Consider the following 57,671-nt stretch of genomic DNA (forward strand, 5'->3'; position numbering starts at 1 on the left):
TTGGAGCATCTCATAAGCTACAGCTAATCTTAGATAACAAGCTAACGTTTCTACTAGACTAGGGTCATTTACACAAAATTATTGACACTCCCTAAATTGAAAATTTTTAAATTTTTAAATTTATATTTTAAACAAAAATACAATAAACAAGTGTATTTTTCAACCAATAATGATTTAAATTCTTACTCAATTTATATATATTAGAAATTTATTAAATTTTATAGTATAATTTTCTCATAATTTAAACTAGGAGGCAAACAATGCTAAATAAATTTAAGGACAAATTCGCGGACTTTAGTCAAAATGGTGTACCAATTAAAGTCACACAAACAATGCTAGAAGAGCTCATTCGTTATCATTCAAGTGAGGCAGATATTAATGTTGATATTGAACCTGGTCAGATTAGAATTTATGGTTCCAAAGAAGTGAGTAAAATGAAAATTAAAAAGAATGTCTCTTTTGAAGCAGTCCTAGAGTCTGTGCATGCTGAAAAGAGAATGATTGAATTTAAGTTGACTAAATTAAAACCAGTTGATTTAGATTTTATCAATAAAAAGTTATTTAACCGCCCGCCATTTTTACAGTATCAAGATCGCCATGTGAAAATGGACTTTAATAGCTGGGAAATTGTACAAAGTGTCCCGGTAGGTAATATAAAATCGTTTGAGTTTAAGGATGGAGAAATTGAGTTGAAACTTGGTATGTAAATAAAGTTGAATGATAAGTCAATTCTTAATACTCATCCTATGTTAAACTAAACTCAAACCAATAAAGGAGGCCAAACATGGACGTTAAATTCCCGATTGGACCACTAGAGGTGCCTGAAGATCCGACGTTAGAAGATGTGCAGGCGTGGATGAAGGATGTTGACACGTATACGATACGATTGCGCGAGATGGTGGATGGTTTGAGTGAAGCGGATTTGCAGAAGACGTATCGTGAGGGTAGTTATACGGTGAAGCAGATGGTGCATCATATTGCGGATTCGCAGTTGAATATGTATCAGCGGTTGAAGCTTGCTTTGACGGATGATAACCCGAAAGTGCCTGCGTTTGATCAAGACAAATGGGCGGTTCAGCCTGATGCGGCGTTGCCTGTTGAGAGTTCGATCAAGATGTTAGAAGGGATTAATGAGCGTGTGGTTGCTGTAGGCGCGAACGTGTCCGCAGAAGACTTGAAGCGGGTGTTTACACATCCGGATAATGGTGAAATCTCGGTTGCGACGAAATTGGCGAAGCTGTCGTGGCATGAAGAGCATCATTTGGCCCATATTAAGCTTGCGTTGGAACAATAGAGTGATTGATTGAGAGCTTATCCTTGGGGGTAGGCTCTTTTTTTAATCACGTTTTTATTTTTGGCTCTACAATATTTGTTGGGGTAGTGGCGCAATTTAGGGTGAATTGTGGGATGGTAGCCGTTGGTGTCAGGTGATCCGCTTACGGTGGATGCTTGCACCCATAGGGCACAAGTGCAACATCTGCTCAATCTCACTACGTTCGTTTTTTCGCAGTGTTTTCTATGCAGGGGCACGGCTCGAGCCTCCTCAGCCCAAAAGCGGGGCTTGCGGGGTCTCGAGACGCGTGCTGTTCCCGCAGGCGTCACCACCGACGCTCCTCATCTGACACCAACTAAGTGCTCTAATGAAACAAAAAAAGCACGCAAGCTCCTTATTTGTTATCCTTGTTTTATACCACTAAAACAAAACAAAGGAGCTACGTGCATATGTATCTTAACATGACACTACCAGGATTGGAAAGCTTTCGTGTGATTGAGGCAAGAGAAGAGAAAGGGTTTTTTCATATTCATATCGAGCGTCCTCGTGATTGGACACCGTGTCCTGCTTGTCAAACCTTAACACAAAAGGTTCATGACTATCGCTGGCAAAAAATCAAACATAATCGGTTGTTTAATCGACCGACGTTGATCTGGTACCGAAAACGACGTTATCAATGTCATCACAGGACGTGCCGTAAACGGTTTGATGAACCGAATCAACTCGTAGATCGTTATCAGCGCCATTCGATTGAGTTCAATCAAGCATTAGGGCTTGAAACGATTCATGGTAAAACGTTCAAGGATACAGCTCAGCGATTTGGTGTATCTCCAACGACAGTAATGAGACGCTTTGATGAGATAAGTGAACCACTTTTAACGACAACGCAACAGTTACCATCAATCATTGCGATTGATGATTTTAAGGGCGATATGGATGGTGAGCGTTTTCAAACGATTGTGACCGATCCGATCAAACGAGAGCCGATTGATATTTTGAAGGATCGTCAAAAAACCACCGTCTATAATTATTTGAAAGATCACGCTGATACCGTTAAGGTCGTTGTAATGGATATGAGTCCGTCGTATAAAGCAGCGGTCGATCAAGCGTTAAATCAGCCGATCATTGTGGCTGATCGCTTTCATTTTGTACGTTATATTTATTGGGCGTTGGACCGTGTCAGACGTCGTGTTCAAAACGTGTTTGATGATTATGATCGTAAGAAATGCAAGCGCATGCGTCATGTCTTTATGAAACAGGCTGACATGTTAAGCGCTAAACAAGCATGGTATCTTCATCACTATTGCGATAAATCCGATTTATTAACGGATGCTTACTTGCTTAAAGAATGGTTCAACGACTGGTTCGACAACGCTAAAAAGCAAGGACCAAACGCTTTAAATGCCATTAAACAAGGCATGTATCAGTTTTATGATACCGTCAGAGCATCAGAGATACCCGAGTTTGAAAAAGCAATCGAGACGCTCCAAAATTGGCAGAAAGAAATCATGAATAGTTTTGCGTATAATTTACACAACGGTTATGTAGAGGGAATTAATAATCAAACGAAGGTTATTAAGCGCCAAGCATTTGGGTTTAGGCGATTTGATCGAATGCGCCGAAAAGTGTTATTGCATCACAAATATAAAGAAATACAAGGACAAATGGCATAAATAAGGAGTGCCCTCAACTGGGCACCCCAACATTTGACTTAGAACCTTATTTTTGAAATAACTCCTTAAATTTATCTCAAAACTTCCTTTAAATATTTAAAAAGTGAGGCGACTTTTCAAATAAGTCGCCTCACTTTTTTCATAACTTTTATTCTGCTACAATTTCGTCTTTCATTTCATTTAACGTGACGTCGCCGATCCCTTTAATGAGTTTCATTTCTGTAATGTCGTCAAAGCCGCCGTTTTGGTCGCGGTAATTGATGACGCGGTTGGCAATGGTTGGGCCGACGTTTGTAATGTCTTGCAAGCGCTCATGGTCGGCTGTGTTCAAGTTGACAGGGTAGCTAACAGCATCGTCGCCATTGTTCGAACTTGAATCATCTTGGCCATTTGATGAATCATTTTCAGGTGTTGCTGCTTCGCCGTCCCACGGTTCGACATTCACATCGTACGTTTGTCCATTGGTTTCGATGACGATATCGTCTTGTGCTGCAGTCGAATATAGTGTCGTGTTAGATGCTTCTAGGCGGTTAACGACTTCATCGTGTGGGTGACCGTAAGAATTGTCGGCACCGTATGAAAAGATCGCATATTCTGGTTCAATCGTATCAATAAAGGATTCGGATGAACTTGAATTTGAGCCGTGGTGTCCGACTTTATAAACGTCTGTGTTTGCGATGTCGCTATGATTTAGCATGTCTTGTTCGGCTTCAGCTTCAGCGTCACCTGTAAACAAGAAGGACGCTTCATCATAACTGACATGAAGGGCGACGGATGCATTATTGATGTCATCACCTTGATTTCCCGCATACACGAACTCTGCTTCTAAATTAGTTTTATCGTTATTGACTAATGTTTCGCCCGCTTCAGGTGTATCGAAATCAATTCCCTTTGTGTCGATGGCGTTTTGATAGTCGTCGTACGTTTGAGTCGAGTGTTCAACGCCACTACCGTAAACATTTTCGACGTTAAACGAATCGAAAACGTCAGTCATACCACCGATATGGTCAGCGTGTGCGTGGGTGGCAATCACGTGGTCGATTGTGTCGATGTTTTGTTCGTTTAGATAGCTTACAACCTCATCGCTATAAGCTGATTTACCAGCGTCTATTAAAATCGTTTTATCATTTGGAGTTGTGAGTAACGTGCTATCACCTTGGCCGACATTGATAAAGTGAACTTCTAAATCACCCTGTGCGACGGGGGTATCGTTTTCGCCTTGTGTCATTGTGCGGTAGATCATTGCTGAAAAAGCGCCGCGTGTGATGTCGTGACTCGGGCGGTAAGTATCGTCTGGATAGCCGTTCGTAATATCGTTTGCGACGAGTTTTTCGACGTGTTCAGTTTTCCAGTCGTTTTCTGGGATGTCGGTAAACGGCACGTCTTCTCGGTCATTTAATTCAAATGCTTCACTGATTAATTTGGCCATTTGTCCGCGGTTCACATCATCATTTGGTCCGAATGTTCCATCAGGATAGCCGTCGATCACGTCCATATCCGTGAGTTTTTGAATGTAACCAGACGCATAACTATCTGGATCAACATCTGGAAACTCAGTCGTTTGCTTGTCGCCGTTAAGATCAAGAGCTCGTCCTAACATCGTCGCTGCTTGCCCGCGGGTGACGGTCCCACTCGGGTTGAACGAGCCATCTGTAAGTCCGTTAATAATTGATTCATTCGCTAAATAATCAATTTCCTCACTAAATTGATGACTGTCGGACACGTCTGAAAAATCGGCCGCCGCAGTCGGGAGAGCCAGCATAACACTTACGGATACAATGCTGACGAGTGACACAAATTTTTTAATCATGTAATCCCCTTTCTATTTTATGCAAGATAGAATGATAGCAGATGTTCCGATTGATAGATTGGTGGTATTAATGGGAATATCTGCAACTGTTATCATTGTATATCAGTTTCCACCTGAAGTCTAATTGTCTACTCGGAATTATCTCATAATCCCCTTAGATTATGAGATAATTCCGTTAGTTTATGAGATAATTCAGCGAGATTATGAGATAAAGTCAGGAGATTATCTCATAATGTCGAGGAATTATTTGATAATTTATGAAGATGCTTAACTTGTCATGGGGTGTTTTGCATTTTATAATTTATATGGTTAATGAAAATAAGGGGGGTTATGAGATGACAGAGATGATTAATCAAGAACAATTTGAGAACGTGATCGCGGGTGAAGAGCGTGTCGTCGTTAAAATTTCGGCTGATTGGTGCCCAGATTGTAAGCGTATGGACTTTTTCATCGGGAGTGTGCTAGAGGATCTTGAATCGTTCCCGTTTTACGAGTTAAATAAAGATGAGTATCCAGAGGTCGCTGAAAAATACGATGTGATGGGGATTCCGAGTTTGCTCGTCTTTCAGAATGGTGAAAAAATCGGTCACTTACACAGCGCGAACGCGAAGACGCCTGATGAGGTTTCTGAGTTTTTAAGTCAATATTTCAATGCTGTTTCGGCCTAATAATAGCAATCGACCGGTCATCTTCCGAGGTGGCCGGTTATTTTTATCATAAAAAAATACGCCCAACCGATTGAGTATCAGTTGGACGCATTTACCTAGTGACTCCGGCTGGATTCGAACCAGCGACCCCTTGCCTGTCAAGCAAGTGCTCTCCCACTGAGCTACGGAGTCGTGTTTTGAAAATGTCATAGACGTTTTGTCGACAAGTACTAATATAATAGCTTATAATGTTTATGTCAACACTTTTTGAAAAAGTCGGAGGTAAATTTTTATGATACCGCGAATGTTAACGTATTTGTTGCTAGGCATTGTGTTATTAGCAGGGGTTGCGTATTTCCTGCCACAATATATTCATTATATTTGGATTGCCTTGTCAGTCGCTTTTGTGTTTGGCTTAGCAATGCTTGTTTATATTTATGGCAAGCGAGTGTTATTATTAATGAAAGAATTGAAAAAAGATTAGTAAGAGTTAACTGGGGATGGTCGTATGGGAGTATTAATGTTTGTTTATGGGACGTTGCGCCATGGCGAACGGAATCATGGATTGATAGAAGACGAGAGGGCGGTAGCTTATCAGGCGTCGGTTTCTGGAAAATTGGTCGATACGGGCGAAGGGTTTCCTGCTATCGTCTTAGATGATACGTCGCGAGTGTTTGGTGAAGTGTATGATGTGTCGGAAAACATTTTGGCTAAGGTTGATGCGTTAGAAGGGGTTGATCCTCGAGGGGCGCCTTTTTATGACCGAAAAGTTGTGACGGTGTCGACTGACCATGGTGATGTAAAAGCTTATACATATGTGATGACGAATGAACAAGTGGATGGTTTGCAAGAGATTGCCTCTGGTGATTGGCGGTTAGACCGCGTGTTGTCGCAAACATTACCATATTATTTTGCTTACGGCTCGTGTATGGATGATAAACGGATTAAGCAAGCTGGCATGTACGATGAATTTACGCGATTAGGTGCAGGTGTTTTAGACGGGTATGCGTTAAGGTTTTCGACGTACGTATCAGATGGTGGTCGAGCGGATATTGTTGAAGCGGACGAATCGGTTGAAGGTGTTGTCTATGAGATTACTCTTCAGGGTAAAGCGTATTTGTACGAACGTGAAGGGGTGCATATTGGAAAATACCGCCCGGCGATCGTTGATGTTGATTTTGAAGGGCAAATGGTCCCGATGCTGACGTTTATTGTGATCGATAAACAGCCGGAGTTTGCGCCGCCTGATCATTATTTAAGTGAGATTTTGCGCGGGGGTGCGCCGGATTTAAGCATGCCGTATTTGGCGACGGTTCATAATCGGGTGGAAGCGTTGCGCGGGTCCGGGGTGAGGACGTAAGGAGTGTAATGGATGTATTATATTTATATGCTGCGTTGCCGTGATGGCTCGTTATATACGGGTTATACGAATGATGTGGATGCGCGGGTCGCAAAACATCAAGCAGGGGAAGCGGCGAAATATACGCGTGCGAAACGGCCGGTTGAGCTCGTCTATCAAGAGGTGTATGAGACAAAGTCAGAAGCGATGCGTCGTGAAGCAGCGATTAAGCAATTACATAAGCGAGCGAAGGAACAGTTGGTTCGCACAAAGCCATTAGAAGTACAGTAAACCTGCGGAGAGTGGGTTTATTTTTTTCGCGCGTCGTCACTTATTTCAAAAACACGTTTAGTTATTTAAAAACTCACTCGAGTTATTAAATAAATTCGAGAAGATATTTCATAACTGCGCGAACTTATTTCATAACTACGCGCAGTTATCTCATAAATTCGAGAAGTTATTTCAAAACTGAATCGAGCTAATCATATAAAAAGCATCGGAGCGATTAAAGCTCCGATGCTTTCCTTATCTTATTCGATATTAAATTCTCCTAGGACCCAGCCTTCTTCTTTGTCACCTTTACCGACAAAGACGACGAAATTATAGCCGTCGGATGGAAGTAAAGCTGGTAGTTGTGGCAGGATCGGGCTTGCGTCAATCGTGAAGTTGTGTTCGCCTGCGGTTTGTGGTCCCGCCTGAGCAATCACAGCTCCTGCAGATAAGCCAGCGTCGTAAATCGCAAAGTCGACGTATTCGATGTCATAGTTAAAACCTAGCGTCACGTCGAAAATACCTTGGTCGAGCGTAAAATTACCAAAATCGAGTAAATCGTCAATTTCGAAGACGTCGTAAGGGTCTTGGACGAATAAGACAGTCGGAATTTCGATTGTCTCATCGTCGCCTGTTAACGTGATTAACCCTTCGTAATATCCGCCTTCAAGTTTGCCCGCATCGACTTGAACATTCATATTCACTTGTTGTGTGCCGCCCGCTTTGACGTTTAAATTGTTGCTCGTCATGACTTTAATATGGTTGTTCCCATCAAATAATGTGACGTCCATATCATAGCGTTGACGTTCGTTCGATAGATTGTCGATCTCGAAATGTTGGCGTTCGACTTGTTTGCCGTTTTCTTTTTCAAAAGTACCGAATGAGTAAGAACCAGGGGCCATGAGTGTATCTGTCGTGATAGCATCTGGAATGCGGATGCTACCTGCGCCCTGTGTATTGTTCGGATAACGTTCACCATCTAAATCTTCGAGTGGCTCAGCTGTATTCATAAGCGCGCCCTTCACATCATCGACGCCCCAGTCTGGGTTCGCATCGACTAGTAGAGCCGCAGCACCTGCGACGTGTGGGGCAGCCATGCTTGTACCAGACATTGCCGCATACGCGTGAGGCATCGCATCATTATGTGTTGGTACCGTACTAATGACACCCACACCTGGTGCGCTCACGTCAGGTTTAATCATCCACGTGTCTGTAACAGGACCGCGTGATGAAAAGTCAGCGATCATTTCGCCACTTAAACCGTCTTCTTCAATGTTAAATGACATCATGTTGTCGCCTGATTGCACCGCTCGAGTTAACATTGCACCATCAGCTTGCGACATTTTAATCGTCGGTACAGCCATATCGCCAACGCGTGGTTGCTCGCCCTCAACATTATTGTAAATAACCATACCGATAGCGCCAGCTTCGGCAACGTTAGTCGCTTTGTCGACAAATGGATACTCGCCGCGCTCAACTAACGCAATCTTGCCGTCTAAATCAAGGCCAGCGACATCATCTGCTGAGCCTAAACCAGCTTCGACGAGTTCGTATTCGCCTTCATTTAATGCGAGTAATGCATCAGATGACGGCGTGCCCATCACATTTGCACTGTCAAAATTTAATCCATTCAAATCAAGTGCCACATCATACAACATATACGGTAGTTCACTTGCCCCAACTGAAATCGCTTCGCGGCTCGTACCAGGTGAGCCAACTGACCAATCGCTCGGTCCGCTATTACCGTTCGATGATACAGCGACAACGCCGTCTTGCATCGCGTTATCTAAAGCTAATGATGTCGCGAAATCAGGGTCATTGCTCGTATTGCCAAGGGATAAGTTCATCACGTCAACACCATCTTCTACGGCGCGTTCAATACCAGCGATAACATTGTCTGTCGTGCCGTTTCCACCAGGGCCGAGTACGCGGTAACCGAGTAGGTCAACATCTGGCGCGACACCTTTGATCAATCCGTTCGCCGCAATCGTACCAGCAACGTGCGAGCCATGATTCGTCACTTCGCCTTGGTCGGGTTGCGTTTCTTGTGGGTCGAGGTCTTGATCAACGAAATCATAGCCTTTATAGTCGCCGAATGCGTGATCGAGGTCAGGGTGTGTGTAATCAACCCCCGTATCAATCACGGCGACCGTAATGCCTTCACCTGTGTATCCAAGGTCATTCCACACATCTGGTGCGCCAATATGTGGTGCTGTATCGATCATCTCAGGTGAGACTTCGTTTTGACCAAAAGATTGCTCACTCACCTTTGTCACCTCGTGTGTGACGTTTGGATAAACCGCCTCGACACCGTCAAGAGCGGTAATCGCGCGAATATCCTTTTGTTTCACATCGAGTGAAAAACCACTAAAAACATAATCGTATTCGCGTCCAATGTCACTAGAGCTAGTAATCGACTCAATGCGTTTAATCACATCAGCCCGCTCACTTTCAAGTTGGTCGCGGTCCACATAAAGATCTTGGTGTTTACCTTCTAAAACAGAAGGCGATGTCATTTCGACAATAACGGTCACCTTCTCATCTGAGTCGTAATCAAACTCTCCGTGGATCGTCCCTGTGCGCGTCATGTCTTGCGTTTGTTCTGTATCGTGATGTTTTTGTTTGCCTTTACTTTTCGCTTCCACATGACTTGTTGATGTGATGAATACACTGAAAACGAGTAGTAGAGCGAGGATGCTAAATAATGCTTTGTGTAACCTTCTCGACATGCCATTCCCTCCTTAAAATTTTGCCTAATGGCTTACATATAAGTTATTCCATAAGGGGTAGGGCTTTTCCTTGAGTCTAATTAACTAATTAAAAGAAAATTTTGACGATTGTGTTTAAAACTTGTGATAACGGGGATTGTTTAGTAGGTTTGTCGAAAAGTGGATAGGGCTTTCGTTTTGGTTTTCGACGGTCTTTTTTGGTGGGGATGATGTGATGGGGGTGTTTAGGCCTAAAAAAACGCCCCCGCGATAATCGCGAGAACGTTTAGTCTGCTTCGACCCACTCATCAGCCCAGGCTTGAATTTGATTAAGCGCTGGTTTCAGTGACTGACCTTTATCCGTTAATGTGTATACGATCCGCACGGGGGTTTCGTCATAAACCGTCCGTGTGACGATGTCTTCTTTTTCTAGATCCTTTAATCGTTCAGATAAGACACGGCCACTGACGCCGATTGCGGATTCTATTTCACAAAAACGCTGCGGGCCTTCTAATAGTTGAAAAACAATGAGTGACGTCCAGCGTTTGTTCATAATGGATAATGCTTTTTCAAATTTCGGGCAAATCGTTTGATCCATATGCGATCACCTCTTGTTGACATTATAACCAATAAGGTGACGTTTGAAAATCATTTTACTTACTTGACTTAATTAAGTTATTTATGTATAGTTAGTTACATAAAGTAAGTAACATAATTTGAAGGAGGCTATTTTTTATGGCACAAGTATCACTAGACAAAGTACACAGCTCCATTGACTTCCAAGTGAAGCATATGATGGTATCAAAAGCGAAAGGTGAATTTCAAAACTTCGACGTTGAAGTAAGCGGTGATCCGAAAGATTTAAGCACGGTGAACGCCAAAGCATCGGTTTACGTCGATTCAATCGAAACGAATCAAGAAGATCGTAACGGTCACTTGAAATCAGAAGACTTTTTCGATGTTGAAAACTATCCTGAAATCACGGTTCAATCAAAATCATTTAAACAAAAAGATGACGATGAATACGAAATGGTAGCGGATGTGACGATTAAAGGTGTCACAAATGAAGAGACATTTGAAGTCGAAGCAAACGGTGTTGCGAAAGACCCAATGAGCGGTAACATGGTTGCTGGTTTTGATATCGAAGGCAAGATTAACCGTGAAGACTACGGTCTAACATGGAACGCGCCACTTGAAACGGGCGGCGTGTTAATCGGTAAAGACGTGAAGATTCAAGCAGCATTTGAATTTGTTGTTGAAGAATAAAGCATACTAAAAGAGAGGTGTCATGCCTCTCTTTTTTTGTGTATTTGAGGTTCGCCGTATAATCGTGCTATTTCGCCGAATGTTTCTGAAAAATCGCCGTATATCATCACTTTTTCGCCGTATCACAGCCGAATTTCGCCGTATGCAGTCAAATTTTATCGGTAACCGATCATTTTTTGATTATTCACTCATGCACAAATGCTACTTTTATTTTATAATGGAATGAAGATATGGATTAAGGAGGGGCAGTTATGCAAAATCAAGTCATTCAATTTTTGAAAGATAATCGCGAACGTCATTTAGAGGAGTTGCAAGATTTCTTAAAAATCCCGAGTATTAGTTCGTTATCTAAACATAAAGAGGATACGCTACGCGGGGCGCAATGGGTTGAGCAAGAGCTGAACAATATTGGCTTTCAAGAAGCGAAAATTATGGAGACAGACGGGCATCCAGTTGTTTACGGTGAATACATAGCAGATGGTAATGCGCCGACCGTTTTAGTGTATGGGCATTACGACGTGCAACCCGTTGATCCGCTTCATTTATGGGATTCTGAGCCGTTCGAGCCGACGATTCGTGATGAGAAAATTTATGCGCGCGGGGCGACGGATGATAAAGGCCAAGTGTTCATGCATTTGAAAGTGATGGAGGCGGTCATTAATCAAGATGACACGCCACCCGTTAACTTTAAAGTGTTAATCGAAGGTGAAGAGGAGATCGGGAGTCCGAACTTACCGAAGTTTGCTGAAGAAGAAGCGGACCGATTAAACGCGGATTTAGTGATCGTATCCGATTCAGCACTTGTTGAAAAAGGGAAACCGACGATTACGTACGGTCTGCGCGGATTAGCAGGCATTCAAATCGACGTAGAAGGTGCGAATAGCGATCTCCACTCTGGTGAATACGGTGGCGGGGTCGTCAATCCGATTCATGCGCTCGTTAAAATTGTCGATTCGTTCCGCGATGATAATAATCGGATTCAAGTTGAAGACTTTTATCGTGATATCCCGGAGCTCACGCAGGATGAACGTGATGCGCTAGCGCGGGTGGCGGTTGATGAAGATCAATTAAAAGATGATCTCGGGGTTCCAGCGTTAGACGGTGAAGCAGGATATTCGTATGTTGAACGTACATCAGTCCGCCCAACACTTGAGGTGAACGGCATTTACGGTGGTTTCCAAGGTGAAGGAATAAAAACTGTTTTACCAAAGCAGGCGACAGCGAAAATTACGTGCCGTCTTGTGCCAGATCAAGACCCTGAGCATATCGTGGAGCAATTAACGAAACATGTACACGCGAATGCGCCAGTCGGTGTCGACGTGAGCGTAACGCCATTTGATAAAGGTAAACCTTATGTAACGCCATTTGACCACCCAGTGATTCAAAAGGCAGCACAAGCTTACGAAACGGTTTATCAAAACGACACAGCGTACATCCGCGGTGGTGGGTCGATTCCGATCGTTGCTGAGCTCGATCGTATTTTGAACGTGCCGGTTGTTTTAATGGGCTTCGGCTTACCAGATGAAAACTTACACGCACCAAATGAGCACTTCCACTTGGAGAACTTTGACCAAGGAATGGAAACGCTCGTGCGTTATATGTATTTACTAGGTGAATCTTAAAGTGCGAGTCCGACTACTTGGGTGGTCGGGCTTTTTAATATACCTTGTGCGTATACATAAAAAAGACTGGCCTAAGCCAGCCTTCTTACTTCACGATTTTCATAATGAGGCTTAAAATGGCGACGACGATAACCGCGCCGACAATCGCAGGGAAAATCGCGATCCCCATCACTTCAGGGCCGATTTTGCCGAATAAGGATTGACCGATATACGCGCCAATAAAACCACTGACAATATTAGCGATCACACCGCCTGGAGTGCCACCGATCAGCATTCCGCCAATCCAACCGATAAGACCGCCAACGATAATAAATAATATAAGTTCTAACATCTGTTAACACTCCTTTTGTCCTTTTATTTAAGCGTTACCCGTGTTGTCGCATGTCGTAAACATTTAATGTTAAATTGGCGAAATACCTCCAAATACAATAATCCACCTGAAAAATCGACGATATTTCATAAAACAATGCAATAACTGCGGTGTAAAAATCACAATTTTCTGAATTGACGCTTTTAACCCTTTCCATCTATAATAAAAGAACAGACAGGAGAGAAGGTGATCACATGGGTATTTTCATGCGTGATGTGCTTGGTTTGGATATGATGAGAGAGGCTGTTGTGCATACGGGTAATGCTGTGCTTGATCAGGATCAAATCGAGTGGATTTCGATGATTGAATATCCCGTTGAAAATTTTGTCCGTAAACATGAATTCGTCCTGACGACGGGGATGGGGTGCGAAGAGGATCCTGCTTTGTTTCGGACGTTTGTGCAAGATGTGATCGATTCTGGTGCGACAGCTTTAGCCGTTGCAACGGGGCGTTACGTTTATAATATACCACAAGATGTGATTACATTAGCTGAAGCATGCGAGTTTATTTTAGTCGAAGTGCCATGGCAGACGCGCTTTTCAGATCTCATTCACCGCGTAATTCAATTGTTAAATGATGAAAATGAAGCGAATCGGAACAAAGCAGAAGCGCTCAGGCAGCGGTTAACGACAAGTGTGCTGAACGGCTGCACGTTAGAGGAACTAATGGACCAATTATATGAAGCGATTCAAATCCCCGTTGCGATTAGTGATGATGAAAAAAATGTCCGCGCGAATTGTGATTTTGATTCAGATGTAATCGCCGCGTTGAATGGCGAACGGGATATCTCGGTTGAAAAATTACGCCAACCGGACTTGCCGCTGACCGAACACCCACTTTATCACCATTTAGATCAATATATTGTCGGCGAGAAAACATGTTATGAGTTGACGATTTTATCAAATAGTAAAAAACAAGGGTATTTACTCGTGATGCCTGAGTCGGCTGAACAGCTTAATTGGTTTACGATGCACGCCTTAGAGCACGGTTTGACGGCATGTGCGCTTTATTTTTTAACGGAAAATGCGGTGGAAAAAACAGAAATTCGGTTGAAGGATAATTTTGTGTTGCAGCTGGCGAAAGATGATACAGCACTTGATGTGAAAATGCTCTCCAAAGGGGAATTGCTCGGTTATGATTTAACGCGAGCGTATGCATGTATTGTGGGCGATTTTCGGTTGAAAGCGGATGAAACCGACTGGCAAGACACCCAAGATCAATCAGGGCAGTCGTCGTTACATAGTTTGAATTATTACGTGCAAAAGGAAATCACGCATGCGAGTCAGCAGTTTGACCGGCGCACGATGTCGTCATTCGATGAAGGTGAAGTGATCATCTTTTTAGAAATTGAAGCGTCGGGCTATCAAGAAACGGTGAATCATTTTTTAGATATGGTGGAACGCCGGTTGCACGATCAGTTGGCTCATGTGTATTTTGCGTGGGGCATTGGTTTGCATGGTGACGGGATGCGTGCGTTTTATGAAAGTTATCAAGAAGCGCGGACGGCACTCGATATTCATACAGAAGAGCACGGGTTTGGCGAGCGGACGTTTTTCGAAGAGACGAAGGTGAATCGGTTGCTTATGAATATTGCGGGAAATGATGCGCTGATTGAGATGGTGCAAGAGACGGTTAGTCCATTGATTGACTATGATCGTAAGCGGCAAACCGATTTGATTCACACATTTATGACGTATCAAAAATATAAAGGGAACGTCAGTCAGACTGCGCGCGCGTTAAATTTGCACCGGCAGTCGTTGTTGTACCGGCTTAGAAATATCGAGCAGTTGACCGGTTTGACGTTAGTCGATGCGGATGACTCGTTTATGCTGGAGTTGAGCGTCCGATTATGGTTGCTCAAGCAATTTAAATAGGGGATAAGGAAAAACTTGGCCGCGGCCAAGTTTTTTTTGTTTTATGAAAGTTGTTAGACAAAGTCGTCACATTGTCTAACAATCTTGGTGCAACAATAATGGTAGCGCTTTCAAAAAGTGTATAAAACCTGCCCGAAAAACTTCATACACTTTGCACATTATCAAACCGGACCGAACGGGAATATAATGAACATAACAAAACATTTAAAATATTCAGTTAATTGAAAAGAAGGGAGGCGTTACAATGTTGACGTTTGATATTTTGGAATATCAAGAACGACTACGGCGGACGAAAGCGCGGATGGAAAAGCAAGGGGTGGAGGTCTTACTGATTACTGACCCAGCCAATATGAACTATATATCAGGGTATGATGCATGGTCATTTTACGTGCATCAAATGTTGATCGTGATCATTGATGAGCCGCAGCCGATTTGGATCGGACGTTTAATGGACGAAAACGGGGCAAAGGCGACGACGTGGATGTACGATGAAAATATCATGTCGTATCCTGATTACTACGTCAATTCCGAAGTTTATCATCCGATGCAGTTTATCGGCGATATTTTGAACGAAATTGGTCACGGTAACCGGCGTATCGGTGTAGAGATGGATCAATATTATTTTTCAGCAAAAGCGTACATGACGTTACTACAAAAATTACCGAATGCGACGTTTATTGATGCGACATCACTTGTAAATTGGGTGCGCATTGTCAAATCAGACCAAGAACTCGAATTTATGCGTCGTGCTGGTCAAATTTCAGAGCGTGCGATGACAGCAGGCATTCAAGCGATGCATACCGGGTCACGCGAAAACGATGCAGCCGCGGCGATTTATTACGAGCTCATTAAAGGGACAGAAGAATTCGGTGGCGATTATCCGTCGATTGTACCGATGATTCCGACGGGTGAAAATACCTCGACGCCGCATTTAACGTGGTCGGATCGTTATTTTGAAGAAGGTAATGCCGTCATTATCGAATTGTCAGGTTGTTATGAACGTTATCACGCACCGCTCGCGCGGACGATTTCAATTGGGCATGCGTCAGATCGGTTATACCGCTTGAACGAAATCGTGCAAGAAGGCATTGAAAACGTGCTAAGTCGTGCAAAACCGGGGATTTATTTAGAAGAATTAGAGGAAGCTTGGCGTGAATCGACGCGCAAATACGGAATCGAAAAAGAATCGCGTCTTGGCTATGCAATGGGCTTAAATTACCCACCTGACTGGGGTGAGCATACGGCAAGCATTCGTAAAGGGGATAAAACAGTACTTGAGCCAAATATGACATTCCACTTTATCCCAGGGTTGTGGTTTGATGCAGACGGTATCGAAATGAGCGAATCATTCGTCGTCACCGATCAAGGTGCTGAATTGTTAACGAATTATACGCGCGATCTGATCGTGACGAGCCCATATCACTTTCCAGATAACAGTCAAGGTATTATTAGTTAAATCATAAGGTTTTACGTTAAATAAATGGCGGTTTCGTCAAACGAGGAGCCGCCGTTTTCATGAATTTTTTAGGAGGGGTTATCATGACACAATTTAAACCAGCGACGAAAGCATTATGGTCAGGAGAGAAAGAGCAATTATCATATGGTGCGACGCAAGTTCCTGTCGTCCATAGTGTTTCGTTCGGTTATGACGATATGCACGAGTGGAATGCGATAGCGACTGGGCAACAAGAAGGTCATGTTTACGGCCGCAATACGAACCCGACGACACAGGCGTTTGAAGATAAAGTGAAAGATTTAGAAGGTGCTGAAGCCGCGACAGCTTTTTCGACGGGTATGGCGGCGATTTCCGGTACGTTGAACGCATTTTTACGCCCTGGTGATCGTGTCGTGACGATTAAAGATACGTACGGTGGGACGAATAAAATTTTTACGGAATTTTTGCCAAAAAGTGGTGTTGAAGTTGTGTTCTGTGAAACAGGTAACCATGAAGAGATGGAACGCGAAATTGCGAAAGGTTGCCAACTCGTTTATTTAGAAACACCGACCAATCCGACGCTTAAAATTATCGACATTGAGCGAATGGCGAAAGCAGGCCATGACGTTGGCGCACTCGTCGTCATTGACGGCACGTTCGCATCACCTGTTAACCAAAACCCGCTCGAACATGGGGTGGATATCGTCTTACACAGTGCGACGAAATATCTCGGTGGTCACTCGGATGCGTTAGGTGGTATTGTATGCGGCCCGAAAGATTTAATTGATCAGGTCTATCATTACCGCGAAATTAATGGGGCGACTTTGAATCCACAAGCCGCTTACTTTTTACTTCGTGGTATGAAGACGCTTCATTTACGATTAGAACGACAGAATCAAAACGCGATGCAAGTGGCAAAATATTTACAAACCGTCGATTGGGTGGACGATGTGTTTTATCCAGGACTCGAAGGCCACCGTGGTCACGATATCGCCAAAAAGCAGATGAAAGGGTTCGGCGGCATGCTTAGTTTTTCCGTCAAAGGTGGTTTAGACACCGTGTATGAATTGCTGCCGCATTTGAAGTTGGCCAAACGTGCTGCCAGTCTCGGGTGTGTGCAGACGATTGTCGGGCCGCCTGCTTTAACGAGTCATGTGGAATGTACGCCGGAAGAACGAGCCGCAATGGGCATTCCAGAAGGCTTAATTCGCTACAGTGCTGGTATTGAAGATATTGATGATTTGATCCAAGACCTAGACCAAGCATTTGCGAAATTACCGACAGAAGCATTAACGAAATAACGAGTATGGTGATCCCCTTTACAGCAAGCTGTAAAGGGGATCTTTCATGTGTGCTCCTAACTTATGAGATAATTCCTCTTACTTATTTCAAAACTAAAGGCATTTATCTAAAAACTAAACGCAGTTATCTCAAAAATACGAGCATTTATTTAAAAAATTATAAGCGCTCGCTTTCAGTTACCAAAATCCTCCCGGTATCATCACGTGATTCATGCACATGCTATGACTGTAGCATGAATGAAAGGAGGACATATGAAGATGCAATTAACGAAATGGACAATCAGCATTATAGCCATGATGCTTTTGCTAACGGCTTGTCAAGGTGAAGCGGGACAAGACCGCACAGGCGATACCGATTCAAACGTAACAGAGATTGGCTTTTCTGGTAATAATGGAAATGATACGGGTCAAACCAATCAAAATCAAGCAGACCGTAATCAGTCAGATAACCGCAGTGACGGCGCTTTGCGTTTCCCATATGAAGAAGAGGAAGGCGTGAATAATCGAGGTGATAACAACGGATGGAAGCCGTTTAATTTCTTCGACCGTGAACGTGATCCTGATCCCGGGCAAAATCAAGATAATGGCCAAAACACGAGTGATCAAAACGACACACAACGCCCAACAGATAACCAAGGTAATACAAACGACAATCAATCGGGTCAAAACGACGGTCAAACTGGAAATACGAACCAAGGTCAAACGAATGAAACTGGCGATGTGACGACCAATCAGTCAATCGTCGATCAAGTGATTCAACTGACGAATGAAAAACGTGAAGAAAACGGCCTGAGTCCAGTCAAGTTTGATGAAGAGCTAACGGACGTTGCACAACGCAAATCCGTTGATATGGCTGATCAAAATTATTTTAGTCACCAATCGCCGACATATGGTTCGCCATTTGATATGTTAGACCAATTCGGCGTCTCGTATACAGGCGCCGCTGAAAACATTGCAGCAGGCCAACCGACGCCAGAACAAGTCGTGACCAATTGGATGAACAGCGAAGGTCACCGTAAAAATATTTTAAACGACTCATGGACCCATATTGGCATTGGTTATGAAGATAGTGGCCGTATGAACCCGTATTGGACGCAAATGTTTATTACAAAATAAAACGAGCACGTGTCTCCCATTCGTGCGAGGACACGTGCTTATTTTTCGTTTAAAAATTTCCGTTGTAATCTAGGAGTCGGCACCATACATGCGTTTCGTTCACCGAAAATCCGTTTACGATTGTGAGCAACGCTGTCATAAGCGACGTCACGCAAACGTTTCGGTACTATATTCAAGACTCGAAGATAGCGCCACTTATTGTTTAACTTACTCGCAATTAACAGGGCGGCGTCTGATTTAACATACCACTTACCACGATCGACGACGATGATGCTGTCTAATTCAGGCTGACCGATCTGTTTTTGTAACCTTTTGCCAAGGTCACTTTGTAACGGAGCGAATCGCAGAGCATCGTGATCGTCACGTTCAATTAACCATTGGACCACGCCGTTACATAAATTACAGACACCATCGAAAAATACAACTGTCTTCACACGAGTCACTCCTCATTACCACATCTGTTCTTCATCGCTTAAGTCAAAAATAAAAGGTGTCAGCAGTAATAGTATGACAACCAATACACCCGCAACTAAAAACATAACAGGTGCTGATGTATTTAACATATTTAAAACAAAAATAGCTATAACACTGAAAACGGTTATGTACATTGACTTTTTCCGACTTTCAGCTGAGTAAAATTGGCGATTTCCGCAACTCGGGCAATCACGACCGACGCGGGTACTCCAACTAAACGGCAATGCTTCTTTATAACTGAATTGGTAACCGCAACTGGCACACGTTAACATCTCTCTCACCTCAGATTCTGTTTTGCTTCTTTGTTTATGGTATCATATGAAGGAGAAAAAGTCGTAACAGAAGGTGATGAGATGGCTCATATTTTAGTCGTTGAAGACGAGGCGAAGATCGCGCGTGTCTTACAGTTAGAGCTGGAGTTCGAAGGGTATCGCGTCACAACAGCTGAGGCTGGCTATGATGCGCTTGAGATGTTGCGCGGGCAGTCATTTGATTTAGTTATTTTAGACATTATGTTGCCGGAAATAAGTGGTCTTGAGCTACTGCGTTTATTTCGAAAGGATAACGAGGAGACACCCGTTATAATGTTAACCGCAAAAGATGCGCTTGATGATAAAGTAACAGGGCTCGACAGCGGCGCACAAGATTACGTGACAAAACCGTTTCAAATCGAAGAATTACTGGCGAGAATTCGCGTGCATTTGCGATCACACACTCCTGCGCAACAAGATCAGTCCTTGACGTTTGGCGATCTCAAACTAAATCCGTCCACGCGTGATGTTGTACGCGGTGAACGAGCGATGTCGCTTACACCGAAGGAATTTGATTTGCTCGTGTTATTGATGGAGCACCCGCGCCAAGTGTTGAGTCGCGATCAAATCTTAAACACGGTATGGGGCTATGATTTTGCCGGTGATACGAATGTTGTCGATGTTTACGTTCGTTATTTGCGCAAAAAAGTCGATCAAAACGAAGACACGCCGTATATTCATACGGTCCGAGGCGTCGGTTACGTTTTGAAGGATCCGTATGAAACTGCGTAATAAATTATTTGTTGCGACGACAGGGCTATTTATTGTTTTGCTTATCGCCTTTTCTGTGACGATTTATCAGTTATTTGCCCATGAAGCGTATGAGCGAGAAGTGAACCGGTTAGATCAAGAAGCGACGTCAATGGCACATAATTGGCATGAAGTCGATACATCGATTCCGACTGATGATTTGCTGCGGGCTTACCTCCCATCGAATGGTGCGATTCGTGTCGTTGATCAATCGTTTAATATGATGACATCTGTGACGGCAGAAGGGGAGTCAGCTCTTTACCGAGCGTCTTTGCCTGAGGAAGAAGGGCGTGTTGTGAAGCGGATAGAAGCTGTTGCAGGATCGTCTGTTTCATTCGTGCAGCAACCGCTCATTTGGCATGATGGTGAGGTCGTTTATGTCCAATTCATCGAAAGGCTTGATGCTTTAGATGAGACGCTTGCAGATTTACAAATCATCATTATTGTTGTCACCCTTATTGCTATAGTTCCGGTGGCAATTTCAGGCAAATTGATCGCTGATGTTGTGTTAGATCCGATCCAGTCATTAATTGCAACAATGAATCGGATTAAAACGAGTGAGACGTTTGAAGAATTGCCATTACCGGACAAACAAACGAATGATGAGTTATTTACAATGAGTCAGACGTTTAATGATATGATTCGTTTGTTGCAAACCAATTTTGAGAAACAAGAACAATTCGTTTCCAATGCTTCGCATGAGCTAAGAACACCGATTACCGTCATTGAATCATACGCCAATTTAGTCAAACGACGTGGTTTAGAACGGCCTGACGTGGTTGAAGAAGCCATTGATGCGATTCATAGTGAAGCGGGGCGAATGAATGCACTAACGGAACAATTGTTAATGCTCGCAAAACGTGATCGCGATTGGGAATTACAAGTAGAGGCCATTGATGTGAGTCAGATTATCCGTGATGCGGCACGTCATATGCAACATATTTATGATCAAGACGTAGTCGTTCAGGCTGAGTCGATGATGGTTAAAACGGATGCGGATAAATTGAAACAGTTGTTATATATTGTGCTTGATAATGCCCTTAAGTATAGCGAAGACGTAGTAACAGTGACGGTAGAACAGGTGAATGGGGTTGTTACGTTTGCGATCCAAGATCACGGAATCGGTATACCAGAGGCGCATCAAGAACGGATTTTTGACCGGTTTTATCGCGTCGATGAATCCCGCCAACGCGCCACTGGTGGTAGTGGACTAGGCCTCGCCTTAGCGAAAGAATTAGCCGACGTGTTAGACGCGGTGATTGACATTGAAAGCGCACCAGGCCACGGAACGACAGTCTTTATCTACCTAGAGAATACACCATAGTTTTTAAATAAGTTGCGGCACTTTTGAAATAAATCCATTAAGTTTTTAAATAAGTAGAGGTATTTTTGAAATAAATGACGCGATTTATCTCAAAAATATAAAAATCTGGGCATTTTAATCGAATTTTAATCTTTACTTGTTATAGTCGTGGTATCGAGAGTAAAAAGGTGTGATCGTATGAAAAAACGTCGGCATTGGATATGGCTATTGAGCGGCGCTGTCGTGACGATTGCGTTATTCGTGTTGGCCCAAACCGTTATGCTATCAGACGAAACCAAATTGTTGTCTGAAAGTGAAGCGAAGAATCAATTACGCGAACAAATGGATGGCGACATCGTCTTTGTTCGGCAATCGTCTGACGCTTTCACGTATGAAGTCACTCGCTCGCAAGGGGTGTATCAAGCCGTCGTGAGTCGGGAAGACGGTACCATTATCGATTTAACGAGGCAAGTTGCCTTAGATGAAGGTCATGGATCAAAAAATAATTCGAATGAACCGGAAGACGAGGAGACTCAATCGGATGCTAGTCCTGGTCCCGATCAAACGGAAGATGAGTCGACTGATGCCCCAGAGGAATCGACAGCAGAAGAGTCATCCGAAGAAAGTGACGAACCAACCACAGGTGAACGAGAGCGATTGTCATCAGAAGACATTAGAGAGCAAATGTTAGCCGAACAAAATGGTGATATGACGTCTTTCGAATATTTAGAGGATGACGACATGTACCGCGTCACGATTGAACAAGAATTTACGCGTTATCACTTTGAGGTCGACGCCTATAGTGGTGAAGTTTTAGCTCGGGAAACGGAAGATTTAACACCAGAACTGGCGATTACAGAAGAAGAGGCGCAATCAATTGCAAGAAATCAAGTTGATGACGAATCGACGCGTCAACAAACGACGTTAACGGAGAACGATGGTGTGATTTTTTACATCGTCTTATTCCATGTATCAGACAATGAACAAGCTGAAGTTCATATTAACGCGTTTTCTGGCGATGTCGAAACGGTGACATGGGAAGAACGCGAGGACCAACCACAATCTGAGTCTGACGAAGAAGAGGAAGCGGATTAATCCGCTTCCTCTTCGTTATCTTCACTACTGCTATCATTATTGTCACTGTTCTCACTCGAATTATTACCACCTTGGACGGTTTCAAATGAGAGCTCGCTTTCAATTGTGTCTAAATACGTGCCTTGGTCTAAGATTTCATAACTGGTCACGCCGTCTTGTGAAAATATCATAACGCGATCGTCGGTGAACTCAACGACTTGATTGTCGAAGCTGACGATATAATCAGGTTCAATTAATTCGTTACCTGCCTCAACTACTTCCATCGATGCTAAGTCATCTAATATGGCTTGTGTCGTTTCACTATCAGTCGTTGATGCGCGATCTGTTTGTCCGTCATGTCGACGTAATACTTCGGTTTGCTCTACCTCACCGACGTCGTTTGTGAATATTTCAGCAAACGTTTGTGGTTCTGGAGCAGGCTCTTGATACATCCAATAAAATAAAACAATAACAGCTAAGCCTACAGCAATGGACCATATGAGCGTTTTCTTCATCTCTTCCTTCCCTCCTAGAATCTCTTATGAGTGATGTCATTCATATTTTACCAAGATTTTAATCAAATTTTAATCTTCTTTTTCTGATTTTCTCATGTTTGATCGTTAAACTAGGGAAGTAACGAATCAGGAGGCAGAATGATGAAAAAAACGATTTTATATAGCACGTTTATTTTGGGAGCTGTTTTTGGTATTTCTAATCAATTAGAAAAAGTCGAAAGTGAGACGAAGAAGGCGGAGGTTGATCATATGACGGCAACATTTGTGGACGAGGAAGAATTACAGGCAATCGTAGCGAGTTATATGCATGGGTCGATTGAAGAGATTGTCTTAAATCAACATAGACAATATGAAGTAACCGTCGATCAAGACGGCGAAATGTTTGATGTTGTGATTGATAGCCAAAACGGTCAGATTAGATCATTTTCGCGTCGTGAGGAACACATAGTGCAAAAACCTAATTCGCGTGCTGTGACCATTGAACAACTCGACGCGATTGAACTAGCGTTAGAAACCGTCCCAGGTGACCCAGAGCAAATTGAACTCATCGAGCGAGATCAGAAGTGGGTTTATCAAGTTGCCATCAAACATGATAACCGCACGTTCAACGTCATAGTCGATGCTTATACAGGCGTCGTGTTAGATGTAAACCATGGGCAAGAATCATAAAAATCAGCACCAGAAAGCCTTTCAAAACTAAAAAATAATCCAACAAGTCATGGCATACTCCTATACTAAAACGTCAGGCGATTAAAGGTCGTCTGACTTTAACTGTTTGGCTTTGTTAACGATTAGTGTTGATTTTCAAATGATGAAGCACTGAGTTGTTGAATTGTGAGGAGCGAAGGTGGCGACTCCTGGTCGATACACGGAGGAACGTCCACTAAGAACGCAAACGTCCTGTTTGCAACGTGGACGTCACGACATCGTGTCGAAGTACGTCCTGCGCCTGCGAGTACTCGGCGCAGAATTAGTCAAGGAAGCTTATGAAATCCGCTTTTGTGGCCAACGTCGACACTAGACCATCCGGGTCGTCGGAAAGCGTCCACCGGCAGCGAATCGCAATATCAACAACGGACCTTAACAGAGTCAACTTCTTAAACATTTTCCCCGTTGCTTTACCTGCTACACGGCGCCTGACGCGTTTGCCAGCTCGCCCTTTTCGCACAGCATCAACGTCATTCCAAATGCGTAATACTTTATAAATCCGCGATTTCACGCTCATCGATTTCACCTGCCTAAACAGTTTATAATTGAAATTAACACGGAAAAACAATTAAAATCGTTTTAAAGGTGGGGTTTGATGATTGAGTTTGTCGGGTATTGTGTTACATATCATAAAGCAGTTTATTGCGAAAATGGATTTTTACGTGGCGAACATCACAATAATGAACTCTATTGTGAACGCTGCTTTAATCATAATTTGACCTAGGGGGAGTAGGGTATGTCGTCGATTTACGATTTTGAAGTCGCAAAAGGGAACGGAGATATCCAACCGTTAGCCGATTTTCAAGGAAAGGTATTATTGATTGTCAATACGGCAAGCAAATGCGGGTTCACACCGCAGTTTGAAGGGTTGCAAGGGTTGTACGACCAATACTGTGACCAAGGCTTTGAGATTCTTGGATTTCCGAGTGACCAATTTATGAATCAGGAGTTTGACGATCAAAGTGATATCGAAAGCTTCTGTAAGTTGAACTACGGTGTCAGCTTTCCGATCTATCAAAAAATAGATGTTAAAGGGGCTCAGCAAGATCCGTTATTCGAATATTTAACCGAAGAGAAGAAAGGCTTTCTTGGCGGGGAGATTAAATGGAATTTCACGAAATTTTTAATTGACCGCAACGGTAAAGTCGTTAGGCGCTATCCACCACAAGCAACGCCTGCTAAAATCGAAAAAGATTTAGCCGATGTCTTATAAACATAGAGAAGCACCCGGTTTGACTTGATGTCATTCGGGTGCTTCGTTCTTTGTTAAAAGTTTTCACTCTTATTACTATCTTTAAAAATCACCGATTGATCATTATAACTTAATGTAATTCGCCCACCCGGAACGTCTAACTCTTCTTTCATTAAATCGATTAAAGCTTGAAGATGTGCATCATCTTGATCTTCTTCACCACGGTTTACGGTCAATCGTATATGCGGCTTAACGTCTTGTCCGTTTACAGAAGGGGTGTTTTGAATGTCGATCTGTTTTTCAGAACCGATATTTTTAGGATAAGCAATCCATAGCTCCTGAATTAAATCTTCTCCGAACCGATTATTAATCTCTGGACGAAGAAGTGATTCGAGTTCGTGTTCCCACTTTTCTGCGACAAAACTATTCGTTAGTTCACCGTCTTCATGCTTAAAGACGAGCATTTGAAAATCATAGTTGTCTAATTCAACGACGGCAGCGCGACTAAATGCTTCATACACACCAGTTGGATCATTTAATGTATCAACAACGTCGCCATCATATGGGAAGGATTCGTTTATATAAGTCGTCGCATCTTGTTTTAGCGTTTCACTAGCCTCTCCACTACTTGAAACACCGACATACGTTAAATAGGCCATACTGAATGCTAAGCCGACGACAACAATAACTACGACGAATAATACTTTTGCTTTTGTTGACATGGAGTCACCTCATTTCTATTCACCACATTTATTATACGCTTGTCGTTAGTCGGCCGTAAATTATTATCGAAAATCGACACAAAAGTGTTAAGTTTTTTGAATTTTTATATTATTATAGTAAGTATAAAGGGGGAGAGCGTGATGACAGAAGCCGAGACGAAAAAGTCGATGCATAGAGGGTTGAAATGGAGTTTGATTGGTGCAGGGGCAATTACCGTTATTTTAATTATTGCACTCATTGTTGTAAACGCTTACATAAACCGTTCGCTTCCTGAAACTGAAGGGGCCGTCCAGGTGAATGAATTTGTAGGGGAAGAAGCGTATACAACATTAAGTGACAATGTTGAGATAACGCGTGATGAACATGGTGTGCCACACATTAATGCAGAAACCGATGAGGATCTTTTCTTCGCGCAAGGTTACGTGACAGCACAAGATCGATTATTTCAGATGGAAATGTCGCGAAGGCAAGCGTCTGGTCGGTTAAGTGAAGTTGTCGGTGATATGGCACTCAATCAAGACAAGTATTTTCGCACGCTCGGTTTAAGGCGAGCAGCCGAAAAATCGTTATCGGAGTATGATGATGAGACGATGCAGTCTTTAGAGGCGTATGCAGCTGGTGTTAACGCGTATATTAAACAAGCGGAAGAGGAAAACAGAATGCCAGTTGAATTTACGTTGATGGGCTTAGACGATGTACGCGAATGGACGCCACTAGATTCGCTTACAATTGGAAAATATATGGCTTATGATTTAGGTGGCCATTGGGAGCGTCAGGCATTTAACTATCATTTAATTCATGAATATCCAGAAGACGTAGCATATGAACTGTTCCCGACTTACCCTGAAGATGCTTTAACAAATATTGCGGATGAGGAGTATGTTGATGTCACATCAAGCTTATCCAAAGCGCCGATGCCACCTGAATTCAATGGCAGTAATAATTGGGTCGTATCAGGTGACAAAACAGAATCCGGAAAGCCTTTATTAGCTGATGATCCCCATTTAGGGCTCGCGACACCGTCGATTTGGTATCAAGTGACACTCGACTCACCGAATTACCAAACGTCAGGTGTGATTTTTGCAGGCGTTCCTGGGGTGATTTTAGGTCAAAATGACAATATTGCTTGGGGTGTTACGAACGTTGGACCTGACGTGCAACAACTGTATTTGGAAAAACGACATGAAGACGATCCGCATCAGTTTTTGTATGACGGAGATTATTATGAAGCAGATGTTATAACAGAAACGATTCACGTTGATGGGCAAGAGTCGATCGATTATGACGTGATTGAAACGAAGCACGGACCTGTTATTTCAGAATTTGCTGAGCCGGTTGAAGCACAAGAAGACGGTACGGTGATGTCGGTTGATTGGACGGCATTGGAGGCGACGAAAGAATTATCCGCTGTCCTTCAAATGAACCGGGCGTCGAATTGGGATGAATTCGAAACGGCCTTAGAAGATTTTCACGCACCAGCACAAAATTTCGTCTTTGCCGATAAAGATGGCACGATCGCCTATAAAGCAAACGGGCGTATTCCGATTTACGATAATCCTGACCACGCCCTACTGCCGATGCCAGGCTGGGACTCGCAGTACGATTTAACCGAAACGATTCCGTATGATGAACTTCCGAAACTGGTGAATCCTGAAAAAGGTTTTGCTGGGACGGCGAACAATAAAATTATTTCAGATGTCTATCCTTACCACATAAGTCACGTCTGGGCGCAACCTTATCGATATACACGTATCCATGAGTATTTATCAGAACGAGATAACTTGACGACGGAAGACATGAAAGCACTACAAATGGATACGCTCAATTTACAAGCCCGGGAATTTGTACCGATGTTCACAGACATATTGGCTAATGCTGATTTATCAGAAACGGAGTCGTCGGCTTTAGATTTATTAGCAAATTGGAACTATGAAGATAAACGTGAGCTAGGTGCGCCACTCGTTTTTGATCAAACGCGTTCTGCGATTGAGGATGTTTTATTTATCGAGGCATTTTCTGAAGATATGCTCAGTATGTTTAGAGGGTGCGGACAAACGGTCGATGTCATGTTGCGAAAAGCGTACGATGGTGAGTCGATGCACTGGATTGAGGAACAAGATGGTCTTGATTCAGTGATAACTGAAGCATTCAAGCAAGCAGTTGCGACGATAGAAGATGACTTTGGTTCAGATGTATCGCAGTGGCAATGGGGCGACTATCACCAAGTTTATTTTGAGCACCCATTGTCGAGTACAGCGTTTTTAGATGTATTTTACAACCCTATTGAACCACAACCAGTGGATGGAAGTCCTGTCACTGTCATGGCTGCGTCACATGGAGAAGAAGGCGTTGTTGACCACGGAGCCAGCTGGCGTTTTGTAACAGATATGGCAGATCCACTTGTTGGTGACCATATCGTCGGACCAGGTCAAGTAGGCCATTTTAGAAGTGAATGGTACGACGATCAAATTGACAATTGGGTGGAAGGGAATTATCACTCGACACACCTTACAGATATAGAAGGAGAAACGTTAGAGTTAATGGCCGAGTAATGTTCGTGACACATAAACAGTTATGAATTGGCTAAAATACAACTATTACATCAGAAGGAGACTAAATCATGAAAACGCGATTAATTGATTGGCCTACATTTATCATTTCATTTGTCGTTATTTTAGGTGTGGTCATCCCCCTTATTATTTTTCCTGAAGCAGGGAGCGAATTAGTGGGGCAACTCAATGATTTTGTTTCACATCGTTTTGGATTTTTATATTTGTTAATGGGGTTAGCGATATTCTTTTTCTTAATTTTTGTCGCCTTTAGTCAAAACGGTCAAGTCAAACTGGGTGAAGAAGAGGAACCGCCCGAATTTAGCACGCCTGCATGGGCTGGGATGTTATTTTCAGCTGGGATTGGATCGAGCATTTTATATTGGGGGACGATTGAGTGGGCCTTCTATTATCAAGGTCCTCCATTTGGCATCGATCCAACAGAAAGTCAGTTAGAAACGATTCAATGGGCATCGACATACGGGATTTTTCATTGGGGGCCGATTGCTTGGGCGATTTATGCATTGCCAGCGGTGCCGATGTCGTATTTCTTTTATGTTCGCAAAAAACCGATTATTAAAATTAGTGAAACGTTGCGTCCGCTTCTAAAAGGGTATGCCGATACGATGATTGGTAAAATTATCGACGTGTTATTCATTTTCGGTTTGTTAGGCGGGGCTGGGACAACGCTTGCGCTCGGGACACCGTTAATTTCTCGAGGTATCTCAGATTTAACCGGTTTTCCAGATGATATGTTGCTCCGAACGATTGTGTTATTAGTCGTGACCGTCATCTTTGCGATCAGTGCCTATGTTGGTCTCAAGGAAGGGATTAAACGATTAAGTAATCTAAACTTAGGTCTGTCGATTGTGTTGCTCATTATCGTATTAGTGACAGGGCCGACGTTGTTTATTCTAGAAACGACAACGAATAGTATTGGTCTTATTCTCGATAACTTCTTCCACATGAGTACGTGGACAGAGCCGTTTGCGATGGTGCAGGGAATTGAAGAGACAGGGTTCCCGGAGGCGTGGACCGTGTTTTATTGGGCATGGTGGCTAGTGTATGCCCCGTTTGTCGGACTGTTTATCGCGCGTATTTCTCGTGGTCGAACGATCCGACAAGTCATCATAGGCTCGATGGTTTACGGCTCGATTGGTTGTTTATTGTTCTTCGGCATCATGGGTAATTTCGGCTTGTTTTTACAATTAAGCGGCGAATACGATGTTGTGAATATGTTGAACGAACAAGGTGCGCCGGCTGCGGTCATTGCGATTATTAATCAATTACCGTTTTCGAGTGTGATGGTAGCGATTTTCGTGTTCTTGTCGGTCGTATTTTTAGCGACGACATTCGACTCGAGCTCGTATATTTTAGCATCTGTGACTCAGAAGCGATTAGAAGGCGACGAGCCATTACGTTGGAATCGAATGTTCTGGGCGTTCACCATCTGTTTATTACCACTGACGTTAATGTATTTAGGCGGTTTGGAAACACTTCAGACAGCTAGTATTGTTGGTGGTTTCCCACTTATTTTCATTATGTTTTTAATCGCGTGGTCGTTTATGAAAACATCAACTCGTGATTTAATTATTGATGAGCAATACGAACCGAAAACGATCATTTTAGACATGAAAAATATTCGCGAAAAACTGAAACGGCGTCGGAAGAAAAAGCCAAATGATGAGGAATAAAAAAGCGAGGTTCAGAATATGGTCTGAACCTCGTTTTATTTTAATGCTTATTTAGCTGTTTCGATTGAATAAACGGCGCGACGTCTTGGCGCATTGGATTTGTTAGCTTGCGTCTAATTTGTTCGCTCCATTTGTCAGTGCGTACGTTTTCTGAACGCGATGAATAATAATCTTCTGTTTTCTGATCAAATGTCGTGATGTCGTCACTTGTCGTTGCTTCATAACGGTTTTCGTGATAAATCGTTTGCCAATCAAATCGTGGTTTACGTTCTGGATCTTCTTCTGGAACACCGACAGCCATACCGAAAAGTGGGACGACATAGTCAGGAAGTTGTAATAACTCGTTCACCCGATTAACGTCGTTACGTAAACTGCCGAGATAACACATGCCGAGCCCGAGCGATTCAGTAGCAACGGCGCAATTTTGTGCAGCGAGTGTTGCATCAATCGTTGCCATCATGAAAAATTCGGTGCTTTCAAGGTTCGTTTTCATTTGTTTTTGCGTTTCTTCGTCTTGTGACTGAGCTAGACGATTAACATCAGCGCAAAAGACAAATAAGTGACCATTCTCTTCCACATACGGTTGGCCACTAACCTCTCGTAATTGTTGCTTTAACGTCGGATCGGTAATACCGATAATTGAATAAGCTTGATAATAACTCGATGTTGAAGCGGCTTGGCCTGCTTCGACGATCGTTTGAATTTGGTTTTCGGTAAGCGGTTCAGTTTTGAATTGTCTAATCGATCTGTGCTGCATGAGTAAGTCAATGGTTTCGTTCAATGTCATCGCTCCTTTTGTCTGTTGTCTAAAGCATCCGTTTTATATTGTATCACGTCGTCTAATGGATACAGATTATTTTGCTTGAGAGTTAAATGTTGAGGGTGGCGAAATAAATCGGTATAATAATGAAGATTGTATGAAGAGAGGGGAATGACCGTTGAGTTTACGAGAAGAGAAAGAGATTCATATACATAATCCGAAGATGTTACTGTTTTCGATTTGTTTTGTCTTAATGTTTTCGGTGATGAACGGGACGATGTTTAATATCGCGATTCCGGATATTGCGGAAAGTTTTAATTTATTACCGTCAGAAGTGAGTTGGGTGATGACGGGTTACATTATGATTTATTCAGTAGGCGCGCTCGTGTACGGGAAATTAGCTGACACGGTATCGTTCAAAAAATTAATCACCTTTGGCCTGACGGTGTTTACGATTGGGTCACTGATCGGGTTTATCGCGCCAAATTATTATTTCGTGTTGGCGGCCCGTGTCATTCAAGCGATTGGCGGGTCAATGATGCCAGCGATTGCTTTTATTGCGCCGATTCGCTTTTTTCCGAATGAACGCGGCAAAATTCTTGGCATTATTTCATCGGTTATGGCGTTTGCATCAGGTATTGGTCCGATTTTAGGTGGCGTCATTGCCGGGTTTTTGACGTGGCAGTATTTATTTTTAACATCAGCGCTTATGATCGTCACGTTGCCGTTTCTATTAAAAAATTTACCCGATGAAGAAACAGTGAGCGCTAAGCTTGATTATTTAGGGGCTGCGCTTGTGGCGGTGACGATTTCGACGACGATTATCGGGATTACGTTAGCGATGACAGAAGTGTTGTGGATCACAATTGTTGCATTCGTTCTAGCGGTTGTGCGTATGTTTACGGCGAAGCATCCGTTTATTCCGCCGCATTTATTTAAAAATCGTAACTATATTGTCGCGATTATCTCGAGTTTTTTAGCGGTCGCTTGTTTATTCGGCTTAATGTTTACTGTTCCAATTATGCTTCGTGACGTATATGATTTGACGACGATGCAAATTGGGCTTGTCATGTTTCCAGGTGCGATGAGTGCGGCATTGATTGGTCGAAAAGGCGGCCGTCTCGTTGATCAAATTGGTGCACGAAAAGTTTATATGATGAGTTTAGGGTTGCTGACGACAGGGTTTGTGATTATATCCTCAACAGTCGGGTTAACCCCGTTGATCGTGAGCGCAATGCTCGTTTTTCCGATGATGTGTTTTCCCCTCGTCCAAGCATCAGGGGCGGACATTTTGGCGAATATGTTGCCGAAACACGAGACGGGTGTTGGCATGGGTGTGTTTAACTTACTGAATTTCGTCTCAGGTGCGCTCAGTGGTGCGATTGTCGGTGTCGCACTAGATAGCTTTTCGCCACAAGATCCGTTTAATTGGCTTGCAATAAGCGGTGATAGCGCGGTTTTTAGTAACGTTTTCTTAACGTTTGTCGGGCTTGTGCTAACATCATTTATCTTGTTCATCTTCATTTACCGTGAACGAGCTCATCCTGCTACTTAGTTATCTCATAACTTTGCTAAGTTATGAGATAACTCTCTTAACTTATGAAATAAATGAAGGTATTTATTTCATAAATCGAGTGGCTGCGCTTACTTTTTAAATAAATTCACGATCTTTTGAAATAACTTAACCGATTTATGAAATAAGTGCCGTCACTTTTGAAATAAGTTAATCGTATGATGAATTAGGGTATGATAATAGAAAGGGGAAGCCATGATCGATTGCTAATATAATCAGATCATGGCTTTTGAGTTGCTTTTGCTTCATATTATGTGCTATATTATTTGTTAAAACTTAAAGGCGAAACTATCGAACAAAGGAGGAATCCGTATGAAACGTGTGGCATTAATCGATATCTTTAATCATCCGATTACACAAAAATATTTGCAACGTTCGGGGATTCACCATGCTGTGTCGACAGCAGAGCAAGCAGTGACGTTAGCGCAAGAAGTCGGCGTCGATCCAGATTTAGCTGCAAAAGCTGCTTTGCTTCATGATGTTGGCCATTACGAATGGTATCAAGACGGTCAATGGGACTATGATGAATACCGCAAACATGATATTCATGCGATTAAAGGGGCAGAGCGCGCGCACAAATTGCTCATACGACTCGGTGAAGATGCGACGAAGGCCAAAACGATATCGATTGCGATCTTGTTGCATACGGATTCTTATTTACCATTTTCTGTCGATTCATTACGAACACCGTTACATGACGTGGTATTTCGTGCCGATGAAATGGAAGAATTGCCAGGTGGGGCGCACCACTATGTGACGATGGATGAATCCGAAGCGAAACAACGACTAACCCAATTAGATAAAATCATCTTAGACCAAAATGATTCGAAACGATCGATTTCGTAATTAAGGCTTTTGTCTTCCTTTGATTTCCTATATAATAAAGGTGCAAGGGAAAGGAAGGTTCGATGAAGACATTTAAACTCGTAGGACTTGATGTGTTAGAAAAATCAGGTGATGATTTAGCAACGAAAGACATTGCGTTTTTTGATGCGTTAATTATTGACCGTGAAGTCGACCATTCCCGTTGGTTAATCGAAGCGTATATTCCTAAAAAGTATCAAGATTTCTTCCAGCGAAAATTATCGGACAAGCAAGAACTCGTTATTCAAGTGCAGATCACGAAAGAATCTAATCCGAAAGCAACCATTTTAGTGGAAGTCCAATCTGTGAACAATATTGACGACGATATGAATGTGATATTAATGGGTGATATGGTTAATCGCGAGCGTCAACAAGTCGAAGAAACGTTGCAAGACCTTATCGAAGCTGGTTATCAAGGCGCTTCATTATTGGATAAATTTAAAGAAAAAAACCGTGAGAATATATTTTAAATGTCATATAAACCCTAACAAGTTCAACGTGAGCTTCGTTAGGGTTTTTTGTCATTTTAACTTTACAAAAGGCTTGGTTACAATCCGTTGTTGATATTGTGATCCGCTGCCGGTGGACGCTTTCCGACGACCCGGACGGTCTAATGTCGACGTTGGCCACAAAAGCGGATTTCATAAGCTTCCTTGACTAATTCTGCGCCGAGTACTCGCAGGCGCAGGACGTACTTCGACACGATGTCGTGACGTCCACGTTGCAAACAGGACGTTTGCGTTCTTAGTGGACGTTCCTCCGTGTATCGAGCTGGAGTCGCCACCTTCGCTTCTCACAATTCAACAACTCAGTACCACATCATTTACACATCAACATTGAACTTTAACAGAGCCTTACAAAAAAAGTGGTTGATGTTCCGTAAGACATACGACATAATAAGGGCATATCGAAAGGTTTCACAAATTACGACTAGATAACAAAAATATTGCAGGTATTTAGAGATTCGAAGGAGAAGTAAACTATATGGGGCGAATAGATCGTTTAACATCAACTAAATCGATATTAGATTCATTGACACCCGTCCAACTCATTTCACTTTATTATTTCATTGCAGCGTCGATTGCAACGTTACTGTTATCGCTACCTATCTCACAAAAAGAAGGCGTTGAGATTAACTTAATGGAAGTATTGTTTACAGCGGTTAGTGCGGTAACTGTAACAGGTTTAACGGTCGTTGAAACAGCGAGTACATATAGTGTGTTTGGGATCTTTATGATTGCCGCAGCACTACAAATTGGTGGACTCGGCGTCATGGCGCTCGGAACCTTAATTTGGATCGTACTTGGTAAGAAAATCGGCTTCAAAGAACGACGCCTGATTATGACCGATCAAAACACGAAATCGATTGCGGGAATCGTCCGACTTGTGAAAGACATGTTTTACGTGATTTTAGCGATTGAGTTTATCGGTTTTATCATTTTAGGGACCTATTATTTAACCTATTTTGATTCGGCTTTAGAAGCATACTACCAAGGTTTTTTTGCTTCGATTAGTGCAACGACAAACGGCGGGTTTGATATTACTGGCCAGTCATTAGAACCGTTCGCGCAAGATTATTTCGTGCAGTTTATTAATATCTTGCTCATCATTGCTGGTGCTATCGGCTTCCCGGTATTAATTGAAGTTAAAGAATACTTACAAATTTCGCAAGAACAACGTAATTTAAAGCGGTTCTCATTATTTACGAAATTGACGAGTTTAACGTACTTTGTGCTACTTGTGTTTTCGATTGTCGTGATTTTGATCTTAGAGTTTAATCACTTCTTTGCTGATAAATCCTGGCATGAGGCGTTTTTCTATAGCTTGTTCCAATCGACAACCGCTCGAAGTGGTGGGCTGTCGACGGTAGATATGAATGAGTTTACCGAACAGACACAGTTGTTTCTGTCGTCCATGATGTTCATCGGGGCTTCTCCAAGCAGTGTCGGTGGTGGTATTCGGACGACGACATTTGCGCTTGTCATTATTTTTATTTTCACGTTTGCAAGTGGCCGTAATCGTGTTCGCGTTTTCGGCCGAGAAATAGAAGAGGAAGACTTATTTAAAGCTGTCGTTGTGACGTTACTGGCCATGGTGATGTTTTTCTCCGTCGTTATTGTCGTAACAGCACTCGAACAGCATTTGTCCTTAACAAGTATTATATTTGAAGTGAGTTCAGCATTCGGTACGACAGGATTATCGATGGGCATTACTGACCAGTTGTCAACGTTTAGCCAATTGTTATTGATTGCCTTAATGCTGATCGGCCGTATTGGTATTTTGACATTTTTATTTTCCTTCAATCGAGGAAAAGCAAAAGATCGCTATCGTTACCCTAAAGAAAAAATCAATATAGGTTAACGATTTTTTAAAGCCACATCATTGTAGGGGGAAATGCAGTGTTGTATATCAAGGAAGATGTCACATTGCCGATTAATGAATGGATTTTTGATAATGTAAGTGATGCGATGATTTTTGTGGATCATGATGATCAAATCGTCGCTGCAAATCATCATGCCGAACAGATGCTTAATATTAATGAAGAGGCTAACACGTATCATGTAGATGATTATATTGATCGACATGGCATTATGGAGCATTGGGAAGACGAACAGCTCATATGGACAAAACAGCAGCCAGTTGATTTAGCTATTATGAAAGAAGAATGGATCGGTGATTTAACCTGTTATACGCTAAAAGATGGTTGGTTAAAAGGGAAAAAAGATTCGCTCATATACCGTTTGAAACACGCGCGAAAAAGCCCTTATGAAGGGGTTTTGATGCATGATCGAGGTCAACTGATTGATTGTGATTATGCGTTTGCGAGTATGCTTGGTTATAAACGTTCTGAAATGATTGGGATGTCGATTTTTTCTTTAGTCCATCATGATGATCGTGAATCGTTAGCTAATCAAATGCGTCAAGAACAACACGATTCCCCATACCAAGTACGGGCATATAAGAAAAATGGTGAACCGATTTATGCGGAAGTATTGTCTGAACAACTAAGAGAAGGCTCGAACAATATACGAGTTGCAATCGTGCGCAATATTACTGAACGAATTGAAAATGAACAGCAAATTGAATTTATGGCCTATTATGATCAGTTGACGAATCTACCCAATCGTAATTATTTTCAAATGGCAGTCAAAAACGAAATTAATCATATGGAGATGAAAAACCAGCGCTTTGCTGTATATTTTATCGATATTGACTATTTCAAACATATAAATGATACGTTAGGTTACCAAGTCGGTGATCAATTGTTAAAAGGGTGCGCGACGCGTCTTAAACAGTTGTTGAGTGATGATGTCTTTATTGCGCGTATGGTGAGCGATGAATTTTTGCTGTTACAACGCCATGTGACAGATGATGAATCAATTGACAATCTGGCGAAACAAATCATTGACAAATTCCGCAACCCACTCAATATTAATGGCTATGACATTTATACGACGGTCAGTATCGGCGTCAGTATTTATCCGGATTCTGCGACTGAGCCATCTGAACTTATTGAAAATGCAGATTCAGCGATGTATGTCATTAAAGAAGAAGGGCGTAATGAGTATCAAGTGTTTCGTCATTCGTTAAAAGAAGGCGTTAAGGAGCAAATGCAGTTAGAAACAGAACTGCACAAAGCGTTGCAACACCAAGATTTTGAATTATTTTTCCAACCACAGTATGATTTGAAAACGAATCGAATTACTGGTTTTGAGGCGTTGTGTCGTTGGTTTCACGATGACTTGGGTGTTATACCTCCTGACCGTTTCATCCCGCTAGCAGAGAAAACAGGGTTGATTTTGGAGTTAGGCGATTGGGTGATTTACGAAGCCTGCCGACAAAATAAATTGTGGCAAGATCAAGGTATGCCTAAAGTGAAGGTGAGCGTCAATTTGTCTGCGAAACAATTTTTGCGGCGACAGTTAGTCGACCGTGTGCGTCATATTTTAGACGAAACGGGTCTTGAGCCGCAATATTTGGAGATTGAAATTACAGAAACGATGGCGATGTCGAATGAGCGTTATATTATCGATACGTTACATCAATTTGAAAAATTAGGCGTTCAAGTGGCGTTAGACGATTTTGGGACGGGGTATTCATCGCTTCAATATTTAAGTCAGTTTCCACTTAATAAAATTAAAATTGATCGGAGTTTCATTCAAAACCAAAGTAAGCAAAATGTGGCGATTGTTAAATCAATCATTCATTTATCGCATGCACTTAATTTAAAAGTGATTGCTGAAGGTGTTGAGACGGAGGATGATTTGAAGTTTTTATTAACGGAACAGTGCGATGAAGTTCAAGGGTTTTATTTCAGTAAACCGATCCCAGCCCAGTCCGTTCAAGGGTTTATTGATGTATAAAAAAAAAGAGGTTATTCCTAAACACATAGGAATAACCTCTTTTTTATCTAGCAATAAAATGTCGCTCCGACGATGACGAGCAAAATAAACAGCACGACAATTAGGGCAAAGTTGTTATTCCAACGACTGTAGTGCCCTTCTTGTGAATAACCTTGGTACATTCCATCACCTCCCAAGCATGTAATATATCCATATGCAAAGGAGGCGATTGGTGTCTAGTTAGTCACCTAGAGAATTGAATTTTATTCAGCAGACGATTCATTCGTTCGTGATAGCAATTCACGACTTAAACTTAAAATCTTTAACTGATCGTTTTCTTGCCCGATTTCAAACGTTGTTTCATAATGATACGTTTCGTCGTCTTCGTCGTTACCGGATATCGTGTGATCTGAATTGACAACGATAGTGGCCGTGTATTCTCCAATATTAGTAACATTTCGATTTGTTACATTGATATCGACTGAGTTCACGACTTGTTCCCGAAATTCTTGATAACTATTTTCTGTTTGCAAATCACTACCGAGTAAGGAATAAGCCGTAAAATAATCACGAACATTTAATGTCTCATAAAAATAATCGATAAGATACAAGCTATCTTCTTCTAATCGGTTAGGGTCAATATCTTGATACATATTCGGATCGCCGTCGTAATTTAATTCTTCCTCGTTCGCTGTGTCAGACCACATAGAAACACGCTCATAAATTTGCGAAATCGGAATACTGAAGCCGATCGTTCCTTCATTGGTCGCTGCAGAGTTAATACCGATAATTTTACCGGTTTCTTTATGAATGAGCGGCCCGCCACTATTACCTTGAGAAATATTAGCTGATATTTGATATAAATTGTTGTATTCATAGCCTTCCACGTTCATATCACGATTGAGACCAGAAATATTACCTAACGTCACCGTGTTTTGAAAACCGTGTGGGCTTCCAACGGCAATAATTTCATCACCGATATTAGGTTCGAATCCTGGGTCCACTTCAAGCGTTGCGCTGTTCGATAATTGTGGAACACGTATGACCGCAATGTCTTGATTATGACCAACACCGATAACCGATGCAGGGTATGTTTGGGCTTCGGACGTTTTAACGACAACGGAATCTGCATTTTTTACGACATGCGCATTCGTTATAATATCGCCTTTATCATTATAGACAAAGCCTGAACCAAGGCTCGACCCATTTGGCCCAGTCGTTTCAATTTGTACGACATTTTTCTGTGCCTCGTGGATGATTTCTTGTAAATTGTTCACACCCGCATTCGTGTTTTGTGCCACGGTTTCGACTAAGCTTTCTTGTGATGCTAAGTTCGTTTGTTGCCAATTGCTATAATATGAAAGCATCGCGATCGTTCCTATAATAATGATCGCAACGGATAACACGAGTGGGACTGTTTTTTGTAATTGATATTTCACGGCAATCACCTCTATTCTGCTTCCTCACTATCTAAGTACCATGAGATTCCTTCAACAGTAATCGAAATCTCTTCGGAATCAAAATCCTCTGGCAAATCACTGTGTGTGTGTTCGATTTGGCCAGTTTCGTCCGGGTAAACCGTATCAGGATAGACGAATGTTTCATTGTTTAAAATTTCATTATCACTGTCATCATATAACGTATATGACACTGAAATGGAGTGAATAGGTCGAGTCGCAGTGCTCTTAACCTCACCGGTTACCGATATTTCGTCGAATTCATTGAGTGACGCCTCGATATCAACCATTTCAACCGCATTGTTTGCATTGTGTTCTTGTTCGAGTTCATATTGTGATAACGCTTGTTCAATTCGTTTTTGCTGTTGCGTTTCGAAATCAGCTTTTTGATTTTCGACAGTCGATTTCAAACTTGTTAACTGTTCATTTTCCGGTGCATAGCGTAATCCATCTTCTATTATGGCAATCGCAGACGAGAATTGATTGGTTTTTAACATGTTATTAGCTTCATTCGTCACGTAATTGACAATTCGCTCCCGAATTAATGACTCCAGTTCAGCGGCATCATCAAGTTCGATGGATTCGACTTGCCAAAGTAAAATTTTCAACTCTTCAATGCTTGGATTATTATTTAGTCGCTGATCGATTTGGTTAATTTTGATATTGTTACGTGTTTCCATCACTGTATCGAGTAATTGGTTAATAACCTCACCGTTATAACCGCTTAAGGCACTTTCAGCTTCTTGTGTTGTTTGTAACGCTTGTTGATAAGCGCCTTGGTCCATTAGTGTTTTCGCATTACTGAGCTGTTCGTTCACATCCAATGCGACATCCATAAACGCTTCATTTGTTTTAGCAGCTTCTAAATTGTCGTTATACGACTGAGCTTCATCAAATGCCTGTTGCGCTTTAGCATATTGACCGTCCATCGCATAGTCAACGCCTTCGTTATATAGCGATTGAGCTTTAGAATTATTATATTCTAAATAAAAATGTAATCCGATTCCCGCCATTAGGACACAAATAAGTGTAATCAATGGTGTGAACCACCAACGATTAACGCGGTTCGGTGATTGTTTTCTGTCTTCGTAGTCTTTTGGTAATTGCGCTCCACAAATGGTGCAGTAGGCTTCGTTTTCTTTTGTTTTAGATCCGCATCTCGGACAATACATCATGTGTCATCACCTATTTGTACCTTTCTAATATGTAAATTTTAACACGTGTCATAGCAATTGAGAGAGGGTTGAAAGAACTAATTGTTACAAATTAGTCACAATTACACGCGCTTGAGATTGAGAACGAGTTTTGGTATATTCAAACCACTTATTGTTTGCTACAATGAATGTAGGTTAGAAGACGTTTAAATAAGGTAAGGAGGTGCCCGAACGTGGACGTCACATTAGGAATTCTTTCTTTAGGTGTTCTTGTTTACTTTATTGGTAGCTGCCTATTTGATAACGTAAAACACTAAGCACTCTCATAAATTAGACGTAATAATCGTGTGGAATGTTGCAAAACATTTCACACTTTTTTTATGCTCGCACGATTATAAGGGTGAAAGGAGGTTGACAGTATGGCACAAAAAATTGATAGTCAACTGCAATTAATTTATCAAACAGGTGTAGATGGAGAGGGGAACTCGGTGTTTAAAACGCAACGTTACAACAATGTAAAACCTGAAGCGACAAACGACCAAGTCATGACCGTCGCGCAAGCGTTGTCAAATCTGTGTGACCACGCACTATCTGAAGCAGTGCGTCAAGATGACACGCTATTAGTTGGAGACCAAAATTAAGAGGAGGTAATCGTCAATGAGTAAACGTTTAGAGCTAAAGTTTCGTAATGAAGATGGACGTATGGCAACAGTGAGTGTTGATAACCCGAAGGAGCCTGTTAATCCTACAGATGTCAAACAAGCGATGGATACGATTATTGCTGAAGGAATTATGACATCAGGTGGTTCAACGATTACTGAGATTGCTTATGCACGTGTTGTAGAACGTATTGTGAATGACATTCCATTAGATCAAGCGTAATGGTAAAGGAAGGATGACGCTCGTCGTACGGCGTCATCTTTCTTTTTATCATTGGAATATAAAGGAGGTAGTGCTGTTGCTTGAAGCGTGGGTAACGTGGGTTCCGGACGTTGGATTTCCGATCTTGGTGACATTTTACTTGTTACATCGGATCGAAAATAAACTAGAAGAACTCAATGACACGATCAAAACGATTCCGCAGTTGCATTAATGATTAAATCACCCGCTTAAACTAATAGCTTAAGCGGGTGATTTAACGTGTTTTATTAACGGGTTAGCGACATATGACTAAACGGAAAAATGATAATTTCTGATCGGCCGATTATTTCTTCTTCTTTAATAAGCCCGAGCCCGTTTCGACTGTCTTTACTGACGTCACGGTTATCACCCATGACGAAATAATGATTAGGCGGGACGGTTGTTTTTTCAAAAGTACCAGTGCCTCTTAGCTCTTCCTCACTTAAATAATTTTCATCAAGCGGTTCCCCGTTAACGTATAATTGATTGTTGTCAGCTCTTACCGTATCATTCGGCATTCCTATGATCCGTTTCACATAGTTTTTGTTCGGGTGTTCAATGATGACGATGTCACCCCGCTCAGGTTCATCTATTAAATAAACGGCTTTATTAAAGATGACCCTCTCACCACTTTCTAAAGTCGGATTCATACTTGCTCCTTCGACTACAGATGTCGCGAATATAAACGTACGTAAAATGAATGCGATGATCAGTGCGATAACGATAGCTTTGGTCCATTCCCAAATCTCTCTTTTCAAGAAACTCTTCCTTTCTTTCCAAAACGTAAAATCTAATTTGCTTTCATTATATCATACTCAACATTTTATAGGGGTTTCATAACTTGATTTTATCACAGTTTAGGCAGAGGATGATGGGTCAAAACGAATCAGGTTTCATGACCATGTTTTTTGGGTATTATTAGATTATAGAAATGCTACATGTAGCCCTTTAGTCTTTTGACAACATGATTGTGACAAACTAAAATATTAACGTTAGTTTAAGACAACGAGGAGGATACAGCTTGAAGCGCGATGATAATTTAATCGAACTAGAACATAAAATAGAAATCTTAAGACAAGATATGATGAATACAGCAACTGAAGAAGGCTACACGAGTGATAAGTCAGTCCGATTATCGCAACAATTAGATACATTACTCAATGAATATTATGAAAGAACACAAAGAAAACCTAAATCAAAATCAAGAACGGAATAAACTCCCTACAGTCTTTTAACTGTAGGGAGGAACATTACGATTGGTTTTGCTGTAAAAATGTTTCGAGTCGGTCTAGGCCTTGTTTTAAAACATGTTCGCTATAAGCATACGATAAACGCATGTAGCCTTGGCCGTGACTGCCGAATGCATCACCAGGAACTAAGGCTAACCCCACTTCATCCACGAGACGCAAACCAAGTTCAAATGATGTTGTGTTAGGAAGTTCAATTTTAGGAAAAACGTAAAACGCCCCGTCTGGTACAACGACGTCAACACCCATTTGTTTTAATCGATCGATCACGTATCGACGTCTTTCACCATACGCGTCACGCATCACTTTGCTATCATCTTTCCCTGCGGTTAGTGCTTCTAAAGCAGCATATTGACTAATTGAAGTCGCACATGACACGTTGTATTGGTGTGCTTTTAACATATGTTGACGAATGGAGCGGTCAGCTAACACATACCCAATCCGGAAGCCTGTCATGGCATGGGATTTAGATACCCCTTGAATGACGATTGTTTGTTTTCTAATCTCTTCAAATTGTGCAATCGACACATGGTCACCGTCATATGTTAATTCACTATAAATTTCATCAGCTAGTAGAAAGATTGGTTTTGTTTGAATATAGTCAGCTAATGTCTTTAATTCCGTTTCATTTAAGGAAACCCCAGTCGGATTTGAAGGATAAGGCAAAATAATGCATTTTGTTCGATCAGTCACATAGGGATCGATTAATTCAGCGGTTAATTTAAATCCGTTATCACGTGTATCAACATGTACAGGTGTAGCGCCGGCTAAACGAATTAATGGTTCGTACCCAGGGTATACAGGTCCAGGTAAAATGACTTCATCACCAGGTTCTAAAATAGTCCGAAGCGAAATATCAATTGCTTGTGATGCACCAGCCGTTACGATAATTTCGTCTTCAGGATCATAGTGTAAGTGATACCGTTCTTGTGTGTATGAAGCGATCGCTTGGCGCAATTCTAATATGCCCGCGTTAGGCGTATAAACGGTGCGATTGTCATCAAGCGCTTGTTTAGCCGCATCTTTTATATGCTCAGGTGTTGCAAAATCAGGCTGACCGATCGTTAGTGATACGACATCGTCTTTGCCTGATACTAGGTTGAAAAATTGACGGATTCCCGAGATTGCTAAATTTTTAACGTTTTCGTTTAAGTATTGTTCCATGATTGTTGACCACCTTATGATAATGTTTAAATCGTAGGCACGCTGCTTATGCTATAGATAAGGGAGTGGTGCATATGCAAGCGTGGATCGATTTCAGTTTGACGTACTGGCCTATGATTAGTCTATGGCTCATACTGTTAACCAGTATTTATTTAACAATCACATATGTTGTAAAACGTGTGTTACGACAAGTGTTAACTTATAGTTTAGCCTATTGGATGAGTGTTACGACGTTGTTTATGGTTGTATTAATCGCTGTGAATCAATTTCACCAACAAGTCGCTAGTGACACCCTACAAATGAATACCGTTTTAACAACGCTTGCATTCGCCAGCTTTATAGCGGGATGTGGATTATTTACCTATTGTGCTAGTATGTACGTCTTGACTAGAGTCGGGCAAACACATCAAGCTAAGCGTAATATATGAATGACATAGTGATTAAAGTTTATCATAGAATTGATACGGTCAAAATATACGGTGTCAATTTATTTCACTAGACATCTTTTATCTTTAATGACATTTATTTATAATAGTGTGAGGAGAGGGGAGAGACGATGTTTAGTGATGTGTTTTTACTGTTGTTTTTATTGTTTGGCTTAGGATTATTCGTTTTGAATGTAGTGACCAGTATCTGGTCGTATCGAGATGCGAAACGAAAAGGTAAGAGCAATGAATACGCGATGATTGTGTTATTTGGGACATTGTTTATGCCTGTATTAGGATTCATTGTGTATTTAGTCATTCGGAATGATTGATGGATGAAGCGACCACGGGAGGATGAGCCGTGGTCGCTTTTTTGGTGTCATTCATTCGCCCAAATGTCACTGGCTAAACCAACGATATAACGCAACTTTTCCCATTGTTCGTCTTCGGTTAATTCGTTGCCGTGATGGGTTGATGCAAAGCCACATTGCGGGCTGAGGCGTAGCTGGTCGTGTGGCACATACTGTGACGCTTCTTCGACACGCCTAATCACGGTGTCACGATCTTCAAGAGCGCCGTCTTTAGAGGTTAATAAGCCTAAAACAACACGAGGCCCGTCTTTTGGAATATGTTTCAGCGGTTCAAAACCACCGGACCGTTCATCATCATATTCTAAAAAGAACCCGTCGACGTTTTCGTGAGCTAATAACGTCGGCGCGATTAAATCATAACCGCCTGAAAAAGCCCAAGTTGACCGGTAATTGCCGCGGCATAAATGGGTGGTAACGTAAAGGTCATCAGGCTTATATTTTAAACTGCCGTTCACGACACGTAACGCTAAATCTATTAAATACTCACGCGAATGTGCCCCATCATTAAATGGAATGTCAGGCGCTGATAAGCCGGCGATATAGACGTCATCAAATTGTAAATACCTGACGCCAGCATCATAAAATGCTTGAATCGCATCTTGGTAAGCTTGAATAATGTCGTCAGCATACGTCTCAATATCAGGGTAAATGTCTTCATTTTGAATACCTGCGTTAAAAAACTGATTCGGAATCGGAATCGCTAACTTGGCTACAGCACGCCCATCGACGATCTCGTTTAAATCGTTAAAGTCTTTAATAAAGGGTGATTAGGGTTAAATGAAATAGGTCCTGTGTTACGGACGTTATAGCGTTCGGTTTCGTATTATTGGCAAATTGGTAGCCTTGATCAGGAACGTAGCCTTCCATACCATTAAAAAGTTCCATAAAGTCTAAATGAAACCATGTACGACGGAATTCACCGTCTGTCACGGCTTGTAACCCGATTTCAATTTGTTTGTCGACGATGCGATTAATTTCTTCATTTTCAACTTGCCGCAAACCATCAGCACTGATCTGACCTGCTTTTAAGTCTGCTCTTGCTTGATGGAGTCGCTCTGATCTTAATAGGCTGCCGACATGGTCAGCGCGGAATGGAATCGTTTCGTTTGTCATGATAAATCCCTTACTTTGTGAAATTTAAAAAAGCCTCTTCTTAAAATAAGAAGAGGCTTTGTGTTCATAGATTTCTCTTCTTATCTTCTAGCCGTTGCTACTGGAATTAGCACAGTGTTATGAAAACCTGTTGCTGAAGCTTCAAAGGGCCAGTCCCTCCACTTCTCTCGATAAGAATGTATTCAATTGATTAAATGTTGTCATACGTTGTCTATTTAGCAATGTCAATGATAGATGACATTATTGTGTGACTGTTTTTAAATCGTTCAATATGTCATCCATCGCTTCTTTGCTCGTGCCGGAGTAGTTTTTAATGACTGTACCGTCTGGATTAACTAAGGCAAAAGACGTGCCGTGATTCACTTGTGGTTGTCCATCGACTTTAGAGACTAATGTGTTAAATGAATCCGCAGCAAAACTTTCTATATGATCTTGCGAATAGCCCGTTAGAAAGTCCCAGTTACTATAATCAGCATCGTATTTTTCGCTAAAAGTTTTTAGTTTGTCTGGGTCGTCAACTTCAGGGTCAACGGAGAACGAGATAAATCTTACGTCTAAGTCAGCATTATTGGCTTCTTCCTGTAAACTAGCCATATTCGCGGTCATTGGTGGGCAGACGGTATTACAATTGGTGAAAATAAAGTTAGCCACCCAATAAGTGCCTTCTAAATCAGACAAGCTCACCGTTTCGTTATTTTGATTTGTATATTCAAATGATTCTACATCGACATCAAGTTCCGTCTCCAATTCGCTTGCAGAACTGCCATTACAGGCTGTGAGAATCGTTATGAATGCAAGGACGCTATAAATCACGACATGATTCAAACGTTTCATGATCTCATCAACTCCAATTTATATAGGATTTACACCGTAAGATGTTTTGTTGTCCATATTTTAACACGGGAAAGAAATATTTAGTGTGACAAGACCGTGAATGATTTTACAATTTCTTGACTATTCCGTTTGCGCTGTTTTAAGCGTGATTGTATTAATTTCCGGCCGGCACAAAAAGCGAAACGGAAGGCGCGTCGTTCCTAGTCCGCGTGATGTTATGAGTTGAAGCGGTCGTTGTCCGATCGTCGTTTTGCCTTCGACGTATTTCTGACCGAGTAATGGTGTGATGATATACCCGTAAAACGGAATTTGAACTTGTCCGCCATGGCTATGTCCTGATAATTGTAAATCAAATGGGTAATCAACCACATTATCTGCGAAATCGGGTTCGTGACAGAGTAAGATATGATAACCGTTTTCTTGATTGGTTGAAATAAGCCCGTCGAGTTTAGGGTCACCTAATAAGACATCATCGACTCCTGACAAAGTGATCGTCTCACCTTCACGTTCAAGGGTCACAGTGTCGTTTTGTAGTAACGTAAAGCCACTTGCATTCATTACGTCGCGAATCGGATTTGTCCCGTATCCGCCGTGGTCATGATTGCCGTATATCCAATATTGCCCGAGCGGTGCTTTTAATTGCGATAAAATCGGGATGAGTTTTTCATAACGAGAATCAGAAACGTCGGATGGGTTATCGAATAAGTCGCCAGTAAAGACGATGAGATCAGGGTTTTGCCGTTTCACTTCGCGCACAATGTTATCCATATCATCTAGCGTGACTTGAAAGCCTAGATGTGTATCACTTAATTGGACGATTTTGACATTATGAAAAGCTGATGGTAAGCGGTTTGATTCAATTGTGTCAGCTTTTACGGTTAGCCAGTGTGGTTCGATATCATGAGCGTAATAATAACCACCGTAAGCGGCACCAATTGCGCTTAATGTCCCGATCGTTGATTTTTTTAAAAACGACCTGCGTGTCATCTTGTTCCCCATAGTTAGTCATCCTTTTATATAACGTAAGGTTATTATAGCACGATGCGCATAGGATTAGGAGGATGTCATAAGATTTTGAAAAAACGTCATCAATCCGTTACAATAAGGAATGAATCGAATGAATATTCATTCATTTTAAAAAGTCGAACAAAAAGGTGGTCTAACATGAAAGATGAAGTTGTGATTGTAACAGGCGGTTCGAGCGGTATGGGGATGTATATGGCGAAAAAATTCGCGAAAGAAGGGGCGCATGTCGCCATCACGGGACGGAATGAGGAGAAGTTGCAAGCTGCTCAAGACGACATCCAGCAAGACGCGACAGGAGAGGTCATGACCGTTTCGATGGATGTCAGGAAGATTGAACAGGTTGAAAAAATGGTGCAAGACGTGCATGAGCGGTTCGGTCGGATCGATCACCTCGTCAATAATGCAGCAGGTAATTTTATCGCGCCTGCTGAAAAATTGTCGCCTAACGGCTGGAATGCGGTAATTGATATCGTGTTGAATGGCACGTATTATTGTAGTCATACGGTCGGCACGTATTGGATCGAACACGATATTAAAGGGACGATAATTAATATGGTCGCGACGTATGCGTGGGATGCCGGGCCTGGTGTCATTCATTCAGCGTCAGCTAAAGCAGGCGTACTTGCGATGACACGCACGCTCGCAGTTGAATGGGGGCGTCGTTACGGTATTCGCGCTAATGCGATTGCACCCGGACCGATCGACCGAACAGGTGGTGCCGATAAGTTATGGGAATCAGAAGAAGCGGCACAACGGACGATCAAATCGGTGCCGTTAGAACGTTTAGGCGAACCCGAAGAAATTGCCGAATTAGCGTTTTTCATGCTATCAGATAAAGCAAAATACATGAACGGCGAAGTGATCACACTTGATGGCGGTCAGTCGCTCAATCAATACCCGTTTTAACCATAACAAGAGCTGCGGCACTGTTTATAGATGCCGCAGCTCTTTTAGTTTTTAAATAACTGCTCGGATTTTTGAGATAACTTGCTTAAGTTTTGAAATAACTATCGGCATTTATTAAATAAATGAGCGCATTGCTTAAATTTATTCAATAAATCGCTGGAATTATTGAATAAGTCAGCGCAGTTATTCGATAAGTCAAGGTAATTATTTAATAACTGACGTGTGTGCTAATCGAGGACAATGTAAAACAAAATCGCGAAAAAATGAAATGCGCTGCCGCCGATCACGAATAAGTGCCAAACCGCATGATGGTATGGGAACCCACGCCACATATAAAAGATACTGCCGACAGAATATAAAATCCCGCCCACGATTAAATAGACAAGCCCGGTCACATCCATCGCAGCTGCAAGAGGTTCCCAGACGAAGACGATAAACCATCCGAGCACGATATAAATTAACGTCGAGACGACCATAAATCGGTGGACGAAAAAGATTTTAAAGATAATCCCTAATATCGCGACGCCCCAAATAACACCGAACAACGTCCAACCGATCGGCCCTCGCAACAACACGAGAAAAATCGGTGTATACGTGCCGGCAATAAATAAGTAAATAGAAGAATGGTCGAGAAACAAAAAGAAATCTTTCGCCCGACCCGCTTTTAAACTATGTACAATCGTTGATGATAAATACATGATCAACATCGATGCACCGTAAATGGTCACAGACACAACTTGCCAAACGTTACCGTGTAATGACGCGAGGACAATTAAAATCACGAGACCAGCTAAGCTCAGTACAGCGCCGAGTCCGTGCGTCCATGCGTTGATTTTCTCTTCCTTTGGTGTAAAGGTATATGACATCTAACCCCTCATTTCTACTTTCCTAGTATAGCCGAATTTTTTCTGTCGCGAAACATTATTCATCGGTGAATTTTTATGTTAAAATGGTTTTCGGAAACGAGACAGATTGGTTTCGTTTATGAGGAGGAGAATCATGATAGAAGAAAAAGAGTTTGATCTAGCGACAACTCTTGTGAAAGATATGATGGTTGACGGTGAAAAAGTCGCCCACGTCCAAAATAGCAATCCATTAGAACACGCGTTACTCGTCTTAACGAAAACAGGTTATAACGCTGTACCAGTGTTGGATTTCCAAGGGACATTTGAAGGGGTCATTAGCAAATCAGACATCATTGAAGCGATGTTTGGCGTCGAACGCATTGAATTAGAAAAGTTAGAAACCTTAACCGTCGTTGATGTGATGGATGCTGAAGCGCCGCGTTTATTGATGGATGATACGCTTGAAGCAGCACTGCATGAACTGATTAATTATAATTTTGTCTGTGTCGTGGATGAAGACGGCGAAATGCAAGGCATTATTACGCGTCGTCAATTGCTAAAAGAGTATCGTAATGACTTTTATCAATCGCGACAAAAAAGTTCTTAAACATCTTGTGAAGTACATTAACACGTTGATACATTAAAAACGTAACTAAATGAAGTGGAGGCTGAACTCATGAATCAAATGGATGCAAACGAAATTATTAATTTTATTTCGAACGCGAAAAAATCAACACCTGTGAAAGTATATGTGAAAGGTGACAACCTAGATCAAGTGGATTTTCACGAAGATGTGCAAGCGTTTATTACAGGTAATGCTGGCGTATTGTTCGGTGAATGGAGCGTCGTCGAAGGTGAACTCGATAAACACGCTTCAGCGATCGATGACTACGTGATTGAAAACGATCGTCGTAATTCAGCGATTCCAACGCTTGATTTAAAAAATGTGAATGCACGTATTGAACCAGGTGCGATTATCCGTGACCAAGTTGAAATTGGTGATGGTGCTGTCATTATGCTCGGTGCTGCGATTAATATTGGTGCGGTTGTCGGCGAAGGTACGATGATCGACATGAACGTTGTACTCGGTGGTCGTGCGACAGTCGGTAAAAACTGCCATATCGGAGCAGGTTCAGTTTTAGCAGGTGTGATTGAGCCACCATCTGCACAACCTGTCGTCGTAGAAGACGGTGCGGTTGTCGGTGCAAATGCGGTTATTTTAGAAGGTGTCACAGTTGGTGAAGGTGCTGTTGTGGCAGCGGGCTCCATCGTGACAGAAGACGTGCCAGCGAACACAGTAGTCGCAGGTACACCGGCTAAGAAGATTAAAGAAATGGACGACCAAACGCGTGGTAAGACAGAGATTAAACAAGAGTTACGCAAGCTAGATAACTAAAAAGATGACAGTGAAAGCGGAATTGACATTAAGCGCAATTCCGCTTTTCTGTCTTTTATTTTTATAAAGAAAGGGATGACGATGATGACGAGTGAACAGTGGGTGACGATTCGACGCGATCTGCACCAAATTCCAGAGTTGGGTTTTCAAGAATATAAAACACAAGCGTATTTATTAGAGTATATCAAGTCATTACCGCAAGATCATATAACGATTACGCCGTGGGAAACGGGAATTTTTGTATATGTTGAAGGAACAGAAGGCCATCAAACGGTGGCGTACCGGACGGATATTGATGGGTTGCCAATTGCTGAAGCTACGGACTTACCGTTTCAATCGACTCATGATGGTAGAATGCACGCATGCGGCCACGATTTACATATGACGATTGCACTTGGGGCATTAACGGACATCGTGCATCATCGACCAGCGAACAACGTGTTATTTTTATTCCAACCAGCTGAGGAAGGGCCTGGCGGAGCAGAGCCAATGTTAGCGAGTGAGCCGATGCAGTCGTATCAGCCAGATTACGTTTTCGCCCTTCACGTCGATCCGAAAGGGCCAGTTGGTACCGTGAGCTCGAAGCCGGGCTTATTATTTGCGAATACGAGTGAGTTATTTATCGATTTTTACGGTCGAGGTGGTCATGCCGCGTATCCACATGAAACGAAAGATATGATGATGGCGGCGAGTGCCTTTAACATGCAAGTGCAACAAGTCGTCGGGCGTATGGTGGATCCGTTAAAATCTGCCGTCGTAACCTTAGGTAAAATGGAAGCGGGAACGGTCCAAAATATTATTCCAGAGCACGCGCGCGTCGAAGGAACGATCCGAACGACGGATGCCGATTCAATGACTGCAGTCAAACAGTCGATTGAACAGTTGCTTGCTGGTATTGAAAAACGCTATAGCTGTCAGACGACCGTTGATTACGGCGCGAATTATTATATGGTTAATAATGATGCCGAGTATGTTGAGCGGTTTAAACAGGCGATCGCTAAAACGAATGTGACGTATCAAGAAGCGAACGCAGCAATGACAGGCGAAGATTTCGGTTATATGTTAAAAGAACTCCCCGGCTTTATGTTTTGGCTCGGTGTTGATTCAGAACACGGACTGCACACAAGTCGCTTAAACCCGAAAGAAGACGCAATCGAGGTTGGGATTGAAGCTGTTGTCGCGATGATACGGGAAGGATAAGTCATAAAAAAGAGGATGGCACAAAAAGCCATCCTCTTTTTCATGACCGCACTGTTCTTTCCAGTGAACGCAGGTCCTCATCGAGATTTATCGTTTTCTCGTCGATGATTTGTCTCGCGTCATGGACCCCTTGGTTATAGAAATGGGGCGCGAGCTGTTCTGTCAGCCACGTGTATAGGTTATCGACAGCTAAATCGCCGAGGTCTTCACCACGTTCGTCTGCGAAATAGCGTTTAATGTCTGATTTGATATTGTCTTTTACGAAATCTGGTACATTCATTGTGTCGATCACTCCTTTTAGAGTGATTCTATCACATTTTGATTTGTTTCTTGCAGTTTAAAACATGATTCTCTTACTTTTTGACTCGTATCTTGCAGTTTGAATCATGATTCTTGCAGTTTATGCGAGCATTCGATCACTTTTGTGAAAAATTCAATCATTTATTAGTGTCGTTATCGATTTCGTCGTATTGAAATTGTTGAATGTGTTCGTTCAGTTGGTTCGCTTGATTAATCAGTTCATGCGTCATGTCGCTAATGTCAGACATGAGTGAGGCTTGTTCATGAATGGTTGCGGTGACTTCTTCGGTACCTGCAGATGTTTCCTCGGCGATTGCTGCGACTTCTTGTGACTGATGCGATGTATTTTCAAGCGACTGTAACTGTTGGTCGACTAAGGATGAGATCTCTGTTACTTCATCTGCCACTGTATTGATCGATTCTGACATCTTCATAATTGATTCGCTCGTTTGTGATCCTTTCGATGCTTCGGTGTTTGCTTGGTCGACTTGGCTATTGATAACAGTCGTCATGGCTTGAACGTCTTGTTGCATATTCGATACTAAGCCCGATATATCATCCACGGCTTTTGTACTTTGATCAGCTAGTTTGCGTACTTCTTCAGCGACAACAGCAAAGCCTTTCCCGTGTTCGCCAGCGTGAGACGCTTCGATGGAGGCGTTTAACGCTAGCAAGTTCGTCTGTTCAGCAAGCTCCCCGACAAGTGAAGTAATTTGTTCGACTTTGTTTGCGTTATCGACGAGGCGATTGAACGTTTCAAGTGACGATTCTTGTTGGTCGGCTAAGTCATTAATGCCGCTGATTAACGATTGGGTTAGCTCTTTACTTTCATCTAATGTCGCAAGCATCGTTTGGGATGAATCTTTCGACGTTTCGGCTTTGTTTTTCACTTCTTGAGCTAAATGCGTCGTGTTTTCGATCGTTTCGGCCGTGTTTTGGATCGCTGATGACGTATTTTCTGCACCTGAAGCAATTTCGTCCACGGTTGCACGAATTTGTTCGATTTGATCAGATGCGTGATCCGTACGATCGGTAATATTGGTTACCGTTGATTGGGTTTGTTTAAAGTTGTCGTCAATGTTATGCACCATCGATTTTAAGTTCGTCAGCATATTATTGAATGATAGGCTAAGAGCACGAATTTCATCATCGGATTGTTTGACGTCAACTTGATGATTGATGTCGCCTTCAGATGCTTTGGCTGCGACCCTTTCTAATTTGTTTAATGGGTCAGTGATAATGCGTGCTGCGAAATATGCCAAAATACCAGACCACATAATACCGAGTAATAGCGTAATAACGGTAAAAGTGAACTCAGACATGTTAATATAATCGGCGATCATGTCATACAGTACATAAATAAAAAAACCACTCGTCGTATATGTAATAATAGCTAGAATCGTTGTGAATAAGACGAGTTTCAACCTTAAACTGAAGCGAAATTTGTTATGGCCCACGACAATATCCTCCTTATGTTTTCATCTCATACGTATGTCCTAATTCATTGTAGCAAATGACAGAGACTTTATCACTATTGTTCTATGAATCGTCGAAAAATTCAAGCCTGTTACGAAAAATGTCACACGATTTAATAAAAAAATCTACCGACAACTGTATGCCGGTAGATTGACTATGATTATAATGTTTTCTTCGCTGCTTGTTGTACGGGGTCCCAAACGCCGTTGTACGGAGGGGCGTAGGCTAAATCGAGGTCGAGTAGTTCAACGGTTGTCATGTTGTGATAAAGGGCGGTTGCTAATACGTCAATGCGTTTGTCTGCACCCGTTGTTCCGACCGCCTGGCCTCCGAGTAATCGGCGTGAGTCTTTTTCATACACAAGTTTTAAATGAAGCGGTTGTTTGTCATAGTAACCCGCAACAGCATTCGTTTTGATTTGGCTTACAGCATAATCAAATCCGAGTGATTCGGCTTCTTTTTCAGACAAACCAGTCCGAGCGACATCCAGGTCAAAGAATTTCAAGATGGACGTCCCGACGATGCCTTGAAATGCTTTCGGTTGATCAGTCATATTCAAACCGGCGATCATCCCTTGTTTATTCGCGGTTGTGCCGAGTGGAACGAAATCGTTTTGTTGTTTCACGCGATTGAAATCGACTGCGCAATCGCCTGCTGCATAAACATGAGCCACATTTGTTTGCATATAGTCGTCAATGATGATGGCGCCTTGGTCGTTTAAGTTAAACACGTCTGTATTTAAAAATGTGGTGTTAGGCTTGACACCGATATTGACGATAGCTTGATCTGTAGAGTATTCACCTTGGTCTGTGATCACTTTTTCAACGCGATCATTACCTTCAAATCGTTGGACGAATTCGTTAAAAATGAGCTCAATCCCATGTTTTTTAGCTTCGTCGTGTAACAGTTCAGCCATGTCGTAGTCGAGTGGATTCATTAGTTGACTACCGGCTTGGATGAGACGGACGTGTTTACCGATTTCACGCATATTTTCAGCGATTTCTAAACCGATAAAGCCACCACCGACAATCGTGACGGTTTCTGGTTGATGCGCTTGTAAATCGGTCATAATTTGATCCGTATCAGGGATGGTTTTCATGGAATGAATCCCATCTAAGTCGATTCCATCCCAGTTCGGTAAAACAGGGCTTACCCCTGTTGCAATCAACAATTTATCGTATTCGATTTCAAACGGTTCATTCGTGTCTAAATGAATACCTGAGACGGTTTTTGCATTTGGATCTACGGCTGTGACTTCGTGGCGTGTACGGGCATCGATGCCGTGTTTTTGCCGGAATTCTTCAACAGGTTTTGCGATGACATCGTCTGTTGAGGAAACATCACCACTAATCACATAAGGCAAACCACACTGACCATATGAGTAGTAGTCACCTTTTTCAATCGTGACAATGTGGTCATCTTGTGTCCCTTCACGTTTGATTTGCATCGCGGCACTCATGCCTGCAGCGTCGCCTCCAATAATGACATAACGCATCTGAATCACCTCGTTTATTAGAATAGCTAAAACAAGCTCATGCGTGTTACATGAGCTTGTCCTATGACATTAATTGTCTTCTTTTTGAATAATCGTATGATGTGGGAATGGAATCTCGATGCCTGCTTCGTCAAGTGCTTCTTTCATCGCTTTACGAAGATCGCGTTCGACAGCCCATTGTGACATCTTTTCAGTTTGGGCAATGACACGTAAGACGACATCTGATGATCCTAAGCTTTGGACACCGACAACATCGGGGCCTTCTTTGACGCGTTCATCATCTTTAAATTGGTCGCATACGTTTTGTAAAATTGTCATCGCTTCATCAATATTTTCGCCATAACCAATACCCATATCGACAAGGGCACGCATGTTACCTCTTGTATGGTTGTTTACGGCTTGAATATAACGATTTGGGATGAAATGGAGTGTCCCGTCAAACCCGCGTAGTTGCGTCGTACGCAATCCTAATTCCTCAACAATACCGTCATGACCACCTGCTGTTACATAGTCATCAACGTCGATTTGTTTTTCAATTAAAATGAAAAAGCCTGTCACGATGTCACTGACTAACCCTTGAGCACCGAAACCAACAGCAAGACCGACGATACCAGCACCTGCCAAGATCGGCGCAAGTGGAATGCCAATAATACCTAAGAATGTCACGATAAAGAAGAACAATAAAACGTATGTAAACACGTTTAATAAAAGATTTTCTAACGTTTTCTTACGTCCTTCACTTAATTTTTGTCGTTTGGCTACATGTTCCATTGCTTTTGAGATCGCTTTTCGACCGATTGGTGCGACAATCATGTAAACAATAACAAGTAATAATAGCTTCACGCCAATACTGACAAGGGCGCTGATCATACTTTCTAAATCTAAAAACTCCATAACCTTAACCCCTTCCTTATGTTGTCTTTTCATTATATACCACAATTCATTCAACGTTAATCATCAAGTTTCGACGGTATGATGCGATTCGTTATAGTCAAATTAATAGTAAGAATGTGAATAATAATTTTTTTCTAAAAATTTAAAGAAAGGGGTAGCATTTTATTTCGTAACCCGATATATTTATGAGAGCAAGAATTTTCATCAAAAGAAAGTGGGGGAAGAAGGCTTGGATATTTTTAAGAAACTCAAGCAATATTACTGGCCTTACAAGCGGTTTTTAATCATTTCACTGATCTCAATGCTTTTTGTGACGATGATTACAGCCGCTTATCCAATCGTGATTCAACAAACGATTGATAACGTGATTGGTGAGCAGAATTATAATTTATTACCAATTATTATTATTGCATTCATAGTTCTTATGGGAATTAAAGCGCTATCGGTATTTACGCAACAATATTTTGGTGATTTATTCGGTATATCAACCGTTTATGAAGTCCGAAATGACTTATATCGTAAGCTGCAACGGCTATCATTTAAGTATTATGACAATGCAAAGACAGGGGACTTGATGTCGCGGTTAACCGCGGATGTTGAAGGGTTCCGCTTTTTCTTATCATTCGGTTTTGCCGAATTATTACGCATTGTGTCACTCGTTGTCGTAAGTGGTTCGGTTATGTTGTTTTATTCCGTGCCATTAACACTCGTAACATTAGCAGCTATGCCATTTTTAGCTGTTTCCGTCTATATGTTCGATAAACGGGTGCACCCGGCGTTTTTAGGCATTCGTCGTTCGTTTGGGCGTATGAACACGCGCGTACAAGAAAATATTTCAGGTATGAACACGGTCAAATCGTTGTCGCGCGAACAGTTCGAAATTGGGCGTTACGAAGAAAAAGGGGAAAATTACCGCGATCACTACTTAAAAACAGCGAGTATTTGGTCGAAATACATGCCGTTTATGGAATTCGTCGGTAATGTATGTGTTGTGGCGTTACTTGCGTTTGGTGGTTATTTAGTGATCCAAGGCGACGTGCAAGTCGGTGAATTGACGGCGTTTTTCTCACTTGTATGGATGTTTTTAGGCCCGCTTATGAACTTCGGTTTCGTCGTCAACCAGTTTTCACAAGCGAAAGCATCAGGCGAGCGTCTACTGGAAGTCCTTGAATCAGACTTGGAACTAGACGATGATGTAGAGCCGACAGGTGAAACGGTCAAAGGTCATGTGACGTTTGATAACGTGACACTGACGTACGTTGAAGATGATGATGAAGCATTGAAAGATGTCAGTTTTGATGCACCACCTGGAAAAGTCGTCGGTTTAATCGGTGCGACAGGTGCAGGAAAATCGAGTATTACACAGTTGATGACGCGATTTTATGAACCTGAGCAAGGCACGGTTTATATTGATCAGAAACCGACGACGGACTATTCGTTGAAAGATTTACGCAAACAGATCGGATTTGTTTTGCAGGAGCCGTTTTTATTTTCAACAACGATAAAAGAAAATATCGCTTACGGTAATCCGGAAGCGTCGATGGATGAGATTATAGATGCAGCGAAACGAGCACAAGCCCATGATTTCATTCAAGATATGCCGGATGGCTATGACACGTTGTTAGGTGAACGTGGCATGGGCTTATCAGGCGGGCAAAAACAACGCATCTCGATTGCGCGTGCGCTTTTGATTGACCCGAGCATTCTCGTGCTAGACGACGCGACATCAGCGGTCGATATGCAAACAGAAGCGAAGATTCAACAGGCGTTACGCGAAGTAATGTCAGATCGAACGACGTTTATTATCGCGCACCGTATTTCGTCGCTACAACATGCAGATGAAATTCTCGTCTTAGAGGAAGGTGCTGTCGTTGAGCGAGGCCAACATGAAGAACTACTCGATAATGGCGGTCCGTACCAACGTATATACG

Annotated in this window: 58 protein-coding genes, 1 tRNA gene, 1 pseudogene and 1 riboswitch (1 of these 61 running past the window's edge); of the genes and pseudogenes, 36 read left to right on the top strand and 24 right to left on the bottom strand. The window is 42.2% G+C overall.

Annotated elements, in window-relative coordinates; all coding sequences use genetic code 11:
- Positions 1–260 precede the first annotated feature (260 nt).
- From ABID56_RS00005 to ABID56_RS00015, 3 genes are all read left to right on the top strand, one after another.
- Positions 261–707 (top strand): hypothetical protein, encoded by a 447-nt coding sequence (locus ABID56_RS00005; protein WP_354218244.1) that lies wholly within the window; start codon positions 261–263, stop codon positions 705–707.
- A 77-nt stretch (positions 708–784) separates the two neighbouring features.
- Positions 785–1,294: a YfiT family bacillithiol transferase gene (locus ABID56_RS00010; protein WP_354218245.1), complete on the top strand. Its 510-nt coding sequence runs from the start codon at positions 785–787 to the stop codon at positions 1,292–1,294.
- A 422-nt stretch (positions 1,295–1,716) separates the two neighbouring features.
- Positions 1,717–2,946 carry an ISL3 family transposase gene (locus ABID56_RS00015; RefSeq protein ID WP_354218247.1) on the top strand — a complete coding sequence of 410 codons (1,230 nt, stop codon included), beginning with the start codon at positions 1,717–1,719 and terminating at the stop codon, positions 2,944–2,946.
- Between the two features lie 148 nt (positions 2,947–3,094).
- Here the strand turns inward: ABID56_RS00015 and ABID56_RS00020 are convergent, their stop codons facing one another.
- On the bottom strand, positions 3,095–4,756 hold the full coding sequence (locus ABID56_RS00020; RefSeq protein ID WP_354218249.1) for an S-layer homology domain-containing protein: 1,662 nt from the start codon (positions 4,754–4,756) through the stop codon (positions 3,095–3,097).
- A gap of 335 nt (positions 4,757–5,091) precedes the next feature.
- Here ABID56_RS00020 and ABID56_RS00025 point away from each other — a divergent pair, with 335 nt between their 5' ends.
- The gene (locus ABID56_RS00025) at positions 5,092–5,424 is read left to right on the top strand and encodes a thioredoxin family protein (RefSeq protein ID WP_354218250.1); all 333 of its coding nucleotides are present in this window, start codon (positions 5,092–5,094) and stop codon (positions 5,422–5,424) included.
- Between the two features lie 99 nt (positions 5,425–5,523).
- On the opposite strand, the gene ABID56_RS00030 is transcribed toward ABID56_RS00025, so the two are convergent.
- Positions 5,524–5,595 (bottom strand) — tRNA-Val (locus ABID56_RS00030).
- 100 nt (positions 5,596–5,695) lie between these two features.
- Here ABID56_RS00030 and ABID56_RS00035 point away from each other — a divergent pair.
- From ABID56_RS00035 to ABID56_RS00045, 3 genes are read left to right on the top strand one after another with little or no spacing between them, the layout of a single operon-like run.
- Positions 5,696–5,887 carry a hypothetical protein gene (locus tag ABID56_RS00035; protein ID WP_354218251.1) on the top strand — a complete coding sequence of 64 codons (192 nt, stop codon included), beginning with the start codon at positions 5,696–5,698 and terminating at the stop codon, positions 5,885–5,887.
- Positions 5,888–5,911: 24 nt separating this feature from the next.
- Positions 5,912–6,763 (top strand): gamma-glutamylcyclotransferase family protein, encoded by an 852-nt coding sequence (locus ABID56_RS00040; RefSeq protein WP_354218252.1) that lies wholly within the window; start codon positions 5,912–5,914, stop codon positions 6,761–6,763.
- A gap of 12 nt (positions 6,764–6,775) precedes the next feature.
- Positions 6,776–7,033 (top strand): GIY-YIG nuclease family protein, encoded by a 258-nt coding sequence (locus tag ABID56_RS00045; protein ID WP_354218254.1) that lies wholly within the window; start codon positions 6,776–6,778, stop codon positions 7,031–7,033.
- A gap of 239 nt (positions 7,034–7,272) precedes the next feature.
- Here ABID56_RS00045 and ABID56_RS00050 read toward each other — a convergent pair whose 3' ends face one another.
- Both ABID56_RS00050 and ABID56_RS00055 read right to left on the bottom strand, forming a co-directional pair.
- Entirely contained in the window at positions 7,273–9,741 is a 2,469-nt protein-coding gene (locus ABID56_RS00050) for a S8 family serine peptidase (RefSeq protein ID WP_354218256.1), read from the bottom strand.
- A gap of 265 nt (positions 9,742–10,006) precedes the next feature.
- Positions 10,007–10,318 (bottom strand): winged helix-turn-helix transcriptional regulator, encoded by a 312-nt coding sequence (locus ABID56_RS00055; protein ID WP_354218257.1) that lies wholly within the window; start codon positions 10,316–10,318, stop codon positions 10,007–10,009.
- A gap of 137 nt (positions 10,319–10,455) precedes the next feature.
- Between ABID56_RS00055 and ABID56_RS00060 the strand changes: the two genes are divergently transcribed.
- Positions 10,456–10,986: a YceI family protein gene (locus ABID56_RS00060; protein ID WP_354218258.1), complete on the top strand. Its 531-nt coding sequence runs from the start codon at positions 10,456–10,458 to the stop codon at positions 10,984–10,986.
- Between the two features lie 251 nt (positions 10,987–11,237).
- A complete protein-coding gene (locus tag ABID56_RS00065; RefSeq protein WP_354218259.1) occupies positions 11,238–12,608 on the top strand; it encodes a dipeptidase in 1,371 nt (456 codons plus the stop codon).
- Between the two features lie 85 nt (positions 12,609–12,693).
- Here the strand turns inward: ABID56_RS00065 and ABID56_RS00070 are convergent, their stop codons facing one another.
- Positions 12,694–12,939, bottom strand: a complete 246-nt coding sequence (locus ABID56_RS00070; protein WP_354218260.1) for a GlsB/YeaQ/YmgE family stress response membrane protein — start codon at positions 12,937–12,939, stop codon at positions 12,694–12,696.
- A gap of 233 nt (positions 12,940–13,172) precedes the next feature.
- On the opposite strand from ABID56_RS00070, the gene ABID56_RS00075 reads away from it, so the two are divergent.
- From ABID56_RS00075 to ABID56_RS00090, 4 genes are all read left to right on the top strand, one after another.
- Entirely contained in the window at positions 13,173–14,852 is a 1,680-nt protein-coding gene (locus ABID56_RS00075; RefSeq protein WP_354218262.1) for a PucR family transcriptional regulator, read from the top strand.
- 247 nt (positions 14,853–15,099) lie between these two features.
- Positions 15,100–16,308 carry a M24 family metallopeptidase gene (locus ABID56_RS00080; protein WP_377946542.1) on the top strand — a complete coding sequence of 403 codons (1,209 nt, stop codon included), beginning with the start codon at positions 15,100–15,102 and terminating at the stop codon, positions 16,306–16,308.
- 83 nt (positions 16,309–16,391) lie between these two features.
- Complete coding sequence (locus ABID56_RS00085; protein ID WP_354218265.1) at positions 16,392–17,588, top strand: cystathionine gamma-synthase family protein; 1,197 nt, start codon at positions 16,392–16,394, stop codon at positions 17,586–17,588.
- Positions 17,589–17,846: 258 nt separating this feature from the next.
- Complete coding sequence (locus tag ABID56_RS00090) at positions 17,847–18,704, top strand: CAP domain-containing protein (RefSeq protein ID WP_354218267.1); 858 nt, start codon at positions 17,847–17,849, stop codon at positions 18,702–18,704.
- Between the two features lie 38 nt (positions 18,705–18,742).
- On the opposite strand, the gene ABID56_RS00095 is transcribed toward ABID56_RS00090, so the two are convergent.
- Positions 18,743–19,138, bottom strand: coding sequence for a thiol-disulfide oxidoreductase DCC family protein (locus ABID56_RS00095; protein ID WP_354218268.1), 396 nt, complete (start codon positions 19,136–19,138; stop codon positions 18,743–18,745).
- A gap of 15 nt (positions 19,139–19,153) precedes the next feature.
- Positions 19,154–19,450 carry a TIGR04104 family putative zinc finger protein gene (locus ABID56_RS00100; protein WP_354218270.1) on the bottom strand — a complete coding sequence of 99 codons (297 nt, stop codon included), beginning with the start codon at positions 19,448–19,450 and terminating at the stop codon, positions 19,154–19,156.
- A gap of 81 nt (positions 19,451–19,531) precedes the next feature.
- Here ABID56_RS00100 and ABID56_RS00105 point away from each other — a divergent pair, with 81 nt between their 5' ends.
- The 3 genes from ABID56_RS00105 to ABID56_RS00115 all read left to right on the top strand — a co-directional run bounded on the left by ABID56_RS00105 (position 19,532) and on the right by ABID56_RS00115 (position 22,637).
- Positions 19,532–20,221: a response regulator transcription factor gene (locus ABID56_RS00105; protein WP_354218272.1), complete on the top strand. Its 690-nt coding sequence runs from the start codon at positions 19,532–19,534 to the stop codon at positions 20,219–20,221.
- Positions 20,208–21,563, top strand: coding sequence for a sensor histidine kinase (locus ABID56_RS00110; protein WP_354218274.1), 1,356 nt, complete (start codon positions 20,208–20,210; stop codon positions 21,561–21,563). The genes ABID56_RS00105 and ABID56_RS00110 overlap by 14 nt, the downstream gene beginning before the upstream one ends.
- Positions 21,564–21,740: 177 nt before the next feature.
- The gene (locus ABID56_RS00115; protein ID WP_354218275.1) at positions 21,741–22,637 is read left to right on the top strand and encodes a PepSY domain-containing protein; all 897 of its coding nucleotides are present in this window, start codon (positions 21,741–21,743) and stop codon (positions 22,635–22,637) included.
- Here ABID56_RS00115 and ABID56_RS00120 read toward each other — a convergent pair.
- The gene (locus ABID56_RS00120) at positions 22,634–23,131 is read right to left on the bottom strand and encodes a hypothetical protein (protein WP_354218276.1); all 498 of its coding nucleotides are present in this window, start codon (positions 23,129–23,131) and stop codon (positions 22,634–22,636) included. The genes ABID56_RS00115 and ABID56_RS00120 overlap by 4 nt on opposite strands.
- A 141-nt stretch (positions 23,132–23,272) precedes the next feature.
- Here ABID56_RS00120 and ABID56_RS00125 point away from each other — a divergent pair, with 141 nt between their 5' ends.
- A complete protein-coding gene (locus tag ABID56_RS00125) occupies positions 23,273–23,800 on the top strand; it encodes a PepSY domain-containing protein (RefSeq protein ID WP_354218278.1) in 528 nt (175 codons plus the stop codon).
- Positions 23,801–24,101: 301 nt separating this feature from the next.
- Here ABID56_RS00125 and ABID56_RS00130 read toward each other — a convergent pair whose 3' ends face one another.
- Positions 24,102–24,356 (bottom strand): hypothetical protein, encoded by a 255-nt coding sequence (locus ABID56_RS00130; protein ID WP_354218279.1) that lies wholly within the window; start codon positions 24,354–24,356, stop codon positions 24,102–24,104.
- A 219-nt stretch (positions 24,357–24,575) separates the two neighbouring features.
- On the opposite strand from ABID56_RS00130, the gene ABID56_RS00135 reads away from it, so the two are divergent.
- Positions 24,576–25,052 carry a glutathione peroxidase gene (locus tag ABID56_RS00135; RefSeq protein WP_354218280.1) on the top strand — a complete coding sequence of 159 codons (477 nt, stop codon included), beginning with the start codon at positions 24,576–24,578 and terminating at the stop codon, positions 25,050–25,052.
- Positions 25,053–25,105: 53 nt separating this feature from the next.
- Here the strand turns inward: ABID56_RS00135 and ABID56_RS00140 are convergent, their stop codons facing one another.
- Positions 25,106–25,753, bottom strand: coding sequence for a ubiquitin family protein (locus ABID56_RS00140; RefSeq protein ID WP_354218281.1), 648 nt, complete (start codon positions 25,751–25,753; stop codon positions 25,106–25,108).
- 141 nt (positions 25,754–25,894) lie between these two features.
- On the opposite strand from ABID56_RS00140, the gene ABID56_RS00145 reads away from it, so the two are divergent.
- Positions 25,895–28,306: a penicillin acylase family protein gene (locus tag ABID56_RS00145; RefSeq protein WP_354218282.1), complete on the top strand. Its 2,412-nt coding sequence runs from the start codon at positions 25,895–25,897 to the stop codon at positions 28,304–28,306.
- 68 nt (positions 28,307–28,374) lie between these two features.
- Complete coding sequence (locus tag ABID56_RS00150; RefSeq protein ID WP_354218283.1) at positions 28,375–29,997, top strand: BCCT family transporter; 1,623 nt, start codon at positions 28,375–28,377, stop codon at positions 29,995–29,997.
- A 40-nt stretch (positions 29,998–30,037) separates the two neighbouring features.
- Here the strand turns inward: ABID56_RS00150 and nfsA are convergent, their stop codons facing one another.
- Entirely contained in the window at positions 30,038–30,778 is a 741-nt protein-coding gene (gene nfsA, locus ABID56_RS00155; protein WP_354218285.1) for an oxygen-insensitive NADPH nitroreductase, read from the bottom strand.
- 157 nt (positions 30,779–30,935) lie between these two features.
- Here nfsA and ABID56_RS00160 point away from each other — a divergent pair, with 157 nt between their 5' ends.
- The 5 genes from ABID56_RS00160 to ABID56_RS00180 all read left to right on the top strand — a co-directional run bounded on the left by ABID56_RS00160 (position 30,936) and on the right by ABID56_RS00180 (position 37,558).
- On the top strand, positions 30,936–32,312 hold the full coding sequence (locus ABID56_RS00160) for an MFS transporter (protein WP_354218287.1): 1,377 nt from the start codon (positions 30,936–30,938) through the stop codon (positions 32,310–32,312).
- Positions 32,313–32,642: 330 nt separating this feature from the next.
- The gene (locus ABID56_RS00165) at positions 32,643–33,176 is read left to right on the top strand and encodes an HD domain-containing protein (protein WP_354218288.1); all 534 of its coding nucleotides are present in this window, start codon (positions 32,643–32,645) and stop codon (positions 33,174–33,176) included.
- A gap of 62 nt (positions 33,177–33,238) precedes the next feature.
- Positions 33,239–33,664 (top strand): YwpF family protein, encoded by a 426-nt coding sequence (locus ABID56_RS00170; protein ID WP_354218290.1) that lies wholly within the window; start codon positions 33,239–33,241, stop codon positions 33,662–33,664.
- A 514-nt stretch (positions 33,665–34,178) separates the two neighbouring features.
- Entirely contained in the window at positions 34,179–35,555 is a 1,377-nt protein-coding gene (locus tag ABID56_RS00175) for a TrkH family potassium uptake protein (protein WP_354218291.1), read from the top strand.
- A 38-nt stretch (positions 35,556–35,593) separates the two neighbouring features.
- Positions 35,594–37,558 carry an EAL domain-containing protein gene (locus ABID56_RS00180; RefSeq protein ID WP_354218292.1) on the top strand — a complete coding sequence of 655 codons (1,965 nt, stop codon included), beginning with the start codon at positions 35,594–35,596 and terminating at the stop codon, positions 37,556–37,558.
- A 47-nt stretch (positions 37,559–37,605) separates the two neighbouring features.
- Here the strand turns inward: ABID56_RS00180 and ABID56_RS00185 are convergent, their stop codons facing one another.
- The 3 genes from ABID56_RS00185 to ABID56_RS00195 form a co-directional block, all read right to left on the bottom strand.
- Positions 37,606–37,719 carry a YjcZ family sporulation protein gene (locus ABID56_RS00185; protein WP_354218293.1) on the bottom strand — a complete coding sequence of 38 codons (114 nt, stop codon included), beginning with the start codon at positions 37,717–37,719 and terminating at the stop codon, positions 37,606–37,608.
- An 81-nt stretch (positions 37,720–37,800) separates the two neighbouring features.
- Entirely contained in the window at positions 37,801–38,976 is a 1,176-nt protein-coding gene (locus tag ABID56_RS00190) for a S1C family serine protease (protein ID WP_354218295.1), read from the bottom strand.
- An 11-nt stretch (positions 38,977–38,987) separates the two neighbouring features.
- Positions 38,988–40,166 (bottom strand): FxLYD domain-containing protein, encoded by a 1,179-nt coding sequence (locus ABID56_RS00195; RefSeq protein ID WP_354218297.1) that lies wholly within the window; start codon positions 40,164–40,166, stop codon positions 38,988–38,990.
- A gap of 401 nt (positions 40,167–40,567) precedes the next feature.
- On the opposite strand from ABID56_RS00195, the gene ABID56_RS00200 reads away from it, so the two are divergent.
- The 3 genes from ABID56_RS00200 to ABID56_RS00210 all read left to right on the top strand — a co-directional run bounded on the left by ABID56_RS00200 (position 40,568) and on the right by ABID56_RS00210 (position 41,241).
- On the top strand, positions 40,568–40,789 hold the full coding sequence (locus tag ABID56_RS00200; protein ID WP_354218298.1) for a DUF1659 domain-containing protein: 222 nt from the start codon (positions 40,568–40,570) through the stop codon (positions 40,787–40,789).
- A 16-nt stretch (positions 40,790–40,805) separates the two neighbouring features.
- The gene (locus tag ABID56_RS00205) at positions 40,806–41,030 is read left to right on the top strand and encodes a DUF2922 domain-containing protein (RefSeq protein ID WP_354218300.1); all 225 of its coding nucleotides are present in this window, start codon (positions 40,806–40,808) and stop codon (positions 41,028–41,030) included.
- Between the two features lie 76 nt (positions 41,031–41,106).
- Entirely contained in the window at positions 41,107–41,241 is a 135-nt protein-coding gene (locus ABID56_RS00210) for a YvrJ family protein (RefSeq protein ID WP_354218301.1), read from the top strand.
- A 55-nt stretch (positions 41,242–41,296) separates the two neighbouring features.
- Here ABID56_RS00210 and lepB read toward each other — a convergent pair whose 3' ends face one another.
- Positions 41,297–41,806, bottom strand: coding sequence for a signal peptidase I (gene lepB / locus ABID56_RS00215; RefSeq protein WP_354218302.1), 510 nt, complete (start codon positions 41,804–41,806; stop codon positions 41,297–41,299).
- 263 nt (positions 41,807–42,069) lie between these two features.
- Here lepB and ABID56_RS00220 point away from each other — a divergent pair, with 263 nt between their 5' ends.
- Positions 42,070–42,264, top strand: a complete 195-nt coding sequence (locus tag ABID56_RS00220; protein WP_354218303.1) for an aspartyl-phosphate phosphatase Spo0E family protein — start codon at positions 42,070–42,072, stop codon at positions 42,262–42,264.
- A gap of 34 nt (positions 42,265–42,298) precedes the next feature.
- Here the strand turns inward: ABID56_RS00220 and ABID56_RS00225 are convergent, their stop codons facing one another.
- Positions 42,299–43,459: an aminotransferase A gene (locus tag ABID56_RS00225; RefSeq protein WP_354218305.1), complete on the bottom strand. Its 1,161-nt coding sequence runs from the start codon at positions 43,457–43,459 to the stop codon at positions 42,299–42,301.
- A 74-nt stretch (positions 43,460–43,533) separates the two neighbouring features.
- On the opposite strand from ABID56_RS00225, the gene ABID56_RS00230 reads away from it, so the two are divergent.
- Complete coding sequence (locus ABID56_RS00230) at positions 43,534–43,887, top strand: hypothetical protein (protein WP_354218307.1); 354 nt, start codon at positions 43,534–43,536, stop codon at positions 43,885–43,887.
- Between the two features lie 128 nt (positions 43,888–44,015).
- Complete coding sequence (locus ABID56_RS00235; RefSeq protein WP_354218308.1) at positions 44,016–44,216, top strand: PLDc N-terminal domain-containing protein; 201 nt, start codon at positions 44,016–44,018, stop codon at positions 44,214–44,216.
- 47 nt (positions 44,217–44,263) lie between these two features.
- Here the strand turns inward: ABID56_RS00235 and ABID56_RS00240 are convergent.
- From ABID56_RS00240 to ABID56_RS00250, 3 genes and pseudogenes are all read right to left on the bottom strand, one after another.
- Positions 44,264–45,368: pseudogene (locus tag ABID56_RS00240) on the bottom strand (5-methyltetrahydropteroyltriglutamate--homocysteine S-methyltransferase).
- Between the two features lie 77 nt (positions 45,369–45,445).
- A riboswitch (SAM riboswitch) is annotated at positions 45,446–45,545 on the bottom strand.
- Positions 45,546–45,608: 63 nt separating this feature from the next.
- Positions 45,609–46,202 carry an SCO family protein gene (locus tag ABID56_RS00245; protein ID WP_354218309.1) on the bottom strand — a complete coding sequence of 198 codons (594 nt, stop codon included), beginning with the start codon at positions 46,200–46,202 and terminating at the stop codon, positions 45,609–45,611.
- Between the two features lie 120 nt (positions 46,203–46,322).
- On the bottom strand, positions 46,323–47,201 hold the full coding sequence (locus ABID56_RS00250) for a metallophosphoesterase (protein ID WP_354218310.1): 879 nt from the start codon (positions 47,199–47,201) through the stop codon (positions 46,323–46,325).
- Between the two features lie 165 nt (positions 47,202–47,366).
- Here ABID56_RS00250 and fadH point away from each other — a divergent pair, with 165 nt between their 5' ends.
- Entirely contained in the window at positions 47,367–48,134 is a 768-nt protein-coding gene (gene fadH, locus ABID56_RS00255; RefSeq protein ID WP_354218311.1) for a 2,4-dienoyl-CoA reductase, read from the top strand.
- Positions 48,135–48,361: 227 nt separating this feature from the next.
- Here fadH and trhA read toward each other — a convergent pair whose 3' ends face one another.
- Positions 48,362–49,000, bottom strand: a complete 639-nt coding sequence (trhA, locus tag ABID56_RS00260; protein WP_354218312.1) for a PAQR family membrane homeostasis protein TrhA — start codon at positions 48,998–49,000, stop codon at positions 48,362–48,364.
- 133 nt (positions 49,001–49,133) lie between these two features.
- On the opposite strand from trhA, the gene cbpB reads away from it, so the two are divergent.
- The 3 genes from cbpB (at position 49,134) to ABID56_RS00275 (ending at position 51,575) form a co-directional block, all read left to right on the top strand.
- The gene (gene cbpB / locus ABID56_RS00265; protein WP_354218313.1) at positions 49,134–49,586 is read left to right on the top strand and encodes a cyclic-di-AMP-binding protein CbpB; all 453 of its coding nucleotides are present in this window, start codon (positions 49,134–49,136) and stop codon (positions 49,584–49,586) included.
- Positions 49,587–49,655: 69 nt separating this feature from the next.
- Complete coding sequence (gene dapD / locus ABID56_RS00270; protein WP_354218315.1) at positions 49,656–50,375, top strand: 2,3,4,5-tetrahydropyridine-2,6-dicarboxylate N-acetyltransferase; 720 nt, start codon at positions 49,656–49,658, stop codon at positions 50,373–50,375.
- Positions 50,376–50,459: 84 nt separating this feature from the next.
- Positions 50,460–51,575 (top strand): N-acetyldiaminopimelate deacetylase, encoded by a 1,116-nt coding sequence (locus ABID56_RS00275; protein ID WP_354218316.1) that lies wholly within the window; start codon positions 50,460–50,462, stop codon positions 51,573–51,575.
- Between the two features lie 40 nt (positions 51,576–51,615).
- Here ABID56_RS00275 and ABID56_RS00280 read toward each other — a convergent pair whose 3' ends face one another.
- The 4 genes from ABID56_RS00280 to ABID56_RS00295 all read right to left on the bottom strand — a co-directional run bounded on the left by ABID56_RS00280 (position 51,616) and on the right by ABID56_RS00295 (position 55,740).
- Entirely contained in the window at positions 51,616–51,855 is a 240-nt protein-coding gene (locus tag ABID56_RS00280; RefSeq protein ID WP_354218317.1) for a DUF2164 domain-containing protein, read from the bottom strand.
- Positions 51,856–52,012: 157 nt separating this feature from the next.
- Complete coding sequence (locus ABID56_RS00285; RefSeq protein ID WP_354218318.1) at positions 52,013–53,332, bottom strand: methyl-accepting chemotaxis protein; 1,320 nt, start codon at positions 53,330–53,332, stop codon at positions 52,013–52,015.
- A 179-nt stretch (positions 53,333–53,511) separates the two neighbouring features.
- Positions 53,512–54,846, bottom strand: coding sequence for an FAD-dependent oxidoreductase (locus tag ABID56_RS00290; protein WP_354218319.1), 1,335 nt, complete (start codon positions 54,844–54,846; stop codon positions 53,512–53,514).
- A gap of 69 nt (positions 54,847–54,915) precedes the next feature.
- A complete protein-coding gene (locus tag ABID56_RS00295; protein ID WP_354218320.1) occupies positions 54,916–55,740 on the bottom strand; it encodes a mechanosensitive ion channel family protein in 825 nt (274 codons plus the stop codon).
- A 229-nt stretch (positions 55,741–55,969) separates the two neighbouring features.
- Between ABID56_RS00295 and ABID56_RS00300 the strand changes: the two genes are divergently transcribed.
- A protein-coding gene (locus ABID56_RS00300; protein ID WP_354218321.1) for an ABC transporter ATP-binding protein crosses the window boundary here: on the top strand, positions 55,970–57,671 show its 5' portion. It continues 50 nt past the right edge of the window; 1,702 of the gene's 1,752 nt are visible here — the first part of the coding sequence; it begins with the start codon at positions 55,970–55,972; its stop codon lies beyond the right edge, outside the window.

This window comes from Alkalibacillus flavidus, assembly GCF_040545925.1.
Lineage (GTDB): Bacteria > Bacillota > Bacilli > Bacillales > Alkalibacillaceae > Alkalibacillus > Alkalibacillus flavidus.

Excerpts from the sequence above, each read along its gene's own strand:
- cbpB (WP_354218313.1), top strand. The coding sequence starts at position 49,134 with ATGATAGAAGAAAAAGAGTTTGATCTAGCGACAACTCTTGTGAAAGAT.
- ABID56_RS00075 (WP_354218262.1), top strand. The coding sequence starts at position 13,173 with ATGGGTATTTTCATGCGTGATGTGCTTGGTTTGGATATGATGAGAGAG.
- ABID56_RS00025 (WP_354218250.1), top strand. The coding sequence starts at position 5,092 with ATGACAGAGATGATTAATCAAGAACAATTTGAGAACGTGATCGCGGGT.
- ABID56_RS00235 (WP_354218308.1), top strand. The coding sequence starts at position 44,016 with ATGTTTAGTGATGTGTTTTTACTGTTGTTTTTATTGTTTGGCTTAGGA.
- ABID56_RS00150 (WP_354218283.1), top strand. The coding sequence starts at position 28,375 with ATGAAAACGCGATTAATTGATTGGCCTACATTTATCATTTCATTTGTC.
- ABID56_RS00200 (WP_354218298.1), top strand. The coding sequence starts at position 40,568 with ATGGCACAAAAAATTGATAGTCAACTGCAATTAATTTATCAAACAGGT.
- ABID56_RS00090 (WP_354218267.1), top strand. The coding sequence starts at position 17,847 with ATGCAATTAACGAAATGGACAATCAGCATTATAGCCATGATGCTTTTG.
- ABID56_RS00020 (WP_354218249.1), bottom strand. The coding sequence starts at position 4,756 with ATGATTAAAAAATTTGTGTCACTCGTCAGCATTGTATCCGTAAGTGTT.
- ABID56_RS00195 (WP_354218297.1), bottom strand. The coding sequence starts at position 40,166 with ATGTATTGTCCGAGATGCGGATCTAAAACAAAAGAAAACGAAGCCTAC.
- ABID56_RS00055 (WP_354218257.1), bottom strand. The coding sequence starts at position 10,318 with ATGGATCAAACGATTTGCCCGAAATTTGAAAAAGCATTATCCATTATG.
- ABID56_RS00290 (WP_354218319.1), bottom strand. The coding sequence starts at position 54,846 with ATGCGTTATGTCATTATTGGAGGCGACGCTGCAGGCATGAGTGCCGCG.
- ABID56_RS00035 (WP_354218251.1), top strand. The coding sequence starts at position 5,696 with ATGATACCGCGAATGTTAACGTATTTGTTGCTAGGCATTGTGTTATTA.
- ABID56_RS00100 (WP_354218270.1), bottom strand. The coding sequence starts at position 19,450 with ATGTTAACGTGTGCCAGTTGCGGTTACCAATTCAGTTATAAAGAAGCA.
- ABID56_RS00065 (WP_354218259.1), top strand. The coding sequence starts at position 11,238 with ATGCAAAATCAAGTCATTCAATTTTTGAAAGATAATCGCGAACGTCAT.
- ABID56_RS00105 (WP_354218272.1), top strand. The coding sequence starts at position 19,532 with ATGGCTCATATTTTAGTCGTTGAAGACGAGGCGAAGATCGCGCGTGTC.
- ABID56_RS00005 (WP_354218244.1), top strand. The coding sequence starts at position 261 with ATGCTAAATAAATTTAAGGACAAATTCGCGGACTTTAGTCAAAATGGT.
- ABID56_RS00040 (WP_354218252.1), top strand. The coding sequence starts at position 5,912 with ATGGGAGTATTAATGTTTGTTTATGGGACGTTGCGCCATGGCGAACGG.
- ABID56_RS00135 (WP_354218280.1), top strand. The coding sequence starts at position 24,576 with ATGTCGTCGATTTACGATTTTGAAGTCGCAAAAGGGAACGGAGATATC.
- ABID56_RS00245 (WP_354218309.1), bottom strand. The coding sequence starts at position 46,202 with ATGAAACGTTTGAATCATGTCGTGATTTATAGCGTCCTTGCATTCATA.
- fadH (WP_354218311.1), top strand. The coding sequence starts at position 47,367 with ATGAAAGATGAAGTTGTGATTGTAACAGGCGGTTCGAGCGGTATGGGG.
- ABID56_RS00120 (WP_354218276.1), bottom strand. The coding sequence starts at position 23,131 with ATGAAGAAAACGCTCATATGGTCCATTGCTGTAGGCTTAGCTGTTATT.
- ABID56_RS00045 (WP_354218254.1), top strand. The coding sequence starts at position 6,776 with ATGTATTATATTTATATGCTGCGTTGCCGTGATGGCTCGTTATATACG.
- ABID56_RS00050 (WP_354218256.1), bottom strand. The coding sequence starts at position 9,741 with ATGTCGAGAAGGTTACACAAAGCATTATTTAGCATCCTCGCTCTACTA.
- ABID56_RS00170 (WP_354218290.1), top strand. The coding sequence starts at position 33,239 with ATGAAGACATTTAAACTCGTAGGACTTGATGTGTTAGAAAAATCAGGT.
- ABID56_RS00130 (WP_354218279.1), bottom strand. The coding sequence starts at position 24,356 with ATGAGCGTGAAATCGCGGATTTATAAAGTATTACGCATTTGGAATGAC.
- ABID56_RS00010 (WP_354218245.1), top strand. The coding sequence starts at position 785 with ATGGACGTTAAATTCCCGATTGGACCACTAGAGGTGCCTGAAGATCCG.
- ABID56_RS00250 (WP_354218310.1), bottom strand. The coding sequence starts at position 47,201 with ATGGGGAACAAGATGACACGCAGGTCGTTTTTAAAAAAATCAACGATC.
- ABID56_RS00185 (WP_354218293.1), bottom strand. The coding sequence starts at position 37,719 with ATGTACCAAGGTTATTCACAAGAAGGGCACTACAGTCGTTGGAATAAC.
- dapD (WP_354218315.1), top strand. The coding sequence starts at position 49,656 with ATGAATCAAATGGATGCAAACGAAATTATTAATTTTATTTCGAACGCG.
- trhA (WP_354218312.1), bottom strand. The coding sequence starts at position 49,000 with ATGTCATATACCTTTACACCAAAGGAAGAGAAAATCAACGCATGGACG.
- ABID56_RS00230 (WP_354218307.1), top strand. The coding sequence starts at position 43,534 with ATGCAAGCGTGGATCGATTTCAGTTTGACGTACTGGCCTATGATTAGT.
- ABID56_RS00125 (WP_354218278.1), top strand. The coding sequence starts at position 23,273 with ATGAAAAAAACGATTTTATATAGCACGTTTATTTTGGGAGCTGTTTTT.
- ABID56_RS00110 (WP_354218274.1), top strand. The coding sequence starts at position 20,208 with ATGAAACTGCGTAATAAATTATTTGTTGCGACGACAGGGCTATTTATT.
- ABID56_RS00085 (WP_354218265.1), top strand. The coding sequence starts at position 16,392 with ATGACACAATTTAAACCAGCGACGAAAGCATTATGGTCAGGAGAGAAA.
- ABID56_RS00225 (WP_354218305.1), bottom strand. The coding sequence starts at position 43,459 with ATGGAACAATACTTAAACGAAAACGTTAAAAATTTAGCAATCTCGGGA.
- ABID56_RS00295 (WP_354218320.1), bottom strand. The coding sequence starts at position 55,740 with ATGGAGTTTTTAGATTTAGAAAGTATGATCAGCGCCCTTGTCAGTATT.
- ABID56_RS00060 (WP_354218258.1), top strand. The coding sequence starts at position 10,456 with ATGGCACAAGTATCACTAGACAAAGTACACAGCTCCATTGACTTCCAA.
- ABID56_RS00070 (WP_354218260.1), bottom strand. The coding sequence starts at position 12,939 with ATGTTAGAACTTATATTATTTATTATCGTTGGCGGTCTTATCGGTTGG.
- ABID56_RS00175 (WP_354218291.1), top strand. The coding sequence starts at position 34,179 with ATGGGGCGAATAGATCGTTTAACATCAACTAAATCGATATTAGATTCA.
- ABID56_RS00145 (WP_354218282.1), top strand. The coding sequence starts at position 25,895 with ATGACAGAAGCCGAGACGAAAAAGTCGATGCATAGAGGGTTGAAATGG.
- ABID56_RS00115 (WP_354218275.1), top strand. The coding sequence starts at position 21,741 with ATGAAAAAACGTCGGCATTGGATATGGCTATTGAGCGGCGCTGTCGTG.
- ABID56_RS00275 (WP_354218316.1), top strand. The coding sequence starts at position 50,460 with ATGACGAGTGAACAGTGGGTGACGATTCGACGCGATCTGCACCAAATT.
- ABID56_RS00165 (WP_354218288.1), top strand. The coding sequence starts at position 32,643 with ATGAAACGTGTGGCATTAATCGATATCTTTAATCATCCGATTACACAA.
- ABID56_RS00205 (WP_354218300.1), top strand. The coding sequence starts at position 40,806 with ATGAGTAAACGTTTAGAGCTAAAGTTTCGTAATGAAGATGGACGTATG.
- ABID56_RS00280 (WP_354218317.1), bottom strand. The coding sequence starts at position 51,855 with ATGAATGTACCAGATTTCGTAAAAGACAATATCAAATCAGACATTAAA.
- ABID56_RS00140 (WP_354218281.1), bottom strand. The coding sequence starts at position 25,753 with ATGTCAACAAAAGCAAAAGTATTATTCGTCGTAGTTATTGTTGTCGTC.